The 55,329-nt window shown below is 67.5% G+C and carries 52 protein-coding genes, 1 tRNA gene and 1 other RNA gene (2 of these 54 running past the window's edge); 25 read left to right on the top strand and 29 right to left on the bottom strand.

Annotated features, from left to right (window positions below; all coding sequences use genetic code 11):
* From HNP47_RS11170 to HNP47_RS11160, 3 genes are all read right to left on the bottom strand, one after another.
* Positions 1-1,048: the 5' portion of a GTP-binding protein gene (locus tag HNP47_RS11170; RefSeq protein WP_184279612.1), read on the bottom strand. The gene continues 74 nt to the left of window position 1, outside the view; 1,048 of the gene's 1,122 nt are visible here — the first part of the coding sequence; it begins with the start codon at positions 1,046-1,048; its stop codon lies beyond the left edge, outside the window.
* Between the two features lie 41 nt (positions 1,049-1,089).
* On the bottom strand, positions 1,090-1,314 hold the full coding sequence (locus HNP47_RS11165) for an alkylphosphonate utilization protein (protein ID WP_184279611.1): 225 nt from the start codon (positions 1,312-1,314) through the stop codon (positions 1,090-1,092).
* A 150-nt stretch (positions 1,315-1,464) separates the two neighbouring features.
* Positions 1,465-3,504, bottom strand: coding sequence for an NAD(+) synthase (locus HNP47_RS11160; RefSeq protein ID WP_184279610.1), 2,040 nt, complete (start codon positions 3,502-3,504; stop codon positions 1,465-1,467).
* A gap of 519 nt (positions 3,505-4,023) precedes the next feature.
* On the opposite strand from HNP47_RS11160, the gene ftsY reads away from it, so the two are divergent.
* The 3 genes from ftsY (at position 4,024) to HNP47_RS11145 (ending at position 6,294) form a co-directional block, all read left to right on the top strand.
* The gene (gene ftsY, locus HNP47_RS11155; RefSeq protein ID WP_055808927.1) at positions 4,024-4,959 is read left to right on the top strand and encodes a signal recognition particle-docking protein FtsY; all 936 of its coding nucleotides are present in this window, start codon (positions 4,024-4,026) and stop codon (positions 4,957-4,959) included.
* Between the two features lies 1 nt (position 4,960).
* Entirely contained in the window at positions 4,961-5,581 is a 621-nt protein-coding gene (locus tag HNP47_RS11150; RefSeq protein ID WP_184279609.1) for an inner membrane-spanning protein YciB, read from the top strand.
* A gap of 98 nt (positions 5,582-5,679) precedes the next feature.
* On the top strand, positions 5,680-6,294 hold the full coding sequence (locus HNP47_RS11145; protein ID WP_184279608.1) for a MarR family winged helix-turn-helix transcriptional regulator: 615 nt from the start codon (positions 5,680-5,682) through the stop codon (positions 6,292-6,294).
* On the opposite strand, the gene HNP47_RS11140 is transcribed toward HNP47_RS11145, so the two are convergent.
* The 5 genes from HNP47_RS11140 to HNP47_RS11120 all read right to left on the bottom strand — a co-directional run bounded on the left by HNP47_RS11140 (position 6,291) and on the right by HNP47_RS11120 (position 10,888).
* On the bottom strand, positions 6,291-6,665 hold the full coding sequence (locus HNP47_RS11140) for a phasin family protein (protein ID WP_184279607.1): 375 nt from the start codon (positions 6,663-6,665) through the stop codon (positions 6,291-6,293). The genes HNP47_RS11145 and HNP47_RS11140 overlap by 4 nt on opposite strands.
* Positions 6,666-6,757: 92 nt before the next feature.
* Positions 6,758-7,531, bottom strand: coding sequence for a creatininase family protein (locus HNP47_RS11135; RefSeq protein ID WP_184279606.1), 774 nt, complete (start codon positions 7,529-7,531; stop codon positions 6,758-6,760).
* Between the two features lie 47 nt (positions 7,532-7,578).
* Positions 7,579-8,196: a TetR/AcrR family transcriptional regulator gene (locus HNP47_RS11130; protein ID WP_184279605.1), complete on the bottom strand. Its 618-nt coding sequence runs from the start codon at positions 8,194-8,196 to the stop codon at positions 7,579-7,581.
* Positions 8,196-9,806 (bottom strand): DHA2 family efflux MFS transporter permease subunit, encoded by a 1,611-nt coding sequence (locus tag HNP47_RS11125; RefSeq protein ID WP_184279604.1) that lies wholly within the window; start codon positions 9,804-9,806, stop codon positions 8,196-8,198. Before HNP47_RS11125 ends, HNP47_RS11130 begins: the two co-directional genes overlap by 1 nt.
* Positions 9,803-10,888, bottom strand: coding sequence for an HlyD family secretion protein (locus HNP47_RS11120; RefSeq protein ID WP_184279603.1), 1,086 nt, complete (start codon positions 10,886-10,888; stop codon positions 9,803-9,805). Before HNP47_RS11120 ends, HNP47_RS11125 begins: the two co-directional genes overlap by 4 nt.
* A 121-nt stretch (positions 10,889-11,009) precedes the next feature.
* Here HNP47_RS11120 and HNP47_RS11115 point away from each other — a divergent pair, with 121 nt between their 5' ends.
* Together HNP47_RS11115 and nth are read left to right on the top strand one after the other, a co-directional pair.
* Positions 11,010-12,341: an NAD(P)/FAD-dependent oxidoreductase gene (locus HNP47_RS11115; protein WP_184279602.1), complete on the top strand. Its 1,332-nt coding sequence runs from the start codon at positions 11,010-11,012 to the stop codon at positions 12,339-12,341.
* Complete coding sequence (gene nth / locus HNP47_RS11110) at positions 12,338-13,081, top strand: endonuclease III (RefSeq protein WP_184279601.1); 744 nt, start codon at positions 12,338-12,340, stop codon at positions 13,079-13,081. Before HNP47_RS11115 ends, nth begins: the two co-directional genes overlap by 4 nt.
* Here the strand turns inward: nth and HNP47_RS11105 are convergent.
* Positions 13,078-13,566 carry a MarR family winged helix-turn-helix transcriptional regulator gene (locus HNP47_RS11105; RefSeq protein WP_184279600.1) on the bottom strand — a complete coding sequence of 163 codons (489 nt, stop codon included), beginning with the start codon at positions 13,564-13,566 and terminating at the stop codon, positions 13,078-13,080. The genes nth and HNP47_RS11105 overlap by 4 nt on opposite strands.
* Before the next feature lie 225 nt (positions 13,567-13,791).
* Between HNP47_RS11105 and HNP47_RS11100 the strand changes: the two genes are divergently transcribed.
* Entirely contained in the window at positions 13,792-15,255 is a 1,464-nt protein-coding gene (locus tag HNP47_RS11100) for a methyl-accepting chemotaxis protein (RefSeq protein ID WP_184279599.1), read from the top strand.
* Between the two features lie 40 nt (positions 15,256-15,295).
* Here the strand turns inward: HNP47_RS11100 and HNP47_RS11095 are convergent, their stop codons facing one another.
* Positions 15,296-16,168, bottom strand: a complete 873-nt coding sequence (locus tag HNP47_RS11095) for a RimK family alpha-L-glutamate ligase (protein ID WP_184279598.1) — start codon at positions 16,166-16,168, stop codon at positions 15,296-15,298.
* A gap of 92 nt (positions 16,169-16,260) precedes the next feature.
* Here HNP47_RS11095 and HNP47_RS11090 point away from each other — a divergent pair, with 92 nt between their 5' ends.
* Positions 16,261-17,277 carry an adenosine kinase gene (locus HNP47_RS11090; RefSeq protein ID WP_184279597.1) on the top strand — a complete coding sequence of 339 codons (1,017 nt, stop codon included), beginning with the start codon at positions 16,261-16,263 and terminating at the stop codon, positions 17,275-17,277.
* Positions 17,278-17,439: 162 nt separating this feature from the next.
* Here the strand turns inward: HNP47_RS11090 and HNP47_RS11085 are convergent, their stop codons facing one another.
* Positions 17,440-18,570, bottom strand: a complete 1,131-nt coding sequence (locus HNP47_RS11085; protein ID WP_184279596.1) for an aromatic ring-hydroxylating dioxygenase subunit alpha — start codon at positions 18,568-18,570, stop codon at positions 17,440-17,442.
* Between the two features lie 108 nt (positions 18,571-18,678).
* Here HNP47_RS11085 and HNP47_RS11080 point away from each other — a divergent pair, with 108 nt between their 5' ends.
* Both HNP47_RS11080 and HNP47_RS11075 read left to right on the top strand, forming a co-directional pair.
* Entirely contained in the window at positions 18,679-19,650 is a 972-nt protein-coding gene (locus HNP47_RS11080) for an alpha/beta fold hydrolase (RefSeq protein WP_184279595.1), read from the top strand.
* A 209-nt stretch (positions 19,651-19,859) separates the two neighbouring features.
* Positions 19,860-21,953: a transglycosylase domain-containing protein gene (locus HNP47_RS11075; protein WP_184279594.1), complete on the top strand. Its 2,094-nt coding sequence runs from the start codon at positions 19,860-19,862 to the stop codon at positions 21,951-21,953.
* Positions 21,954-22,024: 71 nt separating this feature from the next.
* Here the strand turns inward: HNP47_RS11075 and HNP47_RS11070 are convergent, their stop codons facing one another.
* The 4 genes from HNP47_RS11070 to HNP47_RS11055 form a co-directional block, all read right to left on the bottom strand.
* Positions 22,025-22,402 carry a lysozyme inhibitor LprI family protein gene (locus HNP47_RS11070; protein WP_221415074.1) on the bottom strand — a complete coding sequence of 126 codons (378 nt, stop codon included), beginning with the start codon at positions 22,400-22,402 and terminating at the stop codon, positions 22,025-22,027.
* 58 nt (positions 22,403-22,460) lie between these two features.
* Positions 22,461-23,183, bottom strand: coding sequence for a M48 family metallopeptidase (locus tag HNP47_RS11065; RefSeq protein ID WP_184279593.1), 723 nt, complete (start codon positions 23,181-23,183; stop codon positions 22,461-22,463).
* A complete protein-coding gene (locus HNP47_RS11060) occupies positions 23,149-24,429 on the bottom strand; it encodes a polyhydroxyalkanoate depolymerase (RefSeq protein WP_184279592.1) in 1,281 nt (426 codons plus the stop codon). The genes HNP47_RS11065 and HNP47_RS11060 overlap by 35 nt, the downstream gene beginning before the upstream one ends.
* An 80-nt stretch (positions 24,430-24,509) precedes the next feature.
* Entirely contained in the window at positions 24,510-25,133 is a 624-nt protein-coding gene (locus tag HNP47_RS11055; protein ID WP_184279591.1) for an SCO family protein, read from the bottom strand.
* A 44-nt stretch (positions 25,134-25,177) separates the two neighbouring features.
* Between HNP47_RS11055 and HNP47_RS11050 the strand changes: the two genes are divergently transcribed.
* Complete coding sequence (locus HNP47_RS11050; protein ID WP_311770070.1) at positions 25,178-26,632, top strand: ActS/PrrB/RegB family redox-sensitive histidine kinase; 1,455 nt, start codon at positions 25,178-25,180, stop codon at positions 26,630-26,632.
* Between the two features lie 87 nt (positions 26,633-26,719).
* Positions 26,720-27,274 carry an ActR/PrrA/RegA family redox response regulator transcription factor gene (locus tag HNP47_RS11045; protein WP_184279590.1) on the top strand — a complete coding sequence of 185 codons (555 nt, stop codon included), beginning with the start codon at positions 26,720-26,722 and terminating at the stop codon, positions 27,272-27,274.
* Between the two features lie 9 nt (positions 27,275-27,283).
* Here HNP47_RS11045 and HNP47_RS11040 read toward each other — a convergent pair whose 3' ends face one another.
* The gene (locus tag HNP47_RS11040; protein WP_184279589.1) at positions 27,284-29,140 is read right to left on the bottom strand and encodes a DNA polymerase III subunit gamma/tau; all 1,857 of its coding nucleotides are present in this window, start codon (positions 29,138-29,140) and stop codon (positions 27,284-27,286) included.
* A 140-nt stretch (positions 29,141-29,280) separates the two neighbouring features.
* An RNA gene (gene ffs, locus HNP47_RS11035) (signal recognition particle sRNA small type) lies at positions 29,281-29,376 on the bottom strand.
* 47 nt (positions 29,377-29,423) lie between these two features.
* Here ffs and nudC point away from each other — a divergent pair.
* Positions 29,424-30,344 (top strand): NAD(+) diphosphatase, encoded by a 921-nt coding sequence (gene nudC, locus HNP47_RS11030; protein ID WP_184279588.1) that lies wholly within the window; start codon positions 29,424-29,426, stop codon positions 30,342-30,344.
* Between the two features lie 420 nt (positions 30,345-30,764).
* Here the strand turns inward: nudC and HNP47_RS11025 are convergent, their stop codons facing one another.
* Positions 30,765-31,487: a 3-deoxy-manno-octulosonate cytidylyltransferase gene (locus HNP47_RS11025; protein WP_184279587.1), complete on the bottom strand. Its 723-nt coding sequence runs from the start codon at positions 31,485-31,487 to the stop codon at positions 30,765-30,767.
* A gap of 142 nt (positions 31,488-31,629) precedes the next feature.
* Between HNP47_RS11025 and HNP47_RS11020 the strand changes: the two genes are divergently transcribed.
* The gene (locus HNP47_RS11020) at positions 31,630-32,364 is read left to right on the top strand and encodes a cytochrome c family protein (RefSeq protein WP_184279586.1); all 735 of its coding nucleotides are present in this window, start codon (positions 31,630-31,632) and stop codon (positions 32,362-32,364) included.
* A 72-nt stretch (positions 32,365-32,436) separates the two neighbouring features.
* On the opposite strand, the gene HNP47_RS11015 is transcribed toward HNP47_RS11020, so the two are convergent.
* Positions 32,437-33,051: a malonic semialdehyde reductase gene (locus tag HNP47_RS11015; protein WP_184279585.1), complete on the bottom strand. Its 615-nt coding sequence runs from the start codon at positions 33,049-33,051 to the stop codon at positions 32,437-32,439.
* Between the two features lie 158 nt (positions 33,052-33,209).
* Here HNP47_RS11015 and HNP47_RS11010 point away from each other — a divergent pair, with 158 nt between their 5' ends.
* Together HNP47_RS11010 and recR are read left to right on the top strand one after the other, a co-directional pair.
* On the top strand, positions 33,210-33,539 hold the full coding sequence (locus HNP47_RS11010; protein WP_039244052.1) for a YbaB/EbfC family nucleoid-associated protein: 330 nt from the start codon (positions 33,210-33,212) through the stop codon (positions 33,537-33,539).
* The gene (recR, locus tag HNP47_RS11005; protein ID WP_091751010.1) at positions 33,539-34,141 is read left to right on the top strand and encodes a recombination mediator RecR; all 603 of its coding nucleotides are present in this window, start codon (positions 33,539-33,541) and stop codon (positions 34,139-34,141) included. Before HNP47_RS11010 ends, recR begins: the two co-directional genes overlap by 1 nt.
* Positions 34,142-34,146: 5 nt before the next feature.
* Here recR and HNP47_RS11000 read toward each other — a convergent pair whose 3' ends face one another.
* Positions 34,147-34,509: a hypothetical protein gene (locus HNP47_RS11000; RefSeq protein ID WP_184279584.1), complete on the bottom strand. Its 363-nt coding sequence runs from the start codon at positions 34,507-34,509 to the stop codon at positions 34,147-34,149.
* Between the two features lie 121 nt (positions 34,510-34,630).
* Here HNP47_RS11000 and HNP47_RS10995 point away from each other — a divergent pair, with 121 nt between their 5' ends.
* The 5 genes from HNP47_RS10995 to HNP47_RS10975 all read left to right on the top strand — a co-directional run bounded on the left by HNP47_RS10995 (position 34,631) and on the right by HNP47_RS10975 (position 38,256).
* Positions 34,631-35,848: a DNA recombination protein RmuC gene (locus HNP47_RS10995; RefSeq protein ID WP_184279583.1), complete on the top strand. Its 1,218-nt coding sequence runs from the start codon at positions 34,631-34,633 to the stop codon at positions 35,846-35,848.
* Between the two features lie 85 nt (positions 35,849-35,933).
* Positions 35,934-36,392 (top strand): hypothetical protein, encoded by a 459-nt coding sequence (locus HNP47_RS10990; RefSeq protein ID WP_184279582.1) that lies wholly within the window; start codon positions 35,934-35,936, stop codon positions 36,390-36,392.
* Between the two features lie 3 nt (positions 36,393-36,395).
* The gene (locus tag HNP47_RS10985) at positions 36,396-36,602 is read left to right on the top strand and encodes a helix-turn-helix transcriptional regulator (RefSeq protein ID WP_039244055.1); all 207 of its coding nucleotides are present in this window, start codon (positions 36,396-36,398) and stop codon (positions 36,600-36,602) included.
* Positions 36,599-37,249, top strand: a complete 651-nt coding sequence (locus HNP47_RS10980) for a hypothetical protein (protein WP_184279581.1) — start codon at positions 36,599-36,601, stop codon at positions 37,247-37,249. The genes HNP47_RS10985 and HNP47_RS10980 overlap by 4 nt, the downstream gene beginning before the upstream one ends.
* A gap of 44 nt (positions 37,250-37,293) precedes the next feature.
* Positions 37,294-38,256 carry a TraB/GumN family protein gene (locus HNP47_RS10975; RefSeq protein ID WP_184279580.1) on the top strand — a complete coding sequence of 321 codons (963 nt, stop codon included), beginning with the start codon at positions 37,294-37,296 and terminating at the stop codon, positions 38,254-38,256.
* A 46-nt stretch (positions 38,257-38,302) separates the two neighbouring features.
* Here HNP47_RS10975 and HNP47_RS10970 read toward each other — a convergent pair.
* From HNP47_RS10970 to HNP47_RS10955, 4 genes are all read right to left on the bottom strand, one after another.
* A tRNA-Gly gene (locus tag HNP47_RS10970) sits at positions 38,303-38,376 on the bottom strand.
* Positions 38,377-38,415: 39 nt separating this feature from the next.
* A complete protein-coding gene (locus HNP47_RS10965) occupies positions 38,416-39,411 on the bottom strand; it encodes a bile acid:sodium symporter family protein (protein WP_184279579.1) in 996 nt (331 codons plus the stop codon).
* Positions 39,412-39,479: 68 nt separating this feature from the next.
* A complete protein-coding gene (gene acs, locus HNP47_RS10960; RefSeq protein ID WP_184279578.1) occupies positions 39,480-41,435 on the bottom strand; it encodes an acetate--CoA ligase in 1,956 nt (651 codons plus the stop codon).
* 4 nt (positions 41,436-41,439) lie between these two features.
* Positions 41,440-42,792 (bottom strand): DcaP family trimeric outer membrane transporter, encoded by a 1,353-nt coding sequence (locus tag HNP47_RS10955; protein ID WP_184279577.1) that lies wholly within the window; start codon positions 42,790-42,792, stop codon positions 41,440-41,442.
* A gap of 161 nt (positions 42,793-42,953) precedes the next feature.
* Between HNP47_RS10955 and HNP47_RS10950 the strand changes: the two genes are divergently transcribed.
* Positions 42,954-43,562 (top strand): response regulator transcription factor, encoded by a 609-nt coding sequence (locus tag HNP47_RS10950; protein ID WP_184279576.1) that lies wholly within the window; start codon positions 42,954-42,956, stop codon positions 43,560-43,562.
* An 11-nt stretch (positions 43,563-43,573) separates the two neighbouring features.
* On the opposite strand, the gene HNP47_RS10945 is transcribed toward HNP47_RS10950, so the two are convergent.
* From HNP47_RS10945 to folE, 4 genes are all read right to left on the bottom strand, one after another.
* A complete protein-coding gene (locus tag HNP47_RS10945; protein ID WP_184279575.1) occupies positions 43,574-46,939 on the bottom strand; it encodes a PAS-domain containing protein in 3,366 nt (1,121 codons plus the stop codon).
* Positions 46,940-47,153: 214 nt separating this feature from the next.
* Positions 47,154-48,827, bottom strand: a complete 1,674-nt coding sequence (locus tag HNP47_RS10940; RefSeq protein WP_184279574.1) for an MFS transporter — start codon at positions 48,825-48,827, stop codon at positions 47,154-47,156.
* Between the two features lie 139 nt (positions 48,828-48,966).
* On the bottom strand, positions 48,967-50,124 hold the full coding sequence (locus tag HNP47_RS10935; protein WP_184279573.1) for an acyltransferase: 1,158 nt from the start codon (positions 50,122-50,124) through the stop codon (positions 48,967-48,969).
* Positions 50,125-50,188: 64 nt separating this feature from the next.
* A complete protein-coding gene (gene folE / locus HNP47_RS10930; RefSeq protein WP_017505640.1) occupies positions 50,189-50,773 on the bottom strand; it encodes a GTP cyclohydrolase I FolE in 585 nt (194 codons plus the stop codon).
* 298 nt (positions 50,774-51,071) lie between these two features.
* On the opposite strand from folE, the gene fliQ reads away from it, so the two are divergent.
* The 4 genes from fliQ to cckA are packed head-to-tail and all read left to right on the top strand — an operon-like array spanning position 51,072 to position 55,280.
* Positions 51,072-51,335, top strand: a complete 264-nt coding sequence (fliQ, locus tag HNP47_RS10925; protein ID WP_017505641.1) for a flagellar biosynthesis protein FliQ — start codon at positions 51,072-51,074, stop codon at positions 51,333-51,335.
* On the top strand, positions 51,335-52,108 hold the full coding sequence (gene fliR / locus HNP47_RS10920) for a flagellar biosynthetic protein FliR (RefSeq protein ID WP_184279572.1): 774 nt from the start codon (positions 51,335-51,337) through the stop codon (positions 52,106-52,108). The genes fliQ and fliR overlap by 1 nt, the downstream gene beginning before the upstream one ends.
* Positions 52,101-53,177, top strand: coding sequence for a flagellar biosynthesis protein FlhB (gene flhB, locus HNP47_RS10915; protein ID WP_055753861.1), 1,077 nt, complete (start codon positions 52,101-52,103; stop codon positions 53,175-53,177). Before fliR ends, flhB begins: the two co-directional genes overlap by 8 nt.
* Positions 53,178-53,228: 51 nt before the next feature.
* A complete protein-coding gene (cckA, locus tag HNP47_RS10910) occupies positions 53,229-55,280 on the top strand; it encodes a cell cycle histidine kinase CckA (RefSeq protein WP_184279571.1) in 2,052 nt (683 codons plus the stop codon).
* Positions 55,281-55,301: 21 nt separating this feature from the next.
* Here cckA and HNP47_RS10905 read toward each other — a convergent pair whose 3' ends face one another.
* On the bottom strand, positions 55,302-55,329 hold the 3' end of the coding sequence (locus HNP47_RS10905; RefSeq protein WP_184279570.1) for a protein-glutamate O-methyltransferase CheR. The gene runs 788 nt beyond the window's last position; only the last 28 of its 816 coding nucleotides appear in the window; its start codon lies off the right edge, out of view; it ends in the stop codon at positions 55,302-55,304.

The following is a 55,329-nucleotide window of genomic DNA, read 5'->3' as shown; positions in this document are numbered from 1 at the left end:
TCCTGCGGCGTTCGGCGGCGCCCCATTCGCGTTGCAGGTCGCCCTCAAGGATCATATGCACGGCCTGGAAGACCAGGCGGCGGTTCTCGCCCTTCACGTCGATGATGCCTTTGGCGCGCAGGATGTTCTGACCCTGCTCGCCCAGCAACCGGTCCAGCCAGGCGGTGAACTTGGCCCCGTCCAGCGGCCGATCCAGCGACAGGGAGATGCCCTTGATGTCGTCCTGGTGGGCGTGACCGCGCGCGCCATGGCCGTGATCATGCGAATGATCGTGGTGATGGTGATCATGCCCGTGATCGTGATGATCGTGGCCGCAGTGCTCATCATGAACATGGCCGTCTGCGCCGTGCGGCGGGTTCACGAAGTCCGGCTTGACCTCGAGAATGCGTTCCAGATCGAAGGCCCCCAGGCCCAGCACCTGATCCAGCGGCACGTTCGACCGCTCGGCCCGCACGATGGGCGCCAACGGGTTCAGCGCCCGTAGACGCGCCTCGACCGCGTCCAGTTCGTCGGCCGTCGCCAGATCGACCTTGTTCAGGATGATCCGGTCGGCGAAGGCCACCTGCTCGCGCGCCTCCTTGGAGTCGTCCAGGCGCGCCATCACGTGTTTGGCGTCGACCAGGGTCGTGACGCTGTCCAGCTGGGTCTTGGCCTTGACGTCCTCGTCCACGAAGAAGGTCTGGGCCACCGGACCGGGGTCGGCCAGGCCCGTCGTCTCCACGATGATGGCGTCGAAGGCGGGCTTGCCGGGACGCTGGCGCTTCATCAGGCCGGCGACCACGCGGATCAGGTCGCCCCGCACCGTGCAGCAGACGCAGCCGTTGTTCATCTCGAACACGTCCTCGTCGGCGCCGACCACCAGGTCGTTGTCGATGCCGATCTCGCCGAACTCGTTGACGATGACGGCATAGCGCTTGCCGTGATCCTCGGTCAGGATCCGGTTCAGCAACGTCGTCTTGCCCGCCCCGAGATAGCCGGTCAGGACGGTGACGGGGATCTTGCCATTGGTCGCGGCGGTCGAGGCGGGGGCGGCGAGGGTGTCGGTCATAGGCCGCTAGATGGCGGCTGTATCGCGCGAAGGGAAGAGGGTCAGGCCTTCTTCACGAACTCGGTGCGCAGGACCAGGCCGCGCACCTTCTCCACATTGGCCTCGATCTCGTCCGTATCGCCGGTCAGCCGGATGTTCTTGACCAACGTCCCGCGCTTCAGCGTCACCCCGCCCGATCCCTTGACCTTCAGATCCTTGGTCAGGGTCACGCTGTCGCCGTCAGCCAGGATGTTGCCGTTGGAATCTTTGGTCACGTCGTCGGTCATGGCCAAGCTTCTAGTGCCGCGTCTCCTCCCCATGCAATGGGGAGGGGGACCACGAAGTGGTGGAGGGGGCTTCTACCCACACAGCCAAGAGCCCCTCCGTCTCTCCGCTACGCTTCGAGCCACTTCCCCGCAAAGCGGGGAGGAGACGGTTCAGTCCGGCACGTTCGCGTCCAGTTCATCCAGCCACACCCGCGCATCGCCGTCCGATGGCGCGCGCCAGTCGCCGCGCGGCGACAGCGATCCGCCGGTGACCACCTTGGGCCCGTTCGGCAGGGCCGAGCGCTTGAACTGGGCGGTCTGGAAGAAGCGGATCAGGAACTTCCTAAGCCAGACCTTGATCGTCGCCAGGTCGTATTCGACCTTCTCGTCGTCCGGCGTATTCGCTGGCCAATGCCCTGCGCCCGCATCGCCCCAGGCCTGATGCGCCAGGAAGGCGACCTTGGACGGCGTCATCCCGAACCGACTGATGTAGAACAGGAAGAAATCGTTCAACGCATAGGGGCCGACGGTCCTTTCCGTCGACTGGATCACCCCGTCCTTTGCCGGCACCAGCTCGGGCGAAATCTCGGTATCCAGAATAGCGTGCAGCGTGTCGCGCGCGCCCGCGCCGATCAGGTCGCCCGCCGCCACCCAGCGGATCAGGTGCCGGATCAACGTCTTCGCCACCCCGCCGTTGACGTTGTAATGGCTCATATGGTCGCCGACGCCGTATGTGGCCCAACCCAGCGCCAGTTCCGACAGGTCCCCGGTCCCCAACACGAAGGCCCTGTGCTGGTTCGCCAGCCGGAACAGATAATCGGTCCTCAGCCCCGCCTGCACGTTCTCGAAGGTGATGTCATGCACCGGCTGACCCTCGGCATAGGGGTGGCCGATGTCCTTGAACATCTGTTCGGCGGCGGGGCGGATGTCGATCTCGGCGCCCGTGACGCCCAGCGCGGTCATCAGCGCCCAGGCGTTGGACTTGGTCCCGTCCGAGGTCGCGAACCCCGGCATTGTGAAGCCCAGGATATTGGTCCGCGGCAGATCCAGCCGGTCGAAGGCGCGGCATGCGACCAGCAGGGCCTGGGTCGAATCCAGCCCGCCGGACACGCCGATCACCAGCGACTTGGCCCCCGTCGCCGTCATCCGGCGCATCAGCCCCTGCACCTGGATATTGAACGCCTCATAGCAGTCCTGATCCAGCCGCCCGGCGTCGTCCGGCACGAAGGGGAACCGGTCCAGCGGTCGGATCAGCTCGCTGGCCTCATGATCCTCGCGCGCCATGAAGGGCACGACCGTCGCCGGCTCGCCTTCGTTTCTCGCACATTCCGCGAAGGTGCCGTTGCGCAACCGGTCCAGCCCGATCCGGTCCACGTCCACGTCTGCGATCGTCAGGTGGCTGTCCAAGGCGAACCGCGCGCCCTCGGCCAGCTTGGACCCCAGTTCGTGGATCGTCGCCTGCCCGTCCCAGGCCAAGTCGGTGGTGCTCTCGCCCCAGCCCGAGGCGGCGAAGACATAGGCTGACAGCGTTCGCGCCGAATGGCTGGCGCTCAGCATCGCCCGTTCGTCCGCCTTGCCGATGACGATGTTGGACGCCGACAGGTTCAGCACGATCCGCGCGCCCGCCAGCGCGGCCCGCGTAGAAGGCGGCAGCGGCGCCCAATAGTCCTCGCAGATCTCGACGGAGAAGACGAAGCCCGGCCGATTGACGGCCTCGAACAACAGACCCGGCGCGAAGTCCACCGTCTCGCCGTTCAGCCGGATCACGTCCTCGGCGCGCGCCGTCGCCGGCGCGAACCAGCGTTTCTCATAGTATTCGCGATAGTTGGGCAGATAGGTCTTGGGCACGACCCCCAGAACCTCGCCCGCTCCGATCACCACGGCGCAGTTATACAGGGCGTCGCCGTTGCGGATCGGCGCCCCGACCACCGCCACGACGCCCGCCTCGGCCGTCGCCTCGGCTGCCACGGCGATCTGTCGCTCGACCTCGTCCAGCAGCGCCGCCTGCATGTGCAGATCGTCGATCGCATAGGCCGACAGCGACAGCTCGGGAAAGACCATCAGGTCCACGCCCTGCTCGCCCGCCTGACGGATCAGCGCGACATGCTCTTGGCCGTTCGCCCTGGGGTCGCCCACGTGGCTGACCGGCGTCGCCGCCGCCACGCGCACGAAGCCGTGGGTCTTGGGAGAATGGAACAGAGCTTCAGCCATCGGATCGTCCGCATCACCCGGCCCGCGCCGGTCGTCGGCCTTCATATAGGCGCGAATGATGAAGGGACGGAAACGTCTTCACGCCTGTACTCTTTCGTCATCCTCCGACGCGCAGCGACCGGGGGACCCAGCGGCGCGCGTGAGCGCGAACCTGTCGCGCACGCCAGGCTTCAAACATTCGCCCAGCCGACGCATCGCCTTCGGCGCTGCTGGGTCCCACGGTCTGCGCCGTCAGCGGCTTGCTGGAGGATGACGAAAGAGAAATGACGACAGCCGTCCTAACCGCAGGCTCGAAACCTCGCGCTTTCAACGGCTTGCCGATTTCTAGCGGCCGTCCGCCGTCGTCGATTTTGCGCGGGTCTATACTCCTCGTCTTCAAACTCACGCTGACAGGGAGGTCCCGATTTCAGACCAATTAGACGAATTAGACGGTGTTTTTGTCGCCGACCGTCTGAAACGTCGCGGACGACCTTCGCGAATGCGGATGACGTTGGCCCTCGCCCCCGCTAAAGCCACTGCATGAACGACACGCCGAAAAAGGGCTGGTTCCAGCGCCTGTCCGCTGGGCTCTCGCGCTCCTCCAAACAGATGACCGATCAGGTCGTCGCCACCTTCGTCAAGGAGCCTCTGTCCGAGGCCTCGCTGGAGCAGCTGGAGGAGCATCTGCTGGAGAGCGATCTCGGCCCGGCCGCCTCGGCCCGGATCGTCGAACGCTTTCGCGGCCTGAAGTTCGGCAAGGACGCGCCCGAGCGCGAGGTCAAGGAGGCGCTGGCCGAGGCGGTGGCCGCCGAACTGTCGCCGCGCCAGGCGACCTTCGACCCCCTGTCCGGCCCTAAACCCTATGTCGTCCTGTTCGTCGGGGTGAACGGCTCGGGCAAGACCACGACCTTGGGCAAGATCGCCGCCGATCTGACGGGCAAGGGCGCCAAGGTGATGATCGTCGCCGGCGACACCTTCCGCGCCGCCGCCCGCGAACAGCTGAAGGTCTGGGCCGAGCGCGCCGGCGCCGACTTCGAAAGCCGTCGCGACGGCGCCGATGCGGCGGGCCTGGCCTTCGACGCCTATACCAAGGCGCGGGCCGAAGGCTATGACGTCGTCCTGATCGACACCGCCGGCCGACTGCAGAACAAGTCCGCCCTGATGGACGAACTGCTCAAGATCGTCCGCGTGCTGAAGAAGGTCGATCCCGAGGCGCCGCACGACACCCTGCTGGTGCTGGACGCCACCGTGGGCCGCAACGCCCTGGCCCAGGAACAGATCTTCGGCCGCACCGCCTTCGTGACCGGCGTGGTCATGACCAAGCTGGACGGCACGGCGCGCGGCGGCGTGCTGGTGCCGGTGGCCCAGGCGTCCGACGCCCCCCTGATGCTGATCGGCGTCGGCGAAGGGGTCGAGGACCTGCAACCGTTCGACGCCCGCGCCTTCTCCCGCTCGCTAGTGGGACTGGAAGACTGACATGACCGAGACGCCGAAGAAGGCTTCCAACATCCGCCAGGCCGTCGATTTCGGCGCGCTCGTGGCCTTCATGGCCGCCTATGCGGTCAACCGGTTCGCGCGCGGTCTGGATGGGCAGGAAGCCCTGGTCCAGGCGACGTGGGTCCTGGTGGGCGCGTCCCTGATCGCCCTGATCGTCGGTTATGTGGTCGAGCGTCGTCTGGCGCCCCTGCCGCTGCTGACCGGCGGGTTCGCCTTGATCTTCGGCGTGCTGACCATCGTCTTCCACGATCCGAACCTGTTGAAGATCAAGCTGTCGATCCAGAACGGCCTGCTGGCGGTCGTGCTGCTGGGGTCGCTGCCGCTGAACCGCTATCCGTTCAAATATCTGCTGGGCGAGGCGATCCGCATCACCGACGTGGGCTGGCGGGGCCTGACCCTGCGTTACGGCCTGTATTTTGCGGCCGTCTGCATCGTCAACGAGATCGTCTGGCGCACCCAGTCAGATGACACATGGGTCGCCTTCCGCGGCGGCCTGTGGATCGCCTCGGCCGTCTTCGGCGTCTGGCAGGTCTTCTTCATCATGAAGCACCTGATCAAGGACGACGAGCCGACACCCGTCTCGCCTGATACCGGTCTCTAGGGACCAAGCGGAACTGTCACGGAACCGACGCGCTTTCCCCGTCAAATCGTAAAGCAGAGCTGATACGTGTTCGGACGAAACTTCAGGGGAGCGGCGCGATGGTGAAGGCGGGAAAAGCGGCAAGGAAGGTCGGCCCCCTGGCCACCTCGCCCAGCCACCTGATGCACCGCGCCCTGCAACTGGCGCTCGACATCTACGCCGAGGAGACCGGCGCCGACGGCCTGACCCAGCGCCAGTTCGCGGTGCTGGAGGCGGTGTCTCTCAAGGCCGGTCTGACCCAGACCGAACTGGTGCGGATGACCGGCATCGACCGCTCGACCCTGGCGGATCTGGTCACGCGCATGACGACCAAGGGCCTGTTGGAGCGGGAGCGTTCGACCCTGGACGCCCGCGCCAAGGCGGTTCGTCTGTCGGCTGAAGGCTCAGCCCGGTTGGAGGCTGCGCGGCCGCTGGTCGAGGCCGCCGACAAGCGGATCATGGCCCTGCTGCCCAAGGGGCAACGCGAGACCTTCCTCAATCAACTGGCCGATCTGGCCGCCGCCGCCGACGCCGCTCCCGACGCCGCCAAGGCCGAGGCCAAGGCCGCCAAGAAGGCGCTGAAGGCGGTCGAGAAGGAAGCCAGGAAGGCCGAGAAGGCCGCCAAAAAGGCCGACCGCCCCGCCAAGCCCGCCAAGCTCAAAAAGCCCAAGCTGAAGCTGGTGGAGCCGGCCTAGCGCGTCTTGCGCAGCCGTTTGGCGTTGGCGGTCGCGGTCTTGTGGATCGGGGCCAGCGCCTCGGCCTGGGCCTTCAGCAGTTCGCCGTTCAGGGTCATGGCATGGGCCGCCGCCCGGCTCCACCAGCCCATGGCGTACCTGAACTGGGCCTCGGCCGCCTTGGCCGGGGTGCGGGCCTGGGTGACAGCCGCCGCCGCTCGCAGGGCATGGGCGCTTTCGTCCAGCGCTACGCGGCCCAGCCGCTGACCAATGGCCCCGGCGCTGGCGGCCATGGCGTCGGCAGAGGCGGACATCGCTTCGGTCTTCTCCGAGCTCATCAGCGACAGCTCCTTGAAGTCCTGCCCCTTGGCGCTGGTCAGGCCCTGCGCCATCCGGCCGGTGCGGGCCGCGATGACCTCGGCCGAGGCGGCCAGGATCTCGGCGCCGACGACGGCTGCGCTGGCAGCTGTGGGGGTTTTGCGGGTCAGAGCGACGCTCCCGGCTGGGTCTCGGCGGCGAAGGCCGCGATGTCGCTCAACAGGGCGGGGACCGCCGCGTCGATGATCTGCTGGCCCTTCTCGGGACTGGCCTGGGCCGGGTCCGAGCCGATCCGGCCGTCGGGGAAGCGGGCGCGATAGTCCAAGGCGTCGCGGATCGGGCCGTTGGGCGCGATCTGTGGGCTGTAGTCGGCGGTCTTGATCCGATCGGGATAGGCGGCCTGGGTCACGGCGATCTCGGACGGAGTGGCGTGCATGCCATGGCCGGTCGGGAACAGGCGGTTGCACAGGCCATGGACGCCGGGCAGGTCCCACCAGTTCTTCAGCTTCAGGATGAAGGGCGGGCTGTCCTCGACGAAGCTCCACTCGGCGTAGATTTCCGAAATCGTCGCCTCGATGGTCGCGACGTTCCCGCCGTGCCCGTTCAGGAAATATATCCGCTCGAACCCGTGACGGCTCAAGGACGACACCCAGTCCGTGATCGCGGCCATGAAGGTCGAGGGGCGCAGGCTGATCGTGCCGGCGAAGGCCAGGTGATGCTGGGCCATGCCGATGTTGAAGGTCGGGGCCACGATCAGGTTGGCGTCGGTCTTCTCGGCTGCATGAGCGATGATCTCCGGGCACAGCCAGTCGGTGCCCAGAAGCCCCGTGGGCCCGTGCTGTTCGTTGGAGCCGATCGGCACGACCACCGTCTTCGACAGCGGACCGCCGTCGTTCAATCGCGCATCGATTTCGGGCCAGGAGGACAGGTGGATCAGCATGAAGGCGGTCTCAAGCGACAGGGTGGGGCGACTGTAGCGCGCCGGGCTCAGGAAGTCTTGGCGGCCGTGGCGGGCGGATGGGCGGCCATGAAGATGCGCGCAGCCTCTCTGGCGCGGCCTGCTCGTTTGCCGGCCTCCAGCTGCGGCACGTCCAGCATGGCGCGCAGATGGCCGTGGCCCAGCACCAGGCCGGCGAACATCTCGGCCGCCTCTTCCGGATCGGCGACGTTCATCCGGCCCAGCCGCGTCTGTTCCGCCAGCCAGGCGCCCAGTTCGCGCAGGCTGCGACGCGGACCGGCCTCATAGATGGCGTGGGCGATGTCAGGCGCCTCGACCGAGACCAGGGCGACCCCGCGCATCGAGCCGACCTTGTCGCCGCTGCACACCCGGTTCAGCAGCGTCAGGGCCAGGGTTTCCAGCACCGTCTGCGGATCGCCGGCGCCGCGCAGAGGGGCCACGATGTCCTCGACCCGCTTGGACGCCAGAGCCTGGGCGATCTCCAGCTTGGAGGCGAAGCGGTTGTAGACCGTCTGTTTGGAGACGCCGGCCAGTTTTGCGATCTCGTCCATCTTGGCCTGCAGCCCTTTGTCGGCGAACAGCGTTGCGGCGGCGTCGAGGATCGCCTCGCTCTTTCGTTCATCGACCTGTCCAAGACGGCGCGCCATTAGTGGACGTCCGAGGGCGGGGCGCCGCCCTGCGCCTTCACCGGCTGGGCGGCCAGGGTGACGAAGGCCGCGCTTGCGCACAGGATGGCCAGCAGGGCGAAGGCGTCGCCGAACGCCATCGTCGTCGCCTGCTTCTGCAACATCCCATAGATGGCCTTCATCGCCGAGGCGGCCGGGTCGATGGAGCCGGCGAACCGCTGGGTCATGCCGGCCATCATGTTGCGCATCGCCTGGTCGCCCTGATCGATGGCGCTGGTCAGTTCGCTCATGTGCAGGGCCGTGTTGGACGTCAGGCTGGTGTTCAGGATCGCCAAGCCGAAGGCGCCGCCGACGTTGCGCGACAGGTTCACCAGTCCCGAGGCGTTCTTGACCATGTGCGGCGGCAGGGTCGCCATCGTCACCTGCTGCGACGCGATCATGGCCAGCATAACGCCGACGCCGCGGAAGGCCTGGACCGAGGCGAAGTTCCAGAAGCCCCAGTCATCGGTGACGACGCGCGCCTCCCACATCCCCCAGGCGCACAGCATGAAGCCGCCGAACATCAGCACCCGCGCATCCAGCTTGCGCACCAGTCGACCAGCAAAGGGGCCGGTGGCGAACATGGCCAGGCCCGAAACGACCATGGTGGTGCCGACCTCTGACGACGAATAGCCCAGCACGCGGCCCAGGAAGAGCGGCAGCAGGAAGGTGCCGCCGAACAGGGCGAAACCGACGATGAAGGTCATGATGAACCCGACCAGGAAGTTGCGATTGCCAAAGGCGCGCAACTCCACGATCGGCTGGCGATAGGTCAGGGAGCGCCAGATGAAGATCGGTCCCGCGACCGCCGCGACCACCGCCAGCAGCAGGATATGGGTGTCGTCGAACCAGTCGTTCTTGGCCCCTTCCTCCAACACGAATTGCATGGACATGAGGAAGGCGGCCATGAAGCCCAGGCCCCACCAGTCGAACCCTTTCGCCAGCGTCGGATCGCCCTTGTCGAAATTGCCGTAGCGCCCGACCAGAAACAGCACCAGCAGGCCCGGCCCGACGTTGATGAAGAACAGCCAGCGCCAGCTCAGCCACTCCGTCAGATGCCCGCCCAGCGTGGGTCCGACGGTCGGCGCCAGGGTGACGATCAGGCCCATGACCACGCTGGCGGTAACGCGCTTGTCGGGCGGAAAGGCGGTGAAGGCGACGGCGAAGACGGTCGGGATCATGGCCCCGCCCACGAAACCCTGAATGGCCCGGAACAGGATCATCATGTCGATCGACGACGACAGGCCCGTAGCGATGCTCATCAGCACGAAGCCGGCGCACGAGGCCAGAAACAGCCGCTGCGTCCCCCACAGCCGTGACAGGAAGCCCGACAGCGGGATCATCACCACCTCGGGGATCAGATAAGCGGTCTGGATCCAGCTGATCTCGTCGGCCGAGGCGCCGACCCCCGCCTGGATCTGAGGCAGGGAGGCGGCGACGATCTGGATGTCCAGAATGGCCATGAACTGGCCCACCACCATGCCGGCGAAGCCCAGCAGCAGCATGGTCCAGTTAATTTCGGGATGGCCGGCGACGGGACCCTTTTGCGCGACAGGGGCCCCGCCATCTGCGGCGGGGTTGGCGGCGGTCACTGGCCTGCGGCTCCGGTCGTCGTGGCGGCTTCGGCGAAGCTCTGGCCGCCCTGGCTCTTCAGGTCGATCTTGACGTCCACCGACAGGCCGGGGCGCAAAGCAAGGCTGCGGTCTGCGCCGCTGACGACGATTCGGACCGGCACGCGCTGGGTGATCTTGGTGAAGTTGCCCGTGGCGTTCTCGACCGGGATCAGGGCGAACTCGGACCCGGTGGCGGGGGCGAAGCTATCGACGCGGCCCTCGATCTTGCGGCCCGGGAAGGCGTCGGCGGAAATCTCGACGGTCTGGCCCAGGCGCACCTTGTCCAGCTGCGTCTCCTTGAAGTTGGCGACGATGTAGGTGTTGGTCAGGGGCACGACCGACAGCAGTTGCGTGCCAGCGTTGACATACTGGCCGGGCCGCACGCTGCGGGCGCCGACAACGCCGGCGACCGGCGCGCGGATGACGGTGCGCTCCAGCGCAATGCGGGCCTGATCAACGACGGCGCGGGCCTGTTCGACGGCGGCGACGCTCTGCTGGCGGGTCGAGCCCAGCACCCCGGCGGTGCGTTGTTCGGCGACCAGAGCGGCCTGGGCCTGCTGGACGCTGGCGGCGGCGGTGGCGGCCGAGGCGCGCTCGGTCTGGATGCGCTGTTGCGAGACCCAGCCCTGTTCGGCCAGCTTGCCGTAACGATCGACCTCGGCGCGGGCCAGACCGGCCTGGGCGTTGGCCTGGGCGACGGAGGCGGCGCGGGCGGCGATGGTGGCCTGTTCCTGCTCGGTCTGGGCGTCGACATGGCCGACGGCGGCGATGGCGGCGGCCAGATTGGCCTCGGCCTGAGCGAGCTGCGCCTTCTGGTCGGAATCGTCCAGCTTCACCAGGATCTGCCCTGCCGCGACCCGCTGGTTGTCGCCCACCAGAACCTCGGTGACCCGGCCGGACAGTTGCGGGCTGACCAGGGTGGTGTCGGCCTGGACGAAGGCGTTGTCGGTGCTTTCCCAACGCTGGCCGTTCACCCACCAGACGATGCCGCCCACGATCAGGGCCAGGCCGACGAGGGCGGCCGCGAACAGCGGCAGGCGTTTCTTGAGTTCAGGCGACATGGAGAATCCGGGGGAGGTGCGGCGTTTTGAAGCGGCGCTAAAATGGACCCCGCCGTCCAAAAATCAATAGGCGATTGGGACGGCGCCGATCACGACCGGTTTTCGTGTATGTCCTGACGCCATGAACGCCCGCATCTCCGCCTCCCAGCCGCTGCCGTCCCAGGTCGATGTCGTGGTGATCGGCGCAGGCGCCGCCGGCATCGCCGCGGCCCGCCGTCTGCTGCGGCCCGGCCTGTCGGTTCTGGTGCTGGAGGCTCGCGACCGGATCGGCGGGCGCGCCTGGACGGTTCGGGCCGAGGGCGAAGGGTTGGACATGGGGTGCGGCTGGCTGCATTCCGCCGACGACAATGTGCTGGCCGGACGGGTCGAGGCCGAGGGGCTGACGCTGGACCAGACGCCGCCGCCCTGGCGCACCCAGGCCTTTGATCACGAGATGACCCGCGCGGATCAGGCCGCGTTCGGCGAGGCCTTCGCCGCCTTTGACCAGCGGGTGACCGAGGCGGCGGCCCTCGTCCGGGCGGGTGTGGGTGAGGATCGTCCGGCGTCGGACTTCTTCGATCCCGACTGTCGCTGGAACCTGCGCATGGACGCCATCTCGGGCGCCCTGAACGGCGCGCGGTTCGCCGAGGTGTCCAGCCTGGATTACGACGCCTATGGCGACACCGGCGTGAACTGGCGGGTGCGCGAGGGCTATGGCCGCCTGATCGCCCGGCTGGGGGAGGCCGTTTCGTCCATCACGGTCACGGACTGCGCCGTCAGCCGCATCGACCGCACCGGACCCGTGCTGCGCCTGGAGACCAATCGCGGTGAACTGACGGCGCGGATCGTCATCCTGACCGTGCCCAACAGCCTGATCTCCAGCGAGACGATCCGCATCGATCCGCCGGTTCCGGCCCTGCTCGAGGCGACGGCGGGCGTGCTGCTGGGCCTGGCGTCCAAGGTGCATATGACGGTGCGCGGAGCCGGCGATTTCCAGCCCGACACCCAGATTTGGACTCGCACCGATACGGCCGAGACCGGCGGCTATCACCTGCGGCCGTTCGGACGGCCGATGATCGAAGCCTATTTCGGAGCCGACCTGGCCTGGGGGCTGGAGGCGCAAGGGCCGGCCGCCCTGTTCGACTTCGCCGTGTCCGAACTGGTCGCGGCCCTGGGATCGGACATGCGCCGTCGGCTGGAGGCGGTCGCGGTCAGCGGCTGGGGCGTCGATCCCTGGTCGCGCGGCGCCTATTCCCACGCCTTGCCGGGCCATGCGGCGGATCGGGCCAAGCTGCGCACGTCGGTCGAGGACCGCATTTTCCTGGCCGGCGAGGCGACGGCGCCGGTCTATTACGGCACGGCCCACGGCGCCTGGATGGAGGGCGAGCGCGCCGCCGACGCCGCCCTGACCGCCCAAGCGCTCAAGGGCCTGGGTCTTGACCCGCGTCGCCCCGGGGACGACAGCGAGGCATGAAGCCCGCCAAGGCCAGAAAGCCCGCCGCCAAGCCCGCCAAACGCCCGGCCGTGATGACCGGGGCGGCCATCCCCGTGCTGCGCTGGCCGCCCGACGAAGACCGTGTCGAGGCGATCTTCGAACGCCTGTCCGGCGTCATGCCGGAACCCAAGACCGAGCTGGATTTCTCCAATCCCTTCACTCTGGTCGTCGCCGTCGCCCTGTCGGCCCAGGCGACGGACGTCTCGGTCAACAAGGCGACCGAGCGTTTGTTCAAGGTCGCGGATACGCCGAAGAAGATGCTGGCCCTGGGCGAGGAGGGGCTGATCCCCTTCATCGCCTCCATCGGCCTCTATCGCGGCAAGGCGAAGAACGTTATCGCGCTGAGCCGGATCGTGCTGGAACAACATGGGGGCGAGGTCCCGCTGAACCGCGCCGATCTACAGGCCCTGCCCGGTGTGGGTCGCAAGACGGCCTCGGTGGTTCTGAACGAACTGGGGATCGAGGCGGCCATCGCCGTGGACACCCACGTCTTTCGCGTCTCGCACCGGTTGGGACTGGCCAATGCAGGTACGCCGGACAAGGTCGAGGCCCAGCTGTTCAAGGTCGTGCCCGAGGACTGGCTGCCCAAGGCGCACCACTGGCTGATCCTGCACGGCCGCTACACCTGCACGGCGCGCAAGCCCAAATGCCTGTCCTGCATCATCGCCGACCTGTGCCCGTCGCGAGCGGGCCTGATGGCGCTGGGCGAGGCGGGCTAGATTCCCGGTGCGGCGTCAGGCCCGTGGGTCAGTTTTTCGGCCAAAGCCTTCAGCACGCGGAGTGCAGCGGCCATATCTTCCTCCGACATGCCTTCGAACATTCGCTCGCGCATGGCCGCGGCATGGATCTCAAACGCCTCGACTTCGGCGCGCCCGGCCGGCTCCATCTGTATCAGCCATGATCGTCCATCTCCGATCATCCGACGCCGGCTGACCATCCCGTCTTTCTCGAGCCTTTGCACCAGACGAGTCAGGGATGCGCCGGACAGCTCCATCCTGTTCGCCAACTCCGAAAGCGTCAGGCCTTTGGGTTCATCGGCTAGGAAATAAAGCACCACGGTCGGCGCGCCCGTGTGACCGGACCGTCGAAACAGATCAGCGACGCGCAACTTCCATCGCTTGGCCGTCACCATCAGCGTCATCGCGACTTCCAGCTGAAGATCGTCGCGCTGATCCGGCGACGGCAGATGACGGCGTGGAGACAAATATGACCTCATGGAACCAGGGGGCGGCATAGCGGCTTCTAGGCTGCCGAAGCTACGCTGCTGAGAAATATTCTCCCCCAAGTTGAGCCTTTAGCGCGCTAACCATGCCGACACCCGATTTAAAGTGTTGATGTGGCATTAACGTTCACCTCAGTATGAAAGATTTTTGCATTGCGCCTGTTCGCTAAAAAACGAGACGACAAGACGCTCAACGAGCTGCGCAGTATGATGGCAGCAGTCAGTCGCTCTCAAGCGGTTATCCAGTTCGATCTGGATGGCGTCATTCTGAAGGCCAATCAGAACTTCCTATCGGTGGTTGGATATGAGCCGGCTGAAATCGTCGGACGTCACCACAAGATGTTCGTCGATCCGAGTGAAGCGCAGACGCCGGCCTACGCCCAGTTGTGGCGGCGGTTGAACGCCGGCGAGTTCGTCGCGGACAAGTTCGTGCGCTACGGTAAGGGCGGCCAGCGGGTGGTGATCGAGGCCAGCTACAATCCGATCTTGGACAGCGACGGGCGCCCCTATAAGGTCGTTAAGTTCGCCACGGACGTGACCGCCGTCGAAGAAGAGCGCGAACGCCGGGCCGAAGCGGACCGTCAAGCCGCCCAGGTCCAGGCCGCTGTTGTCGCAGGCACGGCCAGGGGCTTGTCGGCCATGGCGGCCGGGGACCTGTCCTATCGTATCCAGGACGACTTCCCGGGCGACTACGCCGTCCTGCGCGATAATTTCAATCAGGCCATGACGACGCTGGATCAGGCGGTCAGCGTCATTGGCGCCAACGCCGGCTCGATGCAGTCGGGGGCGCACGAGATCGGCAGCGCCGCCGAAGATTTGTCGCGCCGCACCGAACAGCAGGCCGCCAGCCTTGAGGAGACCGCCGCGGCGCTGCACCAGATCACCGCAACGGTGCGCAAGACGGCCGAGAACGCCCGGGCGGCCGACGGCGTAGTCACCCAGGGCCGCAGTCAGGCCGAGACCGGCGGCGCGGTCGTCCAGAAGGCCGTCGCGGCCATGGGTGAGATCGAGCGATCCTCCAACGAGATCAGCCAGATCATCGGTGTGATCGACGAGATCGCCTTCCAGACCAATCTCCTGGCGCTGAACGCCGGCGTCGAGGCCGCCCGCGCGGGCGAAGCCGGTCGCGGCTTTGCGGTGGTGGCCTCCGAAGTGCGCGCCCTGGCCCAGCGTTCGGCGGAATCGGCAAAGGAGATCAAGACGCTGATCTCGGCCAGCTCCGGCCAGGTCAAGGACGGGGTGGTTCTGGTGCGTCAATCGGGCGAGGCCCTGGCGGGCATTGCGGGGCGGATCGAAGAGATCAGCACCCTGATGAGCGAAATCCGCGCCTCATCCCAGGAACAGGCCGTCGGTCTGGCCGAGGTCAACACCGCCGTGAACCAGATGGATCAGGTCACCCAGCAGAACGCAGCCATGGTCGAGCAATCGACCGCCGCCAGCCTGAGCCTGAGCCGCGAGGCCGCCGAACTGGCCGAACTGGTCGGCCGCTTCGAAACCAGCCAGGTCGCCGCGGCCTCGACGCCGATCCAGACGGCTCCCATCCACCAGATGAGGGCCCGCGTGGAAAGCTTCGCCCGCGCCCACGCCGCCCCTGCACGCGCCCGCATGGCGGCCGGCGGCGGCGCCAGAGCGGCTGTGGCCGCTGTTCAATCGGATTGGGAAGAGTTCTGAGGTCCAGGCCTCGTTCGGGCGCGGTTCAGCGCGAGGCGGCCTAGGCCTCCAGCCGCGCCTTGACGGCCTCGGCGAAGCCGGCGCCGTTCGCGGGGTCGTGGTCCAGGTAGAAGTCCGGCTCGATCAGTTCGGCCTCCATCAGCACCCACTGGCCGGCGTCATCGCGGGCCATGTCGATGCGGGCGTAGAGCAGCGGTTCGCCGATGGCGGCCAGCACCTGCTCAGCCAAGGCCATCGCCGCCGCGTCAGGCGTCACGGCCCTATACAGGCCGCCGAACTGGACCTGGATGCGGAAGTCGCCCGCCACCGGCCGTTTGTTGACCGCATGGCTGAACCGGCCGCCGAAGAACAGCAGCGAGGTCTCGCCCTCGGTCTCGATCGACTTCAGATAGGGCTGGATCATCGCTGCGCCCTCGGGCGCGTCGTCCAACACTTCGCCTGGCGTCAGGCGCAGGGTGCGAAACGCCCCGGCCGACACCGTGGGTTTGACGATCAGCACCGGCGCGCCCGTCTCGGCGAAGGCGGCGTCCACCTGATCCTGGGCCACGCGGTCGGTCCAACGCGTCTGCGGGATCGGCACGCCCTTGTCCGCCAGTCGCGCCAGATAGGCCTTGTCTGAGTTCCAACGCAGCACCTCGGCGGGATTGGCGACCGCCAGGCCGGCCTCGCTCCACGTCGCGCAAGCCTTCAGCCAGCGCCCATGATCGCGATGATAGCCCCAGGCGATGACGGGCAGGATCAGATCGTAGGCTGCAAGGCCAGATGCGTCCTCGACATGATTGGTCCAGGGCGTTGCCGTAACCGTCGCGCCCGTGCTCTCCAGCGTCGCTTTCAACCGCTCCAGAACCTCGGGCCAGCGGCCGACATAGGTCTTGTCGGCGGGGTCGGGGGTCAGGACGGCGATCTGGGTCATGCGGTCCTCATACCGAAGCGACGCGGAGCATATAAGGGCTTCCTTATATGATTTCGGATGACGTGCGGGCATTGACCGGCTAAGGCGCGACCATGACCCAGAACACCGCCCAATATGACGTCTGCGCCGTCGGCAACGCCATCGTCGATGTCCTCAGCCCCTGCGACGCCGCCTTCCTGACGGCCCAGGACCTGGCGCCCAACTCTATGCAACTGGTCGACGCCGAACGCAGCGCCGCCCTGTATGACGCCATGGCGCCGGGCGTGGAGGCCTCGGGCGGATCGGCCGGCAACACCGTGGCGGGCGTCGGCTCGTTCGGCGGCCGCGCGGCCTATATCGGCAAGGTCGCCGACGATACGCTGGGCCAGGTCTTCACCCACGACATCCGCGCCGCCGGCGTTCACTTCGACACGCCTGTCCTGACGGGCGGGGCGAATCAGGGCTTCGGCACCGGCCGCTGCCTGATCAACGTCCTGTCGGACGGCGCGCGCACCATGGCGACCTTCCTGGGCGCCGCAAACCAGCTGTATGCCGACGACATCGACGAGGCCCTGATCGGCGCCAGCGAGATCGTCTATCTGGAAGGCTATCTGTTCGATCCGGCGCCCGCCCGCGCCGCCTTCGAACGCGCCGCCGCCGCCGCGCACAAGGCGGGCCGCAAGGTCGCCATCACCCTGTCCGACACCTTCGTCGTCGCCCGCTGGCGCGCCGAACTGCTGGATTTCATCACCCAGTCCGCCGACATCGTCCTGGCCAATGAGGCCGAACTGGGCGCCCTGTTCGAAACTGAAGACTTCGACGCCGCCGCCGCGAAACTGGCCGCCATCGTCGAGATCGCCGCCGTGACGCGCGGCGAGCACGGCTCGGTCGTGATCAAGGGCGACGAGCGCGTCGTGGTCGCCGCCTATCCGGTGGCCAAGGTCATCGACACCACCGGCGCCGGCGACCAGTACGCCGCCGGCTTCCTGCTGGGCCTCGCGCGCGGCTTGACGCTGGAAGAGGCCGGCAAGCTGGGCTCGCTGGCCGCCTCCGAAGTCATCGCCCACTGGGGCCCCCGCCCGATGGTCAAGCTGGCCGACCTGGCCGGAGAGCACGGGCTGAAGATCTGATCATCGCCCTTCTCCCCTTGGGGGAGAAGGTGGGGCCGCAGGCCTCGGATGAGGGGTATCTGTCCGCCTCGAAACGGCAACGGCGAGGTTGCGATTGGCAGCCCCCTCATCCGTCTCGCTCCGCGAGCCACCTTCTCCCCCGAGGGGAGAAGGACGCGGTCTTCAGCTTTTCCACCTCAGCGTCACAGGCTGGATCGGATTGACGAAGGGGCGCGCCTCGGCGCGGCTCTTGGCCCATTCACGCTTCAGTTGCTGATACCATTTGGCCTGCTTGTCGGCGTCGTCGATCCAGATCAGGGCGGGGTCGTAGCGCAGGCCTTCGTTCTGCAGGTTCACCATGCCGCCGTCCTGTTTCAGGAAGGCGACGACCCCCATGCGCAGGAAAGGCTTGGCCAGGCCGAAAACCCAGTGGTCGGACCAGAAGATCTGGGTGATGCGCGTCTTGGTGTCGGTGATCGGCGTCAGGCAGGTCAGGGCTAGAACCTGTTTTTCGCCCACCTGGATGTGCTCCCAGCGGAAGCCGGGCAGACGGAATGTGATCTCGGTCGCGGGCGCGCCGCCCAGGATCTTGTAGAGGCGGCTGTTCGACGACGGCGCATGCCGCACCATGGCCCAGCCGTACGCGGTCGGGGCGAAGGCCTTGGACTTTTCGTGCATCGAATGTTCGGACCGCCACCACCATTGCTGGTGGACGTAAGGCCCATGCGCCGGATCCATCAGACCGACGACGGCGTGGTCGATGTGGCTGTCGAAATCCATCGCCTCGACCAGCTTGGCCTCGCCGCCGACGACGCCGGGGAAGACCGGCGGCTCGTGGTCCGGCTCCATCGGATTGCGGGCGTCGGACGCCATCCAGACGAAGACGATCCCTTGGCTTTCGCGCACCGGATAGGATCGCACGCGGATGCGATTGGCCTCGAACGCCTGGTCCTCGACCAGAGACGGAATGGCGGCGCAGACGCCGTCGGGCCGGAACCGCCAGCCATGATAGGGGCATTCGACCGTCTCGCCCTCGCCGGGCTTTTCGACCAGCTTGCCGGCCGACAGGGGCGCGGCGCGGTGGGGACAGATGTCGCGCATCGCATAGACCTGGCCCGCGCGGGTGCGGCCGATCAGCACCGGCTCGCCCATGATCTCGTAGCGTTTCAGGCTGGCCGGGGCGACGTCGCGGCCCAGGGCGACGAAATACCAGGCGTCGGTGACGAACCCCTTGCCGAACGGCTGCGCGCCGGCTTTTGAAGGGGCGGGTTCGACTTGGGGGGACTGGACGGGAGCGGCATCGACGGGCTTCATGCCGACTGTCTAACAGAGCCGCGCGGCGCCTGTCTCATATCACCTGACAGAGAACTTTACATATCAAAGTTGGTGCGGCATAAGCGGACGTCAAAGGGGAGTTTGATCATGACCATCGCATCCATTCTGAACCGCACCGTCGGCGCCGCAGCGGCCGCGGCCCTGCTATGTGTCTCACCGGCCGCCCTGGCGCAGGACGGGCATGGCGCCCATGCGGAGGCGGGTCACGCCCACGGACACTCGCATGCCGACTTTCAGTCCGACCGCATCCACGTTCGCGTCGACGGCGACATGGATGGTCGCGACATCATCCTGATCCCTGGCCTCAGCTCCTCGCCGGAGGTCTGGCAGGGGACGGTGGATCATCTGGGCTCGGGTTGGCGCATACACCGCATCCACGTCCAGGGCTTCGCCGGCGCGCCGGCCGAGGGCAATGCGCAAGGTGCGACGCCGTCGCCCGTCGCTGCGCCGGTCGCCGAAGAGATCGCCCGCTACATCCGTGAGAAGGGCCTGACCAAGCTGGTCGTCGTCGGCCATTCGATGGGCGGCACCATCGGCATGATGCTGGCCGCGCGCCATCCTGATGCGGTCGGCAAGCTGATGGTCGTGGACATGATCCCCTTCATGGGCGCGATGTTCGCCGCGCCCGGCGCCTCGGCCGAAAGCGTGACCCCGGTCGCGGACCAGATTTGGGCCGCCCAGGCCACCAGCCCGCGCGAGGCCTATGTCGCCCAGGCGACCACCAGCATCAACGGCATGATCAACACCGAAAGCCGCCGCGCCGAGGCGCTGGAAGACATGCGCGAAAGCGACCAGAAGGTCTCGGCCGCCGCCTTCCGCGAGCTGATCACGACGGACCTGCGTCCCGAACTGGCCAAGATCACCGCCCCGACCGAGGTGGTGTACGCCAAGTTCAACGATCCGCGCATGACGCCCCAGATCACCGACAGCATCTATCGGATGTCGTTCGCCAATCTGAAGGACGCCCAGCTGAAGCGGATCGACGACAGCGCCCACTTCATCATGTTCGACCAGCCCCAGGCCTTCTACGCCGATCTGGACGCCTTCCTGGCGAAATAGGCGCCGTGACCCATCCGTCCGCGACGTGGGTATGACCGTCGAATACGACGGGGCTGAAACCGGCGTTTGGCTGGCCCGGCGCGCCTTTCTTTCGGCGAAATAGCCGCTCACGATCCCGTGAAGTCAGCGGGACCGTTTCGGCGGGCGTTCAGACGCGATACACAGCCGATGAACGAAAACTCGCCCAGGGCGGCATCTGAAGGACGGACATGGCGGGACCGGTGAATGCGGGCGGACCACAGGCGCAGGGCAAGCCCCGCCGGTCGGCCCTGGGACGGTTGTTCTATTGGAGCGCCGTGCTGGCGGTCTGGGGGCTGATCTTCCTGGTCGTCTTCTTCGCCGTCTTCGCGCGCGGCCTGCCGGACACTTCCAGCCTGTATCAGGTCGATCGCCAGCCCTCGATCACCTATCTGGATCGCAATGGGGCGCTGATCGCGACGCGAGGCACCCAGATGGCGCCGCCCGCCGATCTGGACGCCCTGCCGGACTATGTGCCTGCCGCCTTCATCGCGATCGAGGACCGGCGCTTCTATCACCACCCCGGCTTCGACCCCATCGGCATGATGCGGGCGATGGCGACCAACGTCCGCGCCGGGCGGGTGGTGCAGGGCGGTTCGACCCTGACGCAACAACTGGCCAAGAACCTGTTCCTGACGCCCGACCAGAACATGCGCCGCAAGGTGCAGGAGCTGATGCTGGCCGTCTGGCTGGAGATGAAATTCTCCAAGAAGGAGATCCTGGCCCTGTATCTGAACCGGGTCTATTTCGGCGCCGGGGCCTATGGGATCGAGGCGGCGTCGCAGCGCTATTTCGACAAGTCGGCCAAGAACCTGACGGTCGGCGAGGCCGCGCTTCTGGCGGGCCTGCTGAAGGCCCCGTCGCGCTATTCGCCCGTGTCCGAGAGCGAGCGCGCCGCCGCCCGCGCCACCGTCGTGCTGAACGAGATGGAAGAGGCCGGCGTCATCACCGCGGCCCAGCGCGAACAGGCCGTGACCCAGCCGGTCATCGTCTCGCGAACGCTCGCGACCCAGCACGCCCAGTATTTCATCGACTGGCTGGACAAGTCGATCCGCAGCCTGGTCGGCGAACCGACCGAGGACATGGTGGTCGAGACGACGCTGGACCTGACGCTGCAGACGGCGGCCGAGCGGTCGGTGCGCCGCATTCTGGATCGTGACGCCGGCAAGGGCGTGCAGCAGGCGGCCTTGGTCGCGCTGGACGGCGACGGCCGGGTGCGGGCCATGATCGGCGGCTCCTCCTATGCCGACAGCCAGTTCAACCGCGCCGTCGACGCCAAGCGCCAGGCGGGTTCGGCCTTCAAACCCTTCGTCTATCTGGCGGCGGTCGAGGCCGGCTACACGCCCCAGACCCCGGTGGTCGATCAGCCGATCACCATCGGCAACTGGTCGCCCCGCAACTATTCCGGCACCTTCAGCGGAAACATGACCCTGGCTCAGGCCGTGGCCCAGTCGACCAATACGGTGGCGGCCTATGTCGCCGATCAGGTCGGGCGCGACAGCGTGGCCCGCGCCGCGCGGCGTCTGGGCATTGAAAGCCGCATCGGTCTGGAGCCGGCGATGGCGCTGGGCGCGGTCGAGGTCTCGCCGATCGAAATGGCCACCGCCTATGACGCCTTCGCTAACGGCGGCCGCCGTGTCGACGCCTATGGCATCAGCCGCATCCGCACGCCCCAGGGCCGCGTCATCTATCAGCGCCAATCGGGTCAGAGCGGTCAGGCGATCAATAATCCGTCGCTGTACTACATGAACCAGATGCTGCGCGGCGTCGTGACCAGCGGCTCGGGCCGGTCGGCGGCGATCTCGGGCCGGGATCTGGCGGGCAAGACCGGCACGACCTCGGACTACAAGGACGCCTGGTTCGTCGGCTATACCGGCGGCTTCGTCACCGCCGTCTGGGTCGGCAAGGACGACAACACCGCCATGCGCGGCGTGACCGGCGGCTCGTCGCCGGCCGCCATCTGGAAGGGCTTCATGGAGGCGGCCCTGCCGCGCCTGGACGCCCCCGCCATCCCCAACGGTCCGCCCATGCCCGAAGGCTGGGTCGCGCCCGATCCGATCGGCGATCTGATGAGCGGGCTGGACCAGAACGGCCTGCCCATCGAACCCGTCGATCCCCTGGCAGGAGAGCCCTATGTCCCGGACGACCAGGCGCCGATGCAGCCGCCGTCGCCGCAGCCGTCCAGTCCCGCGTCTCCCAAGGGCGGCTATCGCGATGCGCCGAACCCGCAGCAGCCCGAAGGCCGCCCGGCGCCGGAACGCAAGGGCGACGCCCTCTTCTTCTGATCGCGACGCCAACGGCGCGTAAAAAAGGGAGGCGACCCGGCGGTCGCCTCCCTCTGCATTTCAGACGTGGGTCAGCGGGGGCAGGACAGGTCGCCTTCCTGACATTGGCTGAGGGTCCGCAACTGTCGCGTCCGCTCCGTCGTCAGACGCGCGAGGCAGGTCGAATGCACCATCGGATAGGCGGAACCGCCCTGAACGCCGGACGCCTCGAAACGGCATTGCTGATCGCGGAAGCTGATCCAGGTGCGTTGAGCGGTGCGCAACAGGGTGCGGCTTGCGGGTGACAGCCGTGCCATCGTCGTCGTGTACTGGCTGTTCAGCGCCCGATCGGCGCGCTGCAGTTCCTGAGCGGCGTTGGCGTTCATCGTGGCCTGCGACTGGGCGCTGGCGGACGAGGCGGCGGCGACCGCGAGGCCGAGCGCGATCGACAGGGTGATCATCGTTTTCATGGGGCGTTCCTGAGTGGACGAGCCATGCTGAAACGCGCCCGACCGCCGGGGTTTCCGCCTACCGCCCCACGGCGTGCAGCGCGCCGCCGTAATCCTTCAGCCATTTGCGCCAAGGCTTGTGATCCCCGACCAGCCGTTCGACCACGGACCAGTAGGCCGGGCTGTGGTCGGCGTGGACCAGGTGGGCGACCTCGTGGGCGGCGAGGTAGTCGATGACCGGGGGCGGGGCCATGATGACGCGCCAGGAATAGCGGATGGTGCGGTTGTGCGGGCTGCACGAACCCCAGCGCGACCGGGTGTCGGCGATGCCCATCTTGACCGGGCCCTGGCCCAGGGCGCGCAGATGGTGGTCGGTGCGTTCCAGCAGCGTATCACGCGCCTCGCGCTTCAACAGGTTCTCGACCCGGCGAGCATAGGCCTCGCCCTCGCCGCCTGAGCGGATGATCGTCCCGTCCTCGACCAGGCGCGCGGCGCCCGCGCCGGGCACGGCCTCAAGCCGCACGAGCCTACCGCGCAGGGAGATGACCTGGCCCGGTTCCAGCGGGCGGCTCTTGGGGCGGACGGCCAGGCGTTCGCTGATCCACACGGCCTTGGATCGGGCGAAGGCGACGGCCTGGCCCAGGCCGCGCTCGCTCGGGGCGATGACCACGGCCTCGCCAGCGCGCGCGTCGATCCGCACCGACAGACGTCGCGCGCGTGGATTGACCGAAAGCCTGAGGACGGGACCAGCGCCGGCCCCGCTTTCGTCAAGCGGCAGCCGCTGACCGTTGCGATACGCCACCGGCGGCCTCGTTCTGGGCGATGAAATCGCGCACGCGGGGATAGATCTCGTCGCGGAAGCGCCGGCCGTTGAACACGCCGTAATGGCCCACGCCCGGCTGGACGTAGAGGACGCGGCGATCCTCGGGGATATTGGGGCACAGGCCGTGCGCGGCCTGGGTCTGGCCGACGCCGGAGATGTCGTCCTTCTCGCCTTCGACGGTCATCAGGCCGATGTCGGTGATCCTGGACAGATCGACCTTGCGCCCGCGATGCTCCAACAGCCCCCGCGCCAGCAGATGCTGCTGGAAGACGATGTCGATGGTCTGGAGGTAGAATTCTTCGGTCAGGTCCAGCACCGACAGATAATCGTCGTAGAATTCCTCGTGCTTCTCGACCCCGTCGCCGTCGCCAGCGATCAGACTGGTGAAATAGTTCCAGTGGGCGTCGCGGTGGCGATCCTCGTTCATCGACATGAAGCTGTAGAGCTGGACGAAGCCCGGATAGACGCGCCGCCCGAAGCCCGCATAGGGCAGGGGCACGGTGTGGATCATGTTCGACTTGAACCAGGTGAAGGGCTTTTCCTCGGCCAACTGGTTGGTGACGGTCGGCGACAGGCGCGCGTCGATGGGCGACCCCATGAAGGTCATCGACAGGGGACGGTTTTCGTCCCCGTCCTCAGCCATCACCGCGCCGGCGGCCAGAACGGGCGGGCCGGGCTGGCACACGCCGACGACGTGGGCGCGGCCGCCGATCTCGGCCAGCATCAGCCGGACGTGGTCGATGTAGTCGAAGAAGTCGAACCGGCCCTCAAGCATCGGCACCTGGCGGGCGTTGACCCAGTCGGTGACATAGACGTCGTGGTCCTGAAGGAAAGCCTCGACCGTACCGCGCAGCAGGGTGGCGTAGTGGCCCGACAGCGGCGCCACAATCAGGACTGCCGGGCCGGAGGCGGGCTTCTTGGCGCGCTTCAGGTCGCCGATGTTGCGGGCGAAGCGGACCAGGCGGCACCACGGGCTCTGCCAGATCACCTGTTCGGTGGTGCGCACCGGCTTGCCGCCGATGTCGATGGTTTCCAGCTTCCAGGCTGGCTTGCCGTAGCGCCGCGTCACGCTCTCGAACAGTTCGGCCGAGGCGTAGGCCGTGCGGCCGATGGCGGTGTCGGCCGCCGGGTTGAACGGCGAGGTCCAGAAGCTGCGGGCCAGTTGCGCGCCGACCCGGAACGGCAGGGCCGACTGGTAGGCGAGTTCGTGAAAGGCGTAGAGCATGACGATCCGATACGGCCGAGCGCCGTTTGTGCAGGGCAACATATAATGCATCACCCTGCAAAAGGATTATGGGGTCGCCGCTAACCCCGCGCCATCGCCTGTTCGATGATCCTGGTCGTCTTGTCCGGCCCCATTCCATAGGCGACGGCGGTGCGGAACTTGCCGTCCGGCCCCATCAGATAGACGGTCAGGGAGTGGTTCATCGTATAGCCCTCGCCCTCGCCGACCTTCTGATAGAAGGCGCGGTAGGCCTTGGCGGCGGTCGCCACCTGCTCGGGCGTGCCCGTCAGGCCGATGGTCCCCTTGGGAAAGCCGTCGGACGACAGATAGTCCTTCAGCGCCTGGGGCGTGTCGCGTTCGGGATCGACGCTGACGAAGACGATCTGCAGATTGTCCGCCTTGTCGCCCAGCCGCTGCTGCACCGCGCCCAGCTCAGCGAGAGTGGTCGGGCAGAACTCGGGACAGTAGGTGAAGCCGAAGAAGACCAGGCTCCATTTGCCGTTCAGCATCGTCTGATCGACGGGCTGCCCATCCTGATTGACCAGTTTAAAGTCGCCGCCGACGAGAGGCTGACCGGTCGACGTCACCTCGGCGCCGTCCGATGTGGGCGCACGACCGCTGACCACCACGACTGTGATGATGGCGAGCGCCACGGCGATGGCGATGCAGGCGCCCGCGAACAGCAGGATGGAACGACGCGGCATGACGGCCTCTCACGAAACGGATGTGATCGGTCTATAGAAGGCGTGTGACCTCGACAGAAGCCCGCATGGCGCCGCACGGCGCATCCTCCTCGGAGCCCTTGAACGGCTGGAGCGATGCGCCGCGTCGCGGACGGGGGTTTTCGCTGCGGACCCTGATCGTTCTGCGCTGGCTGACCATCATCGGCCAGAGCGCGGCGATCCTGACGGCGCATCAGGGGCTGCATTTTCCCCTGCCGCTCTGGCCGTGCCTGATCGTTATCGCGATCAGCGCGGCGGTGAATGTGGGGGCCATGGGGCGGGTGCGCCGGCTGGAGGCCAGCTTGCCCGACGGGCGCACGACGGCGATCCATCTGGGCTTCGACATCTTCCAGCTGGGCGTGTTGCTGGGTCTGACGGGCGGGCTGGAGAATCCGTTCTGCTTGCTGCTGGTCGCGCCCGTGACTATCGCGGCGGCGGCCCTGCCGGCGCGTCAGGCCCTGATGCTGGGCGTGTTGGCGCTGATCGCGGTCGGGGTGCTGTTCTTTTGGTCCGAGCCATTGCCCTGGCGGCCGCATGAGAACTTCCACCTGCCGACGCTTTATCGTCTCGGCATGGCCATGGCCCTGGTGACCGGCGTGGTCTTCACCGCCGGCTATGCCTGGCGGGTGGCGGCCGATGCGGAGAAGCTGGAACTGGCTCTGGCGACCACTCAGGACGTGCTCCAACGCGAACAGAGGCTGGCGGCGCTGGGCGGGCTGGCGGCGGCGGCGGCGCATGAGCTCGGCACGCCGCTGGCGACCATTCAGGTGGTGGCCAAGGAGCTTCAGCGCGCCTCGGCTCCCGACAGCGACGCGGCCGAGGACGCAACCCTGATCCTGCAACAGGCCGAACGGTGCCGGGGCATCCTGACCCAGTTGTCGCAACAGCCCGAGGGCGACGACGCCCTGTATGCCGACGTCTCGCTGAAGGCCCTGCTGGAAGAGGTGGTGGAGCCGCATCGGGGCTTCGACCTGGCCTTTGATGTGCTGGTCAAGACGCCGCCGGGTCAGCCCGCGCCGCGCGTGCGCCGGATGCCAGAGGTGATCCACGGCCTGTCCACCCTGGTCGAGAACGCGGCCGATTTCGCCAAGACGACGGTACGGGTCCAGGCGGTGGTGGACGCCGGCTGGATCGAGATCGAGATTCTGGACGATGGTCCGGGCTTCGCAGGCGACATCCTGCCCCGGCTGGGCGAGCCCTATGTGACCAGTCGGCCGCAGGGCAAGGCGCGCCAGGCCCTGGCCGCCCAGATCGCCGCCGCCGCCCGTCCGTCCAAACCCCGCGCAACGGTCGAGCCGCCCATCGCCCCCAGTCAGGGCGGCATGGGCCTGGGCTTCTTCATCGCCCGCACCCTGCTGGAACGGACAGGCGGCTCTGTCAGCGTGGGGCAGGGCCTGCCGCAATCGGAGGCCAAGGGCTCGGCACGCGGCGCGCGCGTGGCGGTGCGCTGGGCGCGGCCGGCGTTGGAGGTCGCGTCATGAGGCGATTGGGTCCAAGCGTCGCAGGCGGAACCTTGGCCTTGACCCGCGCGCTACCCGTCCCGACTTGAAGCGGCAGGAGAGAAACGCATGTCAGAACTCGAATCCCGCATCGCCGCCCTGCCCGACAAGTCCCTGCTGCTGCTGGACGACGACCAGGCCCTGCGCACCCGGATGGGGCGGGCGCTGGAGGCGCGCGGCTTTCAGGTGACGACCGCTGAATCCGTTGCTGAGGCGATGCAGCTGCTGCGCGACAAGGCCCCGGCCTTCGCCGTGCTGGACATGCGGCTTGAGGATGGCAACGGCCTGAAGATCGTCGAAGCGGTGCGCGAAAAGCGCGAGGACGCCCGCATCGTCATGGTGACCGGCTACGGCGCCATCGCCACGGCGGTCGCGGCGGTCAAGGCCGGCGCCGTCGACTATCTGTCCAAGCCCGCCGACGCCGACGACGTGGTCAAGGCCCTGCTCGCCACCGGCGATTCGCCCGAGCCGCCCGAAAACCCGATGAGCGCCGACCGCGTGCGCTGGGAGCATATCCAGCGCGTCTATGAGCTTTGCGACCACAATGTCTCGGAGACAGCGCGCCGCCTGGGCATGCACCGCCGCACCCTGCAACGCATCCTGGCCAAGCGCGCACCGCGGTAGACCGCAACCTCAGTCCTCGTCGTCGTCCTCGACCACGTCGGGGATTTCCGGGGTGACCACGGTCGGGGCGATGGTCTTGATCTCGCCCAGCTTGGCGCCGGGGAAGGCCTGGAGCACCGCCTGGACAAAGGGATTGGCCTCGACCTCGGCGCGTTCGGCGGCGCGGGCCTTTTTCTGGATTTCGATGACCGTCTCGGCGCCGCCCTGGCCGTTGGCGGCGATAAGCCAGGTGCGGCCGGTCCATTCGCGCAGGCGCGCCGACAGCTTGCGGGCCAGTTCGATGGGCGCGCCCTGGACGCTTTCATAGACAATGGCGCCGGGCTTGAACGAGACCGGCTTCACATACCGCTCCACATCCATCTGAAGCCCGACCTCGCGCTTCTCGCCGATCAGGGCGACGACCTGTTCGAAGGTTTGCGGATCGGGCAGGGCGGGGGCCATGACGGGGCGAGCGGCCAGCTGCGCCCCCGTACTGGCGTGGCTTCCGCCGCCGCCACCGCCGCCACGCGGGGCCGAGCCGCCTCCAATCGGTTCGCCGGACTGCAGCCGCTTCAGCGCCTCCTCCGGCCCCGGCAGGTCGGCGGCGTAGGCCAGGCGCACGATGGCCATCTCGACCGAATCGGCCGGATTGGGCGCGCGCCGCACCTCGTCCAGCGCCTTCAGCAGCATCTGCCAGGTCCGCGACAGGGTCGCGGCCGGAATGGCCGCGCCCAGGGCCGCCAGCTTCTGGGCTTGATCATTGGGCAGGCGCGTCGCGTTCGGGCCCAGCATCTTGGCGACCGAGGCGGCGTGGCAATGTTCTAGCAGGTCGTTGGTCACCTGCACCGGATCGGCGCCGAAGCCATAGAGGGTGCGGAAACTCTCCAGCGCCTCGGGCGTGCGGCCGGCCATGACGCTTTCGAACAGGGCGATGGTCTGGGTGCGGTCGGCCAGACCCAACATGTCGCGCACCGTCTCGGTCTTGACCGTCTCGCCGCGCTCAGCCTGCACCAGGGCCTGGTCCAGCAGCGACAGGCCGTCGCGCACCGACCCCTCGGCCGCGCGTGAGATCAATGCGAGGGCGTCGTTCTCGATCTTCATGCCTTCGCGGTCGGCGATCCGGCCCAGGTGCTCGACCAGGATTTCCGGCTCGACCCGACGCAGGTCGAAGCGCTGGCACCGGCTCAGGATCGTCACCGGCACCTTGCGGATCTCGGTGGTGGCGAAGATGAATTTGGCGTGGGGCGGCGGCTCTTCCAGCGTCTTCAGCAGGGCGTTGAACGCCTGCGTCGACAGCATGTGGACCTCGTCCAGCACATAGACCTTGTAGCGCGCCTCGACGGGCGCATAGCGGACGCTTTCCAGGATGTCGCGAATGTCGTTGACGCCGGTGTGCGACGCCGCGTCCATCTCCATCACATCCATATGCTGGCCGGCCATGATGGCGGCGTCGTGCCGGCCGTGGGCGGTCAGGGTCAGCGACGGCTTGTCGATGACGTCGGTTTCGTTGTTCAGGGCGCGGGCCAAAAGGCGAGCGGTGGTCGTCTTGCCGACGCCGCGCACGCCCGTCAGCATGAAGGCGTGGGCGATCCGGCCCGTGGCGAAGGCGTTGGTCAGGGTGCGCACCATCGCCTCCTGACCGATCAGATCTTCGAAGGTGCGCGGCCGATACTTGCGCGCCAGCACCTGATAGGCGGCGCCGTCATCGACGTGGGGCGCGACTTCGGCGCGGGCGGGCTTGGTGACCGGGGCGGCGGCGGGCGCAACGACCGGCTCGGGCGCCGCTGCGGCCGGCGCGCCGAACATGTCGTCGGTGTTCTCGTCGCGCGGGGCGACGTCGTCCTCTTCCCAAGGCGGGCCGTCGAGATTCGTATCGCTGTCCGTCATGGAAAGACGTCTTACAGCGGCTGAGGGGCGGGAAGAAGCGATTCCCATCAGCCTTCCCCCGTGGAGAGAAGGAATGGGCGCACCAGACGCGCTCAAGCAGCGAGCCGCCGCGCGGCGAGCGATAGCGCACTAAAGATGTGAGGAAGTAGAGACCGCGACCCGAAGGGGAATTCGTTGTGGCTGCTGCCTTCCGGCCCTGACCAGATTGGCGAAACCTTCGCCCGCGATCTCCAAGCGGAGATATGACGGGTGCGGCGGTTGGAATCAAGAGTTACAAGGCCGCATGGCCCATCAGAACACCTTTGCCGGCAATCCGCTCGATCGGGCCGGCGACCTGAGGAATGATCCCGACTGGCTGGCCGAGCAGGCCGCCAAGTCCTACGCCCAGGCCCTGGCGCTCTGGGAAGGGCGGCCGCTGATCGAGGAGACGGGCGAGGGGCCGAGGCTGGCGTGGCTGCAGATGCGCCATGCGCGCGCTCTGGTGCGCGATCGCGAGGCGTTTCTGGGCCTGTGGAACGACGAACCCGTCTTCGCCATCGAGTTCGAAGGCTCCATCGATCCGACCGACGGGCCGCTGGCCGGGCTGGGCGCCTTTCAAGAGATGCGCGCGGCGGCGGCGATCCTGCCGGCGGCGGATGCGGCGATCGCGGGCGGGGCCAAGAGCCTGTTCGACTGGCGACGCAAACACGGCTTCTGCGCCAACTGCGGCACGCTGAGCGAGACGGCGTCGGGCGGCTGGAAGCGGATCTGCCCGGCCTGCGGCGCCGAACATTTCCCGCGCGTCGATCCGGTCACCATCATGCTGCCGGTTTATAAGGGCGGGGCCGAGCCCATCTGCCTGCTGGGCCGTCAGGCGGCCTGGCCTGCCGGGCGGATGTCGGCCCTGGCCGGTTTCCTGGAACCGGGCGAATCCATCGAGGAGGCCTGCGCCCGCGAGGTGAAAGAAGAGGCCGGCCTGACCGTGATCGCCACGGCCTATCACTCCAGCCAGCCCTGGCCCTTCCCGTCGCAACTGATGATCGGGCTGATCGCAGAGGTGTCGGACGATCAGGCGCAACCGGACCAGACGGAACTGGAAGCGGTCGCCTGGCTGACGCGGGCCGAGGCGCGCGCCGTGCTGGCGGGCGATCACGCCAGCATTCAGGCCCCGCCGCCCTTCGCCATCGCCCACAGCCTGATCAAGGCCTGGGTCGAGGAGGCCTGACGACTGTCTCTCCCTCCCCAGCGGGGGAGGGTGGTCGCGCAGCGACCGGGTGGGGACGGCCCGGCAGGGCCGCACCTGTTTGATTAGAGACAGGTCCCTGGGACGTCGCCTTGCCACCCCCACCCGACCTCGCTCCGCTCGGTCACCCTCCCCGAAGCGGGGAGGGAGAAATCCGTCTCCATCCCACTTGGACAAACGAAACCGCGCCGTTTCAAGGGTTTACGGCTCCGCATCGACCGTTTGCCATACAGGGTCCCGACCCGGCCTATAATGCCGACGGGTCTTTGACATCGTCGCGCGACCAGCGTCGCAAAAGAAATTGCACCCGTGCAATTCGGTCGAAATTATTCCTAGGTAAATCAGTTATATCCGCTGAAATTGCACGCCATTGCACCATTTTCGCTGGGTGCAATTCCGGCGTTAGACCAGCGCCCGCGCCGCCTCCAGGTCGGCGGGATTGTCGACGGACAGGGGGGCTTCGTCGATGACGGCGGCCCAGATCTGCATGCCCATCTCGAGCGCACGCAGCTGCTCCAGCTTCTCGCGCTTCTCCAGCGGCGACGGCGGCGCGGCACAGAAGCGGTTCAGCGCCTCGCGGCGATAGCCATAGACGCCGATATGGCGCCAGACGGGGGCGTCGCCATACAGGGTCGAACGGGTGAAATAGAGGGCGCGCGCCTGGCGTTCGCCTTCGCCCAGGGCCAGCACCGCCTTGACCACATCGGGATTGGTCCGGTCCGATGCCTCGGCCTCGGCGGCGACCAGGGTGGCGATGTCGCAGGTCGGCTCGCCGTGCAGAATGGCGGCGCAGGCGACGGCCAGACCGGGGCTGGCGAAGGGCATGTCGCCTTGAACGTTGATGACGGCGTCGAAATCGCCCTCGGGGTCGATGGCGTCCACGGCGGCGCGAATGCGGTCCGAGCCCGAGGGCAGAGCCGGGTCGGTCAGGACGGCGCGGCCGCCTGCGGCTTCCACCGCCTCGACGATCTCGGGATCGCCGGCGGCGACCACGACCGGCAGGCCCGAGGCCTCGGCCTGGCGATAGGCGCGCACGATCATCGGCGTGTCGCCGATCAGGGCCAACGGCTTGTTCGGCAGACGGGTCGCGGCCATGCGAGCCGGTATCATTATCAACGGATTCATCGACTTCCCTGACGCCTGTCTGGCCCGTCGCGCGTTGGGCCGGTTGCGAAGGCGGCGCTACCGTGCCAGAGACGCCAAAGCAAGATTATGTCCGGGGCGTGTTTTCGAGGGGCCCGGCCGGCAGAGGGAAACGACCAGGCGTATGAGCGGCGATCTTAAGTGGAACAAGATTTTCGGCGCGGCTCTGGGGACGGCGTTCGTCATCCTGGTCGTCCAGCAGGCCTCGGGCCTCGTCTATCATTCGGAAGCCCCCGAAAAGATGGGCTATTTCGTCGATGCGCCGGAAGAAGCCGCCGGCGGTGAAGCCGCCGAACTGGCGCCCGACTGGGGCACGGTGCTGCCGACCGCCGATCTGGCCGCCGGCGAGGCCGCCTTCGCGCGTTGCCAGGCCTGCCATGACGCGCACCAGGGCGGTGCCGACAAGATCGGTCCGAATCTGTGGGGCGTGGTCGGTGGGCCGGTCATGCACCGTCCGGGCTTTGCCTATTCCGACGCCATGGCCAAGCATAAGGCCGAGGCGCCGACCTGGGGCTATGACCAGATCAACAGCTTCATCACGGCCCCGGCCAAATATGTGCCAGGCACCAAGATGTCCTTCGCCGGCATCCGCGACACCCAGACGCGCATCAATCTGATCGCCTGGCTGCGCACTCAGGGCTCGGGCGGCTTCGCAATCCCGGCGCCGGATCCCACCCGTCAGCCTGGCGCGGCCGCGCCAGCCGCCGGCGCGCCTGCAACGGGCGAGGCCCCGGTGACCGAAGGCGCCGCGGCGACCGAAGCGACCGGCACCACCCCGGCCGTCGGCGCCCCCGCCGCGTCGCAGGCGACCCCGGCGGCCCCGCCCGCCGCGACGGCGTCTGCGCCGCCCAACACCTGATCGTTCTGGCGATGAACGACAAAAGGGCGGCCCGACGGGCCGCCCTTCTTCATTTCTGGCCGACGACTCGGCTCAGAGGATTTGCGCGGCCTCGTCGAACGACAGGCGTGGAGAGCGCGGAAAAAGGTTCTCGTCCGAGCCATAGCCGAGGTTGAGGATATAGTTCGGCTCGACATGGCTGTCGGGGAAGAACGCGGCCTTCACGCCGACGGCGTCGAAGCCGGACATCGGCCCGACATCCAGACCCAGGGCGCGGGCGGCGATGGTCAGATAGCCGCCCTGCAGCGAGGCGTTGCGGAAGGCGGTCTCGCGCCGGCCGGCCTCGTCTGCGAACCAGGCCTTGGCGCCCGGCGCGTGGGGGAACAGGGCGTCGAGATGGTCGTGGAAGTCCATGTCTTGACCGACGATCACCGTCACCGGGGCCTGCTGCGTCTTGTCGCGATTGCCTTCGCTCATCAGCGGGACCAGGCGCGCCTTGGCCTCGGGAGAGGTGACGAAGACGAAGCGGGCGGGCGATCCGTTGACCGCCGTGGGCCCGAACTTGGTCAGGTCATACAGCCTGTGCAGCAGGTCCGGCGCGACGGGGCGGTCGGTCCAGCCGTTGCGCGTGCGCGCCTCGGTGAACAGTTGCGACAGGGCGGCGTCCGACAGCGGAACGTCGCGTTGATGAGTAGCGTCATAGGCCATGGGAATGCGTTCCTGACTTAAATAGCAACGAGTACAGGTGCTAATTAGGGTGTTTTGAAACAGCCGCAAGCGCCAATCCTGATAGGCTGGGTTTCGATATCGCGCACCGAGCACAACCCCCCCTGTCGCCCAGGCTTCGTTCGCCCTATCTAGAGGGCATGAAAGATCTGACCCAACTGATGCAGCAGGCCCAGGCGATGCAGCAAAAGCTGCAGGACGCGCAGGCCAAGATGGCCGAAACGATCGCCGAGGGTTCTTCCGGCGGCGGTCTCGTCTCGGTGTCCCTCAAAGGCCCTGGCGAGATTACGGCCATCAAGATCGACGACAGTCTGCTGAGCCCGGGCGAGGGCGAGATCCTGGCCGATCTGATCGTCGCCGCCCATGCCGACGCCAAGCGCAAGCTGGATGAGCAGAACAACGCCCTGATGCGCGAGGCCGCAGGCCCCATGGCCGGGATGAACATTCCCGGAATGCCGAAACTGTTCTGATGGCCGCCTCCGCCGGGCCGGAGATCGAACGGCTGATCTCCCTTCTCGCCAAACTGCCTGGCCTGGGTCCGCGCTCGGCGCGGCGTGCGGCGCTGGCGCTGTTGAAGCGCCGCGAGCAGTTGCTGGTCCCGCTGGCGGCGTCGTTGGCTGAGACGGCGGAAAAGGTCGTCTCGTGCTCGGTTTGCGGCGCGCCGGATACGCGCGACCCCTGCGCCATCTGTTCGGACGGATCGCGCGACAATGGCCTGATCTGCGTGGTCGAGGAGGCCGGCGCCCTGTGGGCGATGGAGCGATCCGGCGCCTTTCGCGGCAAATACCATGTGCTGGGCGGATTGCTGTCCGCTCTGGATGGCGTGGGACCCGAGCATCTGCGGGTCACGGAACTGGTCGGGCGCGTGAGGGGCGGGGGCGTGCGCGAGGTCGTGCTGGCCCTGCCGGCCACGGTCGATGGCCAGACGACCGCCCACTATGTCGCCGAGCGGATCGCCGGACCGGATGTGGAGATCACCTCGCTGGCGCGCGGGGTGCCGGTTGGCGGGGAACTCGACTGGCTGGACGACGGCACCATCGTTCAGGCCCTTCGCGCCCGCCGCCCGGCCTGACCGAATTAGTTCGAAGGAACCGTCGGGGCGTTGACGTTCGGCGCTTCGCCTGTGGGTGTGGCGACGGCGCGGCCCGTCGAATCCGTCGGCGCGTCGGCGGCGGGCGGGGTCTGGCTGTCGCCCGCGAACGCCTGGGTCTCGGTGGCGGCGGCTTGCGGGCCCGTCTCAGCGTTCTTGGCGTTGAAAGCGCCGTTGGTCACGAACCAAAGTCCCAACAGCAGCACCGCGGCGGCGAGGGTCGAAACCGCCAGGATGACGGCGATGCGCGGGTTCTTGCGGCCGCTGCGCACCAGTTCGGCGTCGACCGGCCGGCCGTCGTGCACCGCATCGGCGGCGGTGTCGTGTCGGTGGGGCTTTTCGGGGGTCATGGGCGCGTCCTTCGTGCAAATGGCTGAGACACCAACGTCATCGCAACGGCGACGTTCCGGACAAGCGGCGTCCCGAAGGCGCGCGCTTCTCATTGACGGCGACTCTCGTTAGGAACGGAGCATGAACATGCTTGCGCCAATCCTTGCTGTGCTGGCCGCCGCCTTCGCGGGCGGTTTTCTGTGGGCCTATATGGGTTGGCAGAGGACGAGCGGCGCGCTGGCGGCGGCCGAGGCCCGCATCGATCTGGTCGAGGAAAGCCGCGTGACCATGGGCGAACTGCTCAAGGCTCAGGCGGCGCAGTCGGCCCAGGTCGTGGCGGATCACATGGTCAGCCGCGCGACCGAGACCTTCCGCGCCCAGGACCAGCTGGCGCGCGAGCGGATGGCCGCCCAACTGAAACCCGTCGCCGACACCCTGACCAAGTTCCAGGAGCATGTCGCCGCGCTGGAGAAGACGCGGTCCGAAGAGACTGGGGGTCTGCGCGAGCAGCTGGCCCAGCTGATGACGGCCTCGTCCGCCACGCGTGACGAGGCGCGCAAGCTGACCGAAGCCCTGCGCGGCAATACGGGCCGTCGCGGCCGCTGGGGCGAGCAGACCTGCCGCAACGTTCTGGAGGCCGCCGGCATGGCGGGGCGGTTCGACTTCACCGAGCAGACGTCCAGCGCCGACGACGAGGGCCGTCAGAACCGGCCTGACTTCATCGTCCGCCTGCCCGGCGGCGGCATGTTTGTGATCGACGCCAAGGTCCCGCTGGCCTTCGACGAGGGCGACGGCGACGAAGAGGCGCGCGCCCGTTCGGTCGGCCTGCGCACCGCCGCCAGCCTGAAGACCCACGTGCGCCAGCTGTCGTCCAAGGCCTATCAGGACCAGTTCAAGCCCAGCCCGGATTTCGTCGTCCTGTTCGTGCCCGGCGACGCCTTCCTGGTCACCGCCCTGGACCACGAGCCGGACCTGATGACCCAGGCGATGGCGTCGCGCGTCGTCATCGTCACCCCCTCGACCCTGTTCGCCCTGTGCAAGGCCGTCGCCTATGGCTGGCGGGCGGAAGAACAGGCGGCCAACGCCGACAAGGTCGCCGCCCTGGGGCGCGAGCTCTACAAGCGGCTATCGGTCATGGGCGGTCATGCCTCAGCCGTCGGACGGGCGCTGGATACGGCGGTCGGCAAGTACAATCAGTTCGTCGGTTCGCTTGAGAGCCAGGTCATGGTCTCCGCGCGCCGGTTCGAGGACCTGCAGGTCGATCACGAGGGCAAGGCCTTGCCGGATTTGACGCCGGTTGAAACCGCGCCCCGCGCCATCGCCCGTCCCGAACTGATCGCCGCCGCCAAGGTCGAGTAGCGCGCCTTTTCGTGGAAAGGGCGCTTGACAGTGCTGGAGCTGTAATGTCAATGTAACTTGTCAATAGGACAAGGGGTGTTGACTGATGCGCAAGTGGCGGCCGGTAATCAAGGCGACGGTGATCACGTTCGGCGGCGGCCTGCTGTTCGCCCTCCTGGGCGGCATCGCGGTCGGCTACGCCTCCAGCTCAGGATGGATCGCACCCGAGATGGGCGAGCTGATCGTGACCGCTGTCTTCGCCGCCGCCATCATGGCCGGCTCTCTGTGGATCGGCGCCGAATGGATGCGCGTGATCGACGAGGCCGCGCGTGAGGCGCACAAGGCGGCCTGGTACTGGGGCGGCACGGCGGGCATGTGCGTCAGCGGCGTCGGCGTGATCCTGTCCTCGGCCGGGCCTTGGCGCGATATCATCGCGCGCCAGATCGGATCGGGCGGCTCGCCCATCGACTATCTCTCCGCCGGGGCCGCCTTGATGATCGCCCCCATGCTGATCGGCTACACCGTCGTCTGGGTGTGGTGGTGGCTGGCGCGGATGCGGGGCTGAGCCATGAATAATCGTCTCAAGGTCCTGCGCGCCGAGCGCGACTGGAGCCAGGCGCAGCTGGCCGAACATCTGGGCGTGTCGCGCCAGACCGTGAACGCGCTGGAGACCGGCCGTTACGACCCCTCCCTGCCGCTGGCCTTCAAGATCGCCCGCGTCTTCGGCCAGCCCATCGAATCCATCTTCTCGGACGATCAGGAGCCGACGAAATGAAGTCCTCCACCCTCTCTCCCGCATCCTGGCCGCGCTGGGTTCGCGCCTTTGTTTTCGGCGCCATCTTCGGGGTGGTCGGCTACGGCGTCGGGGCCTGGCTGGCCAGGATCGCGCCGGGCGGATTCGGACCGAGCGACATGAACTTGCGCTGGTCGGATGGCCTGGCGACGCTGGTCGGCCTGGCCCTGGCCGCGGGATCGCTGTGGGCGCTGTATGTCAGCCTGAACGCCGACCGCCTCGGCCGGATGTATAATCTGGATGGTCCCGCCTCGCCGGATGAGACGGCTCTGGCCCGGTTTCAGGCGCTGGTCATAGGCTTTTCCGGTGTCATCCTGACCCTGCCGGTCGTCCTCAGCCTGGCGGGCGTCAATCCCGTGCTTGGCCTGGGCGCCATCGGCCTTCTGCTGGTGCTCCACACGGTGATGAATGTGCGCGTCTATCGCCAGGCCGACGAACTCGTGCGTCGGGCTGTGATCGAGGCGGCGGCGGTCACCTTCTTTGCGGGCCAGCTGGTCTTGTTCCTCTGGGCCGCCGCCGAGCGTCTGGGCGCCGCGCCCGCCATTACGGCCTGGGACATCTACGCTGTCCTGATGGCGCTCTATCTGGGCTGCTCCATGTGGATCGGCGTGCGTCGGGGCCTGGCCTGATCCGTCCTGCTTCTCTTTCATTTTCGACAACAACGAGACCTCTCATGACCTTCACTGATCGCCTTCTGTCGTCTGTTTCCAGCGTGGCGCGTGGGGCCGTGGGCGTCGCCGGCGGCCTGGCGTTGTTCGTCGCCATCGCCGGCGTCCCGGCCGACGCCTTGGCCCAGACCGCCGCGCCGGCCGTCCCTGCGCCGATCCAGGGCGAAGGCCCCGCCCTGTGGGTGGTCAAGGATGCGGACTCGACCCTGTATCTGTTCGGCTCGGTCCATGTTCTTCGCCCGACGATCGGCTGGTCCAGCCCCCGCGTCGAGGCCGCCTTCAACAGCGCCTCGGACATCTGGTTCGAGATCAGCAATCCCGATGACCAGGCCGCCATCATGCCCCTGATCCAGCAGCACGGCCTGTCGCCCGAGACGCCTCTGTCCAGCCGCCTGACGCCGGAAGAAAACGCCGAACTGGACGCGGCCGCCCAGGCCATGGGCGCCTCCGCCGCCCAGCTTCAGCCGATGAAGCCCTGGCTCGCGGCGCTCAGCCTGTCGGTCGCGCCGCTGATCAAGGCCGGCTACGATCCCAAGTCCGGCGTCGAGCTGGTGCTGAAGGCGCGGGCCGAGGCGGCGGGCAAGCCGATCCACGGCTTCGAGACCATCGACAAACAGATCGGCATCCTGGCCGGCCTGCCCGACGACGTGCAACTGGTCTTCCTGCGCGAGACGCTGAAGGACTTCGAGAACGCCGCCACCAAGCTGGATGAAATGGTCGAGGCCTGGGCCCGTGGCGACGTGGCCACGTTGGACCGCGTCACCATCATGGAAATGAAGGAGGCTTCGCCTGCCCTCTATCAGGCCATTCTGGTGGATCGGAACACCGACTGGGCCAACCAGATCCAGACCCTGCTCGAAGGTTCCGGCACCGCCTTCATCGCCGTGGGCGCCGCCCACCTGACCGGCGACGACAGCGTCCAGGCCATCCTGCAAAAGCGCGGCGTGACGGTCGAAGCGGCGAACTGAGAAGGGAAGGAAGGCGCGGCGGCGACGTCGCGCCTTCGTCAACGGCTGGAGCGGGCAGCGGGAATCGAACCCGCACGAAAAGCTTGGGAAGCTTTCAGGCTACCACTACATCATGCCCGCGATGGCCTGAGGCCGGTCTATCTCAAGGCTGAACGGCGCTCAAGGTAAGACCGGACTCTGGGCGCGCGCTTCATTCTCTCGCGCATAGCGCTGGGCGATGATGGTGCAGGCGAACAGCTGGATCTGGTGGAACAGCATGATCGGCAGGACGATCAGCGGCACCGCGTGACCGGCGAACAGGATGCCGGCCATCGGGATGCCGGTGGCCATGCTCTTCTTGGAGCCGCAGAACAGGATGACGATCCGGTCGGGGCGATCGAACTTCAGCGCGCGGCCGGCGAAAAGGGTCAGGGCCAGGACGATGGCCAGCAGGGCGATGTTCAGGCCGATGACCTTGGCAAGATCCAGCGGCGCGACCTGGGACCAGACGCCGGCGACGACGCCCTCGCTGAAGGCGGCATAGACGATCAGCAGGATGGAGCCGCGGTCGACCAGGCCGATCAGTTTGGCGTGGCGGCCCAGCCAGTCCTTCAGCAGCGGACGGCACAGCTGGCCCACGGCGAAGGGGGCCAGGATCTGCAGACCGATGTCGAGGATGGACTGCAGATGGATGCCGCCATTGGCGCCGCCGATCAGCAGGGCGACCAGCAGCGGCGTCACGATCACGCCCAGCAGGTTCGACAGGCTGGCGCTGGTCAGGGCGCCCGCGACATTGCCGCCGGCGATGGAGGTGAAGGCGATGGACGACTGCACCGTGGACGGCAGCAGGCACAGATAAAGCATCCCGGTCAGCAGATCAGGCTGAAGCGACCCCCGCATCATGAAGACCAAGCCCAGCCCCAGCAGCGGAAACAGCAGGAAGGTCGAGAGGAAGACCGTGCCCTGAAGCCGCCAGTGCAGCAGGCCCGCGCCGATGGCCGCCGGCGACATCCGCGCGCCATACAGGAAGAACAGCAGGGCGATGGCGGCCTTGACCACCCCGTCCATGACCACGGCCGCCTGTCCGCTGGCGGGGAACAGGGCCGCCAGGATCACCATGCCGATCAGGGCCAGCAGATAGCCGTCGATCGGCAGGCGGGACAGGAAACGAGGCATGGACGGCTCAGGCTGCGGCAGGCTGACGCACAGATAGGCGCATCAGTCCCCGCATTGAACCCGCGTCGTCAGGCCCCGGCGCGGTTCTTGACCAGATCGTCCACGACCGAAGGGTCGGCCAGGGTCGAGGTGTCGCCCAGCGCGCCGATCTCGTTCTCGGCGATCTTGCGCAGGATGCGCCGCATGATCTTGCCGGACCGGGTCTTGGGCAGGCCCGGCGCCCACTGGATCACGTCGGGGGCGGCGATGGGGCCGATCTCGTGGCGGACGTGGGCGACGAGGGCCTTTCTCAGATCCTCGGTCGCCTCGACCCCGTTGTTCAGGGTGACATAGGCGTAGATGCCCTGACCCTTGATATCGTGGGGATAGCCGACGACCGCCGCCTCGGCGACATCGTCGTGCAGGACCAGCGCGCTCTCGACCTCGGCTGTGCCCATGCGGTGGCCGGAGACGTTGATCACGTCGTCCACCCGGCCGGTGATCCAGTAATAGCCGTCCTCGTCACGACGGCAGCCGTCGCCGGTGAAGTATCGGCCGGGATAGGTCGAGAAATAGGTGTCAAAGAAGCGCTGATCGTCGCCATAGACGGTGCGCATCTGGCCCGGCCAGCTGTCGGTGATGCACAGATTGCCAGACGCCGCGCCCTCCAGCGGCTGGCCCTCGGCGTCCACGATCTGAAGCTCGACGCCGGGCAGGGGCAGGGTCGCCGATCCCGGCTTCAGGTCGGTGGCGCCGGGCAGAGGGGTGATCAGATGGCCGCCCGTCTCGGTCTGCCACCAAGTGTCCACGATGGGGCAACGGCCGTCGCCGACCACCTCGTGATACCAGCGCCAAGCCTCGGGATTGATCGGCTCGCCGACCGTGCCGAGCAGACGCAACGAGGCGCGCGAGGAGGCCTTCACCGGCGCATCGCCTTCGCGCATCAGGGCGCGCAGGGCGGTGGGGGCGGTGTAGAAGATCTCGACCTTGTGCTTGTCCACCACCTGCCAGAAGCGGCCGGCGTCGGGATAGTTGGGGACGCCCTCGAACATCAGGGTCGTCGCCGCATTCGCGAGCGGTCCATAGACCATATACGAGTGGCCCGTGACCCAGCCCACGTCGGCCGTGCACCAGAAGACCTCGCCGGGGCGATAGTCAAAGACGATCTCGTGCGTCCAGGCGGCCCAGAACAGATAGCCGCCCGTGGTGTGCAGCACGCCCTTGGGCTTGCCCGTCGAGCCGGAGGTGTAGAGGATGAACAGCGGATCCTCGGCGTTCATCGGCTCGGGCGGGCAGTCCGCGTCGACCTTTGCGGCCTCCTGCCCATAGTCGAAGTCGCGGCCCTCGATCATCGGCACGTCGGCGCCGGTGCGGCGGATGACCAGGACAGTATCGACCTTCACCTTCGTCAGGGCCTCGTCGACATTGGCCTTCAACGGAATGTGCTTGCCGCCGCGCAGACCCTCGTCGGCAGTGATGACCAGGTTGGAGCCGCAGTCCTCGATCCGGCCGCACAGGCTGTCGGGCGAGAAGCCGCCGAAGACGACGGAATGCACCGCGCCGATTCGCGCACAGGCCAGCATGGCGTAGGCGGCCTCGGGGATCATGGGCAGATACAGGGTGATCCGGTCGCCCTTTTTGGCCCCATGCGCCTTCAGCACATTGGCCATGCGGCACACCTCGGCGTGCAGTTCGCCGAAGGTGATGTGGCGGCTGTCGGCGGGATCATCGCCCTCCCAAATGATCGCCGTCTCGTCCTTGCGGTGGGGCAGGTGACGGTCAATGCAGTTCGCCGAAACGTTCAGGACGCCGTCCTCGAACCAGCGGATACGGAAATCTTCCTTGTTGAAGGAGACGTCCTTGATCCGGGTCGGCGGGGTGATCCAGTCCAGACGCTTTGCCTGTTCGGCCCAGAAGGCGTCGGGGGTCTCGCGCGCGGCGATCCGCGCCGCCTCATACGCCTCCCGGTCCATGTGCGCCTTGGCGGCCCAGTCGGCGGGGACGGGATAGAGGGCGGGATCAGGCACGCGAGACGTCTCCGGCATCAAATCAGAATCCGTATTTGGCGAACAGGATCAGACGGGTCATGTCGCCGCTGGCGCCGGTTTCGATCTCGCGGTCCGCGAACATCAGCTCGGCCCCGACATCAAACGCCGTAACCGGCGACCAGATCAAGTTGGCGTGGAGGCTCTGGGCCGAGCGGTTGGCGGCCAGGCCTGTGAAGGCCAGGTCGTTGTCCACCTTCTGCGCCGACCAGATCAGGCTGGAACGCCAGCCGGGCGCCCAGACGTGGCGATAGGCGGCGAAGCCGGCGACGACGCCGATCGCATCCAGATCGCCCGCGCCGTTCAGCACCGCGTCGTTGGAGAAGTTCAGACCGACATAGCGGCCGATGCCCTCGCCGCCCGTCACCATCAGGCGCAGATCGTCCTTGGCGCCGACCTTGATCTTGGTCGAGGCCGACAAGCCCCAGCCCGTTGCGGTGGAGTCGATGTTCGTCGCTGGGTTTTGATACTTCAGCTGACGCAGCAGGCCGGCGAACTGGAAGTCGCCCCAGGGCCTGGACACCGCGTAACGGGCGGTGAAGTCCGGGATGCTGTTGTCGTCTGCGATGATGCGCGCGCCGCCGCCGAACGGAGTCACCGTCGTCTCGGGGTTCTCGACCGAAACCGAGAAGGGACCGCGGGTGTAGCGGACCTGGACCTGACGGGCGAAGACCGTGCCCTCGGCCGCGCCGATGAAGTCGGCGGATTCAGGCAGGACGGCGGTGTTCTGGAAGTTGGTCCACTCCTGGCCGATCAGCCAGTTGTCGATGGTGATGAAGGCGCGACGCAGGGTCGGGTTCGCCGGGCTGGTGGTCCGCTGGTCGGCGACGCCGGGCTGGGTCTGGAAGTCCATCTCCATCCGAGTGCCGATCTTGTGGCCGCCGACCATGCCGTCGGTGGTCAGCCAGAACCGGGTCTGGCGGGCGTTGAAGTCGGTCGCCGTATCCTCATCGGTCCCGCCGATGGGGATGGAGCCGGGAATGTGGAACTCACGCAGCGCATCGCCATTGACCGGATCGCCGCCGGAATAGCGGGTGGCGTAGGCGTCCACCTTGACGAAGCCGCCGAACTTGACCGTGTGGTCGCCGATACGGAAGCCGTCGCTGGACGCAGCCGGAGCGGCGGCCTGCTGGACCGGGGCGGGCGCGGCGGGGCGGGTTTCCAGGCGGATGATGTCCTGCTGTTGCGCCGCCTGCTGGGTTCGCGCGGCGACGACCTCGGACTTCAAGGCGTTCAACTGGGCTTCGAGCTGAGCGATGCGCGCCTCGAGCGCGGCTTGGTCCTGAGCCGAGGCCAGGCTGGGCGTCGCCATCAGTGCAACGGCGGCGGCTCCCGCCATCAGGCTTTTCGTGATCATGATGAACCTCCCGCGCCCGTCTGGCGCGGGCGTCCCTTTGACGACCTTTCCGCCTCCAGCCTCGGGGAGCCATTGGCCATTGGTCTAATTTCGACCAAAGTCGAACCGCGCCATGATGGCGACGACGCGGCCGGTCAGACGCCGCGCACGGAAGGAAGCCCATGGATCGCATCGTCGTCGCCGACGACCATCCCCTGTTCCGCGCCGCCCTGCGCTCGGCCGTCGACAAGGCGGCGCCGGGCGCGGAGGTGGTGGAATGCGCCAGCCTGGCCGAGGCCCGGGCCGCGATGGTCGCGCGGCCCGTGGATCTGTTGCTGCTGGATCTGAAGCTGTCGGACAGCGAGGGCATGGCGGGCCTCGCCGCCGTGCGGGCCGAGCAGCCGACCGTGCCCGTTGCGGTGGTGTCGGCCAGCGAGGATGCGCCGGTGGTGCGTCACGCCCTGGGTCTGGGCGCCGCTGGCTTCATTCCCAAGTCTTCGTCCCTGCCGCAGATGGTCGAGGCCATCGCCGCCATTCTGGCCGGCGACAGCTGGGCGCCGGATGTGCCTGAGGCCGACGACGATCTGGCCGGCCGCGTCGCCAGCCTGACGCCGTCGCAACTGCGGATTCTCGAAGGGCTGAAGGCCGGCCGGCTCAACAAGCAGATCGCCTTCGACCTCGGCGTCTCCGAAGCCACCATCAAGGCGCATCTGACCAGCGTGTTTCGAAAGCTGGGTGTTCACAACCGGACCCAGGCGGTGATCCTGGCCAAGTCGCTGGACCCGGCTTAACTCGCCAACTCCTAGCTCGACAGGAAGGCCTTCAGCGCCGCCGGCTTGATCGGCTTGGGCAGCAAAACGGCGCCGGCCGCCGTCGCCTGCTCGTTCAGCCCGTCGCGGGTGTCGGCTGTGACCAGGGCGATGCGGCGCACGCCCTGGGGCCTCAGCCAGTCGACGACGGCGAACCCTTCGGGGCCGTCGCCCAGATGCAGATCGACCACGGCGGCGTCGAACGGCCCTTGCGCCGCCTTGGCCGCCTCGACGCTGGCGACCAGCGTCGGTCGTGCGCCCCAGCGGGTGAGCAGGGCGTTCAGCGCGTCCAGGATCACCGGCTCATTGTCCACGCACAGCACGCGCAGGCCCGCCAGCGGCAGGCGGGCCTCGCGCACCGGCGGAACCTCGGCGGGCAGATCGGCTGCGCTGCGCGGCACGGTGATCCGGAAGGTCGTGCCGCGACCCACACGAGAACTTAGCTCCAGCGGGTGGTCGAGCAGGCTGGACAGGCGGCGCACGATGGCCAGACCCAGGCCTGCGCCCGGCTCATCGACGGCGCCGGGCAGACGCACGAACTCGCCGAAGACGGTTTCGTGTTCGGTGTCGGGAATGCCGCGTCCGGTGTCGCAGACGAACAGCTGCACCGTCTCGCCCCGCCGACGCGCCCCGACAAGCACCCGGCCGGCATCCGTATAGCGGATGGCGTTCGCCACCAAATTCTGCAGCATGGACCGCAGCAAATCGCGGTCGGACGCGACCCACAGGCCGCTGGACATCACGGTCAGGTCCAGACCCTTGGCCTCGGCCACGGGCGCGAACTCACGGCGCAGTTCGTCGAACAGGCCGCCCAGCGACAACCGCGCGACATTGGTCCGCACCCCGCCGGCTTCCAGCTTGGACAGGTTCAGCAGGGCGGTCAGCAGACGGTGGGCGCTGTCGATGGCGCGGTCCGCGTTGACGGCCAGGGTGCGGCTGGTCGCGTCTTCCAGCGCCGGCTCCTCCTTCAAGGCGGCGATGAACAGGCGGGCGGCGTGCAGCGGTTGCAGAAGGTCGTGGCTGGCGGCGGCCAGGAACCGGGTCTTGGAGGCCGTGGCGTCTTCGGCGACGCGTCGGGCCTCGTCCAGCCGGGCGGTGCGGTCCGCAACGCGCGCCTCCAGCCGTTCGTTGGCCTCCTCCAGCTCGCGCGCGGCTTGGCGCAGGGCGGTGATGTCGGTGTAGCTGGTGGCGTAGCCGCCGCCGGGGATCGGCGCACCAGAGGAGCGCAGCACCCGGCCGTCGGGCTGCTGGCGTTCGTGGTCGTGGGGAATGCGGCGGCTCAGCGCCTCCAGCCGGCGCTCGACCCAAGCCTCGATGTCATCGGGGCTTTCGCCGCGTTCGGCGTTCAGGCGATAGATGACGGCGATGGGCAGGCCGACGTGGACGAAGCCTGGCGGCAGGTCGAACATGGCGACGTAGCGCCGGTTCCAGGCGGTGACGCGCAGATCTTCGTCCACCACGATCACGCCTTGGTCGATGTTGTCGAGCGTGGTCTGCAACAGGTCGCGGTTGAACTGAACCGCTTGGGACGCCTCGTCCAGCATCCGCACCACGTCCTCGGGCGCGCGGCCGACCCCGGCCAGGGCCGCCGCGATGACCCGCCGGGCCGAGGCCGCGCCGATGGCGCCGGCCAACATCCGCTCGGCGGCGCGGGCAAGCGCCGCATCGGCTGGGTCGGCGTCACGCAGCCGGGTGTCGGTCTCATCGCCCCAGGCGGTGAAGGCGCGCTCGGCCCGTTCGTCGCCGATGAAGCGGGCGACCAGGGCGCGCAGATCGCCGACCGAGGCGCCCGACGGCGCGGGCCGGGCCTCCATCCAGTCCGGTCCCAGCCGATCCACGAAGGCGCGGGCCTGGACCCGGTCGATCAGACGGGGCTGAGCGAAGCGGGACACCCCGATATAGGCCGCCAGATTGAGCCCCAGGCTGACGAAGACGCCGAGCGCCAGAGGATCCTTGACCCCCAGCATGACGTGCAGGTGCCAGGGCGCGCCGGGCGACAGCTGGGGCATGGCCAGCATGACGATCCAGACGCCCATGCCGACCGTCATGCCCGCCAGCGCCCCTTGCGCATGGCCGCCCCGCCAAAGGACCGCGCCGAACAGGGCCGGCGCCAGCTGGGCCATCGCCGCGAAGGACACCAGCCCCATCGCCGCCAGGCCGCGCGACTGGTCCGTCGCCTGATAATAGAGCCAGGCCAGCAACAGGACCGCGACAATGGCCCCGCGCCGGACCTGGAGAATGGTCCCCGCCATGTCCGAGGCGTCGCCGCGCACCCGCCAACGCTCGCGCGCCAGGAAGGGCAGGATCAGGCTGTTGGACACCATGGCCGACAGGGCGACGGCCTCGACGATGACCATGGCGGTGGCGGCCGAAAAGCCGCCGACGAAGACCACGGCCGTCAGTAGGGTCTCGCCCCGCTGGAACGGCAGGGCCAGCACCAGCAGGTCCGGATTGACCGACGGCGCGAACAGGGCGCCGGCCGCCACCAGCGGCAGCACCGCCAGACTGGTCAGCAACAGATAGAGGGGAAATATCCAGCGCGCCCGTTTCACGTCCGACGGCTGACCGCCTTCGACGAAAGCGACGTGGAACTGACGCGGCAGGCAGAAGATCGCCAGGGTCGACAGCAGGGTGATGGCGGTGAATCGCGGCGTGACCTCGGGCGGCGCAGCCAGGGCGCCCAGACCCTCGACGATGCGCGGGGGCGAGCCTTCGTTCAGCAGCAGGACCAGGGCGAAGACGGCGACGAATAGCAGGGCGCCCAGCTTGACCATCGATTCCAGCCCGATCGCCTGGATCAGGCCGCGATTGTGCTCGGTCAGGTCGGGACGGCGCGCCCCGAACAGGATGGCGAAGAAGGCCAGGACGCCGGCCAGCACCAGAACCGTCAGTCCCTCGGACCCCGCCACCGGCGTGCCGGCGGTCAAAAGGGCGCCGGCCATCGACAGCGACTTCAGCTGAAGCGCGATATACGGCAGCGACCCCAGGATGGCGACGACCGTGACCGCCGCGCCCAGGGTCTGGCTCTTGCCGTAACGCGAGGCCACGAAGTCCGCCATCGAGCCGACGTTCTCGCGCCGGGCGGCGGCGGCGATGCGGCGCCAAAGCGGGAACAGCAGGGTCAGGCCGATCACCGGCCCGATGTAGATGGGCAGATACTCCCACCCGTCCCGCGCCGCCGTGCCGACCGCGCCATAGTAGGTCCATGAGGTGCAGTAGATGGCCAACGACAGGGCATAGACCGACGGCCCCAACCCCTTGCCGCGCGCGCGCGCCGACGGCCGTTCCTGAGACCAGGCGACGGCGAACAGCACCGCCATATAGGCGGCGACCAGGCCGAGGATCGTCAGGCTGAACATCGGGGCATCTGAACCGGGCACGGGGTGTTTCACAAGCGAAAGGCGGGCCGTCTTGCGACGACCCGCCCTTCATTCCGCCTAGACCGAAATCGGTTCAGGTGGACGCCGTCCATCTGAACCCAGATTTCGGTCCAGAATGATGGGAGCCTGATTCACGGCATCGGTCGAAATCGCGAAGCGATTTCACCTCAGCCGATCAGGCTCCAAAGCAGGATCAGGCGTTCAGATCGACGTCCTTGCCTTCCTTAACCAGCAGGAAGCCCAGAACGACCGTCCCCAGGGCCACCACGATCGGGTACCAGAGGCCGGAGTAGATGTTGCCCGTCGCCGCCACGATGGCGAAGGCGGTGGTCGGCAGGAAGCCGCCGAACCAGCCGTTGCCGATGTGATAGGGCAGGGACATGGAGGTGTAGCGGATGTTGGTCGGGAACATCTCGACCAGAGCCGCCGCGATTGGTCCGTAGACCATGGTCACATAGAAGCCGAGGATGAACAGGATCAGCACCACCATCGGCTTGTTGACCAAGGCGCTGTCGGCCTTGGCCGGATAGCCGGCGGCGGTCAGCGCCTCGCCCAGGCTCTTGTCCCAGGTCTTCTTCTGGGCGGCGAAATCGGCCGGGGCCATGGCGTCGCCCCGGAAGCTGGGGATGACGACTTGATCGCCGATGCGGACCTCGGCGACCGTGCCCGCCGGCGCCGCGACGTTGGTGTAGGTCACGCCCGCCTTGGCCAGGTAGGATTTGGCCACGTCACAGGAGTGGTTGAACACCGTCTTGCCGACCGGATCGAACTGCAGATTACAGTCGGCCGGATCGGCATAGACCGTGACGGGCGCCGAGGCGGCGGCGGCGGCCAGTTTTGGATTAGCGGCCTGGGTCAGGGCGTTGAACAGCGGGAAATAGGTCAGGGCCGCGATCAGGCAGCCGGCCAGGATGATCGGCTTGCGCCCCACCTTGTCCGACAGCCAACCCCAGAAGATGAAGAAGGGCGAGGCGGCCAGAAGCGCGATGGTCAGCAGCACATAGACCAGGGTGGCGTCGACCTTCATGACCCGTTCCAGGAAGAACAGGGCGTAGAACTGACCGGTGTACCAGATGACGGCCTGACCGGCGGTGAGACCCAGAAGGGCGATCAGCACCAGCTTCAGGTTGGGCCATTTGCCGAAGCTGTCCTTCAGCGGGGTCTTGGAGCCCTTGCCCTCAGCCTTCATCCGCTTGAACGACGGGCTTTCGGCCAGCTTCAGGCGGATCCACAAGGAGACGCCCAGGAGCAGGATCGAGACCAGGAACGGAATGCGCCAGCCCCAGGCGGCGAAGGCTTCCTCGCCCAGCGTGTAGCGAACGCTCAGGATCACCACCAGGCTCAGCACCAGGCCGGCGGTCGCGGTGATCTGGATGAAGGAGGTGTAGAAGCCGCGCTTGCCGCGCGGGGCGTGCTCGGCGACGTAGGTGGCGGCGCCGCCGTATTCACCGCCCAAGGCCAGGCCCTGGATCAGGCGCATCAGCACCAGGATGATGGGCGCCGCGATGCCGATGACCGCATAGGGCGGCAACAGGCCGACGACGAAGGTCGACAGACCCATCAACAGCATGGTGACGAGGAAGGTGTTCTTGCGTCCCCAAAGGTCGCCCAGCCGCCCGAAGACGATGGCGCCGAAGGGCCGCACCGCAAAGCCGGCGGCGAAGGCCATCAGAGCGAAGATGTAGCCGGTGGTTTCGTTGACGCCCGAGAAGAACTGGACGGTGATGATCGCCGCCAGCGAGCCGTAAAGATAGAAGTCGTACCACTCGATGACGGTGCCGACCGATGAGGCGAGGATGACCAGGCGATCGCTGCGATCGACGGTGTGTTCCTCTTCCCCAGACGCAATTGGAGCGTCGGTAGCCATGATCCATTTCCTCCCAAGTCGCCGTTATCGGCCGTTCTGCGCATCCCTGCGGATACGTGGACGCCAACATTGACCGAGAGGGAGGCGACTGGAGAGAGCGACTTTGGTCGAGGATCGCCGATAGGCAAAGGCCGGTCGATCAGCCGTCGATGGAGATGATCGGGCCCAGTTTGGGCTGGACCGTGCCGCGACGGACGCTGCGACGCTTCAGCCAGCTGCGGATGCGGGTCTGGATCGGATTGTCGATGGCGAAGTGGAAGGCGAAGGCGAAGGCGACAGCCGCCGCAACGCCCAGGCCCCACAGGCCCCATTGGGCGGCGAGGGGCAGAAAGATGCGGGCCTCCACGGCGTTGACCACGCCGAACCAGACGATGCGGATCACCTCGTTGGAGATGAACATGGAGAAGGAGACCATGGCGGCCGTCTCGACCAGTTTGGAGGGCTTCTTCACCGGCACGGCGCCGGCGGCCAGGATGATGATCGAGATCAGGGCCAGGGCGGCCAGGGCGTGCTTGTCGTGAAGCTCAAGCGCGAAGAAGCCGACGGCGGCCAGGACGCCGGCCCAGCCGGCCAGGCGCGGCGCGATCCAGACCTTCTGGGCGAACCAGGCCAGGCACATCCCCAGGAAGAACAGCGGCAGGGCGCGGATGATGCCGTAGCGCATGGGCATCTGATAGACGGGGTAGCCCAGGAAGTGCCAGCACAGCTGGTTGGCGACCAGATAGACGCCGACGCCCATGGCCAGCGCCGACCACGGACCCAGGCGCATCAGGCCGCGAATGATCCAGGGGAAGGCCAGGTAGCAGCCGATCAGGGCCGAGATCGACCATGTCGGGGCGTTCCAGCCCAGGCCGCCATAGACGCCATAGGACTGAAGCAGCAGCAGCTGGGCGGGCAGCTGGTCCCAGGCGAACCATTCGGGATTGCGGGGCGGGACGCCGGCGGCGGTGGCCAGCAGCACGAAACCGACCAGCGACAGGCCCATGATCAGGTGGGCGGGCACGACGCGCAGGAACCGCTTGAGGAAGAAGTCGCCCGGCGACAGCCGGCCCTTGTCCACTGCCGCGCCATAGACGCGCATCAGCACATAGCCGCTGTCGATCAGGAAGAAGTTGGTCAGCAGGAAGCCGCCGCGCTCGAAGATCGGATTGATCACGTGCGCCAGGGGCGCCGGCCCTGCGGCCTGGAAGTGATGCAGGATGATCAGGAAGGCCACGATGAAACGCAGAGCGTCCAGCCAGCCGCCGCGCGCGATCTGAACTGTCTCATTGCGGGTCGAAATCACGGACCAGGGCATCGTTGGAGCCTCCTTCCGCCGTCTCGCCGCAAGAGCCGCGCCAGATCGCGCGATTGGGGAAATCCTAGCCTCGGACCAGTCGCAGGAACTCTTCGCGGGTGCGGGGGTCGTCGCGGACGACGCCGATCAGGTGGCTGGTCGACAGGCTGGCGCCCGGCGCATTGACGCCGCGCAGGGTCATGCAGCTGTGCTCGGCCTCGATGACCACGCCGACGCCGTGGGGGCGCAGGACGGTCTGGATGGCCTCGGCGATCTCGGAGGTCATCTTCTCCTGGATCTGCAGGCGCCGCGCGAAGCCGCGCACGACCCGGGCCAGTTTGGAGATGCCGACGACGCGGTCCGTCGGCAGATAGGCGACGTGCGCCTTGCCCACGACCGGCAGCATGTGGTGCTCGCAGAAGCTGACGAAGCGGATGTCCTTCAGCACGACCAACTGGTCGTAGCCGCCGGTCTCCTCGAACGTCTTCTCGAGATAGGAGAGCGGATCGACCTCATAGCCCTGGAAAAGCTCGCGGTAGCTCTTGGCGACGCGGGCGGGGGTTTCCAGCAGACCTTCGCGGTCCGGGTTGTCGCCGGCCCATTCGATCAGGGTGCGGACGGCGGCTTCGGCGTCGGCCTGGGAGACTTTGGAGGCGGGGGCGTCGGTCATGGCGGCCTAGATAGCGGAGCGCTTGAGGGAAGGGGAGAGGGCGAGCCGTCCCATTACGAGGCGGACGCGCGTTCAGACGGTGGAGTCGGAAAAAGAGAGTCTAATTCGTCTAATTCGTCTGAAATCGAATGGCTGGCGCTCCCCAAGGCGAAGGCGGGGAAGTCGGCATGGAAGCGGCGCCGTTCAAGGCCGCACGCGAGATTTTTCCGTGGTCAGGTCTGGACGAAGACGCGTCTGGTTAGCGGCCTGTTAACCATCCTGTCGGCATTTTCTGCCCAGTAGTTTCTGGAGTGGGCCGATGAACGGCGCGGAAGTTCTGGACGTTGGGCGCGACGCCATCTGGCTGACGATCCAGCTTTGCCTGCCGGTGCTGCTGGTCGGTCTGGTCGTCGGTGTGGTGATCGGCCTGTTTCAGGCCCTAACGCAGATCCAGGAACAGACCCTGATCTATGCGCCCAAGATCATCGCCATCTTCGTTTCGCTGATCCTGTTCCTGCCGCTGATGGGCGCCCTGTTGGGCGGCTTCATGCGCCAGATCGCGGCCCGCATCGCGGGGATGTAGTGGACGCTTATGCGACCGCTGATCAGGTCTGGGCCGGGGGGCTGATCTTCGCCCGGATCGCAGCGATCCTGATGCTGATCCCCGGCTTTGGCGAGGCCTATGTGCCCCCGCGCGTGCGACTGTCGCTGGCCCTGGTCATCAGTCTGGCGCTGTGGCCGGTGGTGCGCGGTTCGCTGCCGGGCCTGCCGGACAGCATGGGGCTGATGGTCGGGTGGATCATCCGCGAGGTGGTCGTCGGCCTGATGATCGGCCTTCTGCTGCGCATGTTCATGAGCGCCCTGGCGACGGCGGGCGAGATCGTGTCGTTGCAGACGACGCTCAGCTTCGCCCAGACCGCCAATCCGATGCAGGCCCAACCCGGTTCGACCATCGCCGCCTTTCTGGCCCTGTTGGGAGTGACGCTGCTGTTCGCCACCGACACCCACCACCTGTTCATCGCCGGCATGGTGGGCTCGTATCGGCTGATCTCGCAGGCCCAGCCGCTGATGATGGCCGACTTCACCCAGATGGCCGTGCGGACCTTGGGCGACAGCTTCCTGCTGGGCGTGCAGTTGTCGGCGCCGGTGCTGGTCTTCGCCTTGATCTTCAACCTGGCGTCCGGCCTGGTGGCGCGGGTCATGCCGTCGTTCCAGGTCTATTTCGCCGCTGCGCCCTTGAGCGTCATCCTGGGCCTGTCGATCTTCGCCCTGAGCCTGGGTGCGCTCGGCACCCTCTTCATCGACCGCTACCGCCGTCTGGCGGAGTATTTCGTGCTGGGAGGCCCCGGTGGCTGAAGGCGCGGATCCCGAGTCGAAAACCGAAGAGGCGACCCCGCGAAAGCTTGAGGACGCCCGAAAGAAGGGCGATGCGGCCAAGTCGCCCGACGTCGCCCAGGTGCTGTCGCTGGCGGGGGCGGCGGCGGTGATCCTGATGGGGGGCGGCTGGTTCGCCTCGTCCATCGCCGAACAGATGCTGCCCTTCATCGCCGCCCCGCACGAGATGCTGGGGGTGCTGAACTCGGGCGCGGGCAACCAGATCATGGTGCGCGCCGTCTGGGCCGTGGCGCCCTTTTTGGGAGCCGTCATGCTGGCGACCATCCTGGGCGGAGTCGGGGGCAATGTCGCCCAGTCAGGCCTGATCTTCACCGCCGAAAAGCTGAAGCCCAAATGGTCGGCGGTCAGTCCGATGCAGGGGTTCAAACGCATCTTCGGCCCCGACGGCCTGGCGCAGTTCGTCAAGACCTTCCTGAAGCTGATCGCCGTGTGCGCGGTGTGCTGGATGGTGTTGAAGCCGCACCTGCGCGAGTTCGAGAACATGGCCTCGATCAGCCCGCTGGCGATCCTGCCGCTGGCGCGCGACATGGCCATCTCGCTGTTCGTGGCCTCGATCATCCTGCTGGGCGCCACGGCCGGGGCCGACTTCATCTGGCAGAAGATGCGCTTCGCCAAGCGGATGCGGATGACCAAGGAAGAGCTGAAGGAAGACTTCAAACAGTCCGAAGGCGACCCGCACATCAAGGCCAAGCTGAAGCAGATCCGCATGCAGCGCAGCCGTCAGCGGATGATGGCCAATGTGCCCAAGGCCACCGTCATCGTGACCAACCCGACCCACTATTCGGTCGCCCTGCGCTATGAGCCGGATCAGGGCGACGGGGCGCCGATCTGCGTGGCCAAGGGCGTCGACGCCCTGGCCCTGCGCATCCGCGAAGTGGCGACGGAGCACGGCGTGCCGATCGTCGAGAATGTGCCGTTGGCGCGCGCCCTGTACGCCACCGTCGAGGTGGACGAGGTCATTCCGCGCGAACATTTCGACGCCGCCGCCAAGATCATCGGCTTCGTCTTCCAGTCCCGTAAGCGCCGGTAAGGCTGCGTCAGGATTTGGGCGTATGATCGCAACACTGATTCGCGAGGCTGTATGACGTCCACCCGCCGCCCTTCGTTCGACCTGTTGTCCGGCGTGATGGCGTTCGGCGTCGTGGCGGCGATTGCGGCGCTGGCCTATCCGGCGTTTCGCGCCAACCCGACCTCGGCGCCGGGACTGGTGCTGATTCTGACCGTGGGCGCGATCGCCCTGATCGGTCTTTTCGGCTTCCGCCGGGCGGCGGACGCTAAGCCGAGCAGCGATGCGGCCATCGAGGTGTTGGACGCCATGGCCGAACCGGCGGCGCTGGTCTGGGATTCAGGACAGATCCTGGCCTTCAACGCCGCCTGGTCCGAGGCCAATGGGGCGACCGGCGCCCTGCCGCGCGGCAAGTCGGCCCAGGCGCTGTACATGGCCTTCGCCCAGGCGCGCAAAGGCGAGCCGGGCCGCGCCATCGTCATGATCGGACAGCGCGAGGTCGAGGTCGTCATCGGCCAGATCGGCGATGGAAAGACGGGCGAGGGCAGGTTCCTGATGCGCGCGGCGCCGGACGCCGTCCTGCCCATCGCCGCCGCGCCCGTTCACACGCCCGCCGCCGCGGCGACCGGCGAGGCGCGAGCCATGGCGGCCGGGGCGCCGTTCGGCTCGGCCGTGATCGGCGGCGACGACCTGTTTTCCGGCCGGGCGGAAGAGGCCAATCCGGCGCTGGCGGTTCTGACCGGACCGGGGGCGGCGCGCGATGCGGCCTTTGGGCATCTGTTCGATCCGGGCGGCATCGCCGAGGCGCGGCTGAAGCTGGCGGGCGGATCGTCGGGGCCGATCGAACTGGTCGCGCGGGCCTATCCCGACAAGATGCTGCATCTGTATGTGGCGCCCGAGGGCGACAGGCGGCGCATCTGGCTGTTCGACGTCTCGGGCCAGAAGTCGATGGAGCTTCAGCTCAACCAGGCCCAGAAGATGCAGGCCGTGGGCCAACTGGCCGGGGGCGTCGCGCACGACTTCAACAATCTGCTGACGGCGATCCAGCTTCAGCTGTCGGGTCTTTTGGAACGGCACCCGGTGGGCGATCCCTCCTACGAGGGGCTGAACGAGATCCGCCAGACGGCCATCCGCGCGGCCGATCTGGTGCGCAAGCTGCTGGCTTTCTCGCGCAAGTCGACGGTGCGGCGCGAGCGGCTGGACCTGGGTGAACTGGTGGGCGAGTTCGCCATCCTGCTGCGGCGGCTGCTGCGCGAGGACGTGCGGCTGGAGACCGACTACGGCCGCGATCTGCCGGTCGTGCTGGCCGACAAGTCTCAGCTGGAGACGGCGGTGATGAACCTGGCCGTCAATGCGCGCGACGCCATGCGCGGCGTGGTCGAGCCGGGCGCCGGCGTCGTCACCATCGCCACGCGCCGCCTGACGGGCGACGAGGCGCGGGGCCTGGGCTGGGCCGATGCGCCGACGGATGAGGTGGCCCTGATCGAGGTGTCGGACACCGGACCCGGCGTGCCGCCCGAACTGGCGGACAAGATCTTTGAACCCTTCTTCACCACCAAGGCGGTGAACGAGGGGACCGGCATGGGTCTGGCCACCGTCTATGGCATCGTGCAGCAGGCGGGCGGCCACATCACCGTCAGCAATATCGAAGGCGCAGGCGCCGCCTTCCGCATCTTCCTGCCGGCGGCGGGCGAGGCGGAGCTGGCCGAGGTTCAGCCGGTCGAGGTCAAGGCCAAGGCGCCGCGCGACCTGTCGGGCGCCGGCCGCATCCTGTTCGTCGAGGACGAGGACGCCGTGCGCGGCATCGCCGCCCGGCTGCTGCGCCAGCGGGGCTATGAGGTCATAGAGGCCGCCGACGGCGAGGAGGCCCTGCTGCTAGCCGAGGAACACGCCGGCCAGATCGACATGATGATCTCCGACGTCATCATGCCGGGGCTGGACGGCCCGTCCTTGCTGAAGAAGGCGCGCAAATATCTCGGCGACGCGCCGGTCATGTTCATCTCGGGCTATGCCGAGAGCGACTTCTCGGACCTGTTGCAAGACGAGACGGGCGTATCCTTCCTGCCCAAGCCGCTGGACATCAAGACGCTGGCGGAGCGGGTGAAGCAGGAGCTGCACGCGGGCTGATCGCCCGCATGAAGGGCGGGGTCAGGCGGCGCGGCGAAGCGCGGATGGC

It is taken from the genome of Brevundimonas vesicularis, from assembly GCF_014204545.1.
GTDB lineage: Bacteria > Pseudomonadota > Alphaproteobacteria > Caulobacterales > Caulobacteraceae > Brevundimonas > Brevundimonas vesicularis_B.
This window is presented reverse-complemented; position numbering and strand designations above follow the sequence as displayed.

Excerpts from the sequence above, each read along its gene's own strand:
- HNP47_RS11165 (WP_184279611.1), bottom strand. The coding sequence starts at position 1,314 with ATGACCGACGACGTGACCAAAGATTCCAACGGCAACATCCTGGCTGAC.
- HNP47_RS11160 (WP_184279610.1), bottom strand. The coding sequence starts at position 3,504 with ATGGCTGAAGCTCTGTTCCATTCTCCCAAGACCCACGGCTTCGTGCGC.
- ftsY (WP_055808927.1), top strand. The coding sequence starts at position 4,024 with ATGAACGACACGCCGAAAAAGGGCTGGTTCCAGCGCCTGTCCGCTGGG.
- HNP47_RS11150 (WP_184279609.1), top strand. The coding sequence starts at position 4,961 with ATGACCGAGACGCCGAAGAAGGCTTCCAACATCCGCCAGGCCGTCGAT.
- HNP47_RS11145 (WP_184279608.1), top strand. The coding sequence starts at position 5,680 with ATGGTGAAGGCGGGAAAAGCGGCAAGGAAGGTCGGCCCCCTGGCCACC.
- HNP47_RS11140 (WP_184279607.1), bottom strand. The coding sequence starts at position 6,665 with ATGGCGCAGGGCCTGACCAGCGCCAAGGGGCAGGACTTCAAGGAGCTG.
- HNP47_RS11135 (WP_184279606.1), bottom strand. The coding sequence starts at position 7,531 with ATGCTGATCCACCTGTCCTCCTGGCCCGAAATCGATGCGCGATTGAAC.
- HNP47_RS11130 (WP_184279605.1), bottom strand. The coding sequence starts at position 8,196 with ATGGCGCGCCGTCTTGGACAGGTCGATGAACGAAAGAGCGAGGCGATC.
- HNP47_RS11120 (WP_184279603.1), bottom strand. The coding sequence starts at position 10,888 with ATGTCGCCTGAACTCAAGAAACGCCTGCCGCTGTTCGCGGCCGCCCTC.
- HNP47_RS11115 (WP_184279602.1), top strand. The coding sequence starts at position 11,010 with ATGAACGCCCGCATCTCCGCCTCCCAGCCGCTGCCGTCCCAGGTCGAT.
- nth (WP_184279601.1), top strand. The coding sequence starts at position 12,338 with ATGAAGCCCGCCAAGGCCAGAAAGCCCGCCGCCAAGCCCGCCAAACGC.
- HNP47_RS11100 (WP_184279599.1), top strand. The coding sequence starts at position 13,792 with ATGATGGCAGCAGTCAGTCGCTCTCAAGCGGTTATCCAGTTCGATCTG.
- HNP47_RS11095 (WP_184279598.1), bottom strand. The coding sequence starts at position 16,168 with ATGACCCAGATCGCCGTCCTGACCCCCGACCCCGCCGACAAGACCTAT.
- HNP47_RS11090 (WP_184279597.1), top strand. The coding sequence starts at position 16,261 with ATGACCCAGAACACCGCCCAATATGACGTCTGCGCCGTCGGCAACGCC.
- HNP47_RS11085 (WP_184279596.1), bottom strand. The coding sequence starts at position 18,570 with ATGAAGCCCGTCGATGCCGCTCCCGTCCAGTCCCCCCAAGTCGAACCC.
- HNP47_RS11080 (WP_184279595.1), top strand. The coding sequence starts at position 18,679 with ATGACCATCGCATCCATTCTGAACCGCACCGTCGGCGCCGCAGCGGCC.
- HNP47_RS11075 (WP_184279594.1), top strand. The coding sequence starts at position 19,860 with ATGGCGGGACCGGTGAATGCGGGCGGACCACAGGCGCAGGGCAAGCCC.
- HNP47_RS11070 (WP_221415074.1), bottom strand. The coding sequence starts at position 22,402 with ATGAAAACGATGATCACCCTGTCGATCGCGCTCGGCCTCGCGGTCGCC.
- HNP47_RS11060 (WP_184279592.1), bottom strand. The coding sequence starts at position 24,429 with ATGCTCTACGCCTTTCACGAACTCGCCTACCAGTCGGCCCTGCCGTTC.
- HNP47_RS11055 (WP_184279591.1), bottom strand. The coding sequence starts at position 25,133 with ATGCCGCGTCGTTCCATCCTGCTGTTCGCGGGCGCCTGCATCGCCATC.
- HNP47_RS11045 (WP_184279590.1), top strand. The coding sequence starts at position 26,720 with ATGTCAGAACTCGAATCCCGCATCGCCGCCCTGCCCGACAAGTCCCTG.
- HNP47_RS11040 (WP_184279589.1), bottom strand. The coding sequence starts at position 29,140 with ATGACGGACAGCGATACGAATCTCGACGGCCCGCCTTGGGAAGAGGAC.
- nudC (WP_184279588.1), top strand. The coding sequence starts at position 29,424 with ATGGCCCATCAGAACACCTTTGCCGGCAATCCGCTCGATCGGGCCGGC.
- HNP47_RS11025 (WP_184279587.1), bottom strand. The coding sequence starts at position 31,487 with ATGAATCCGTTGATAATGATACCGGCTCGCATGGCCGCGACCCGTCTG.
- HNP47_RS11020 (WP_184279586.1), top strand. The coding sequence starts at position 31,630 with ATGAGCGGCGATCTTAAGTGGAACAAGATTTTCGGCGCGGCTCTGGGG.
- HNP47_RS11015 (WP_184279585.1), bottom strand. The coding sequence starts at position 33,051 with ATGGCCTATGACGCTACTCATCAACGCGACGTTCCGCTGTCGGACGCC.
- HNP47_RS11010 (WP_039244052.1), top strand. The coding sequence starts at position 33,210 with ATGAAAGATCTGACCCAACTGATGCAGCAGGCCCAGGCGATGCAGCAA.
- recR (WP_091751010.1), top strand. The coding sequence starts at position 33,539 with ATGGCCGCCTCCGCCGGGCCGGAGATCGAACGGCTGATCTCCCTTCTC.
- HNP47_RS11000 (WP_184279584.1), bottom strand. The coding sequence starts at position 34,509 with ATGACCCCCGAAAAGCCCCACCGACACGACACCGCCGCCGATGCGGTG.
- HNP47_RS10995 (WP_184279583.1), top strand. The coding sequence starts at position 34,631 with ATGAACATGCTTGCGCCAATCCTTGCTGTGCTGGCCGCCGCCTTCGCG.
- HNP47_RS10990 (WP_184279582.1), top strand. The coding sequence starts at position 35,934 with ATGCGCAAGTGGCGGCCGGTAATCAAGGCGACGGTGATCACGTTCGGC.
- HNP47_RS10985 (WP_039244055.1), top strand. The coding sequence starts at position 36,396 with ATGAATAATCGTCTCAAGGTCCTGCGCGCCGAGCGCGACTGGAGCCAG.
- HNP47_RS10980 (WP_184279581.1), top strand. The coding sequence starts at position 36,599 with ATGAAGTCCTCCACCCTCTCTCCCGCATCCTGGCCGCGCTGGGTTCGC.
- HNP47_RS10975 (WP_184279580.1), top strand. The coding sequence starts at position 37,294 with ATGACCTTCACTGATCGCCTTCTGTCGTCTGTTTCCAGCGTGGCGCGT.
- HNP47_RS10965 (WP_184279579.1), bottom strand. The coding sequence starts at position 39,411 with ATGCCTCGTTTCCTGTCCCGCCTGCCGATCGACGGCTATCTGCTGGCC.
- acs (WP_184279578.1), bottom strand. The coding sequence starts at position 41,435 with ATGCCGGAGACGTCTCGCGTGCCTGATCCCGCCCTCTATCCCGTCCCC.
- HNP47_RS10955 (WP_184279577.1), bottom strand. The coding sequence starts at position 42,792 with ATGATCACGAAAAGCCTGATGGCGGGAGCCGCCGCCGTTGCACTGATG.
- HNP47_RS10950 (WP_184279576.1), top strand. The coding sequence starts at position 42,954 with ATGGATCGCATCGTCGTCGCCGACGACCATCCCCTGTTCCGCGCCGCC.
- HNP47_RS10945 (WP_184279575.1), bottom strand. The coding sequence starts at position 46,939 with ATGTTCAGCCTGACGATCCTCGGCCTGGTCGCCGCCTATATGGCGGTG.
- HNP47_RS10940 (WP_184279574.1), bottom strand. The coding sequence starts at position 48,827 with ATGGCTACCGACGCTCCAATTGCGTCTGGGGAAGAGGAACACACCGTC.
- HNP47_RS10935 (WP_184279573.1), bottom strand. The coding sequence starts at position 50,124 with ATGCCCTGGTCCGTGATTTCGACCCGCAATGAGACAGTTCAGATCGCG.
- folE (WP_017505640.1), bottom strand. The coding sequence starts at position 50,773 with ATGACCGACGCCCCCGCCTCCAAAGTCTCCCAGGCCGACGCCGAAGCC.
- fliQ (WP_017505641.1), top strand. The coding sequence starts at position 51,072 with ATGAACGGCGCGGAAGTTCTGGACGTTGGGCGCGACGCCATCTGGCTG.
- cckA (WP_184279571.1), top strand. The coding sequence starts at position 53,229 with ATGACGTCCACCCGCCGCCCTTCGTTCGACCTGTTGTCCGGCGTGATG.